Raw genomic sequence first — 56,856 nt, forward strand, 5'->3', positions numbered from 1 at the left:
AATAATCCCTGCTTTGATAAAACCATGATATCCAATTCTTTGCTGGACAGCGCTAAACATATTATTATTTTTAAAATAGATTAAGAGACCAGCTCCAAAGATAGGTACCAAGGCCAACAAAATAACTAAATTTATAATATTTTCGTTCCAACCATTCGGTTGAATTGAAAAGAAAAGCATAACAGAAATGTCAACTGCTTTGCCCTTTAATGGTATTAATCCTGCTTCAGATTTAGCGGCTATAAAAAACTGCCAGGTAAGCAAAAGAAAATAAATAATTAGAAAAATAAGAACAAATTTTTGGGTTCGTTTTAGCATTAGCAGAAGTCCTCTTAACAAATATATCTTTGAATACTATATCATGTATAATATTAATTATAAACTAAAATAGTATGCAAAAAAAGTTAAGAAAAAACTAATTTTCCCCTATTAAAAAATGCTCTTATTGTTGCCTTTATTCATATGATTACTTAAATAAAATTAAAAACTTAACATAGACCTACTTTCTTAACAAAACGCATAAAAGCGGCTTTGCCCTCTAAAGTTTGTTTGAAAACTCCTGCGTCTTCTAAAACGCGAGCAAAAACAAGACCTAATTCTTTTTGCAAAATTTGATCCACATTTGTATTTGTTATTTCATACTTACTGCTAATTTCCTTAGCCCAGTCAAGATGCATAGGTGCAATACTGTTAGGCTGGTTAAGCAAAAACTTTTTTACCTCAAGCAACTCAGGCTTCAAACGCGGCGGAAAAATTGCTAATCCCATTACTTCAATTAAGCCGATATTTTCCTTTTTAATGTGTTGTACATCAGCATGAGGATGGAAAATCCCATCAGGATATTTATCTGAAGTTTGATTGTCTCTGAGAACTAAATCAAGTTCATAAGTTTGTTCATGTAAACGAGCAATGGGAGTAATAGTATGGTGGGGTGTATTGTCTGTAAATGCCCGAACTGCTACTTTTTCATCACTATATTTTCTCCAGTTTATTAAAATTTTATTTGCTAATTTGATTAAGTTATTTTTATTCAGACCGCGTAAACGGATCACAGACATGGGCCACTTGACGATACCTGCCTTGACATCATCAAATCCCTTAAAGTTAAGTTTTTTAACAATTGGTGCTTTTTCCATCGGAAAACGATGCTTGCCACCCTGATAATGTTCGTGCGACAAAATCGAACCGCCTACGATTGGCAAATCTGCATTGCTACCAACAAAATAACCTGGGAATTTAGCAACAATTTCCAGCAAATTGGCAAAAGTTTGTTTATTGATTACCATTGGTTCATGCTTTGGCGCTAAGAAAATGCAGTGCTCATTAAAATACGCATAAGGAGAATATTGAAAACCCCAAGTTTCATCTCCTAAATGAAAGCGAATGATACGGTGATTGGTACGCGCAGGATAATTTACATGACCGAGGTAGCCCTCATTCTCCATACACAATTGACACTTTGGGTATGACTTTACTTTAGCATTCTTGGCTGCCGCGATTTCCTTAGGATCTTTTTCCGGTTTGGAAAGATTAATTGTAATTTCAAGATCACCATATTTACTTGCGGCTGTAAAATAAATATTTTTTGCAATAGCTCTGGTTTTAATATAATTGCTATCTTTACCCATTTGGTAAAAGTCAGCTATCGCTTTTTGAGGTGAACGCTCATAAGTTTGCCAAAAGTTGTGATTAACAATGCTTGGTCTAGGCACAATCAAATTCATTAATTGTGCATCTAGGACATCCCGAGCGGAATTACTAGCTGAGCACATTCCTGAGTTTTGGGCAACCTGAATCAGTTCGTCTTTAAGATCCAGTAGACCTTCCTTACTAGTTGTAGCTTTTCTTGCTTCATCACCAACAAGGGCCAAAATTCTATTTCTCAAATAAATACGATCAAGTTCTGTAAAATCGCTGTGGGCAATAACTTGCGTAATGAATTTTTCAATTAGATTCGTTTTATCCATCTCAACTTTCCAATATTATAAAACTTTTGTACCATCAGCAGTTTCTGCAATATAAAATGAAGGTAAATAGCCAATTTCTTCTTGATAAATATCAGCGACATTTTTTTCAAAAGCTTCAACTTCGTTCTTGGCAACTAAAGCTATTGCACAGCCACCAAAACCAGCACCAGTCATTCTTGCACCCAAAACTCCAGGTTGCTTCCAGGCAGTATGAACCAATGTATCAAGTTCTTTACCCGTCACTTCATAGTCATATTCTAAAGAGACGTGTGAAGCATTCATTAAGTGACCAAACTCATTTAAATCACCCTTTTGCAGTGCTTTTTCAGCGTTTAATGTGCGTTCATTTTCCCAGACTGCGTGACGGCAGCGTTTCAGCAGGTTTTCTGTTGGCAAAAGATAACTATTCTCATCAAAAGTTAAATTATCCAATTCACCAAGCGACTGAATTGACAGTTTCTCCTGCAAAAAGTGCAATCCCTTTTCACATTCTGCTCTACGTTCATTATATTTTGAATCTGCTAAGGTCCTCTTCTTGTTCGTGTTCATAATAACAATGACATTATCTTTCAAGTCAAGTGGTACCAGCTCAGACTCTACCTTTTCAGTATCAAGCAGAATGGCGTGATCTTTTTTACTCATAGCAACTGCATACTGATCCATAATGCCAGAATTGACGCCAATAAAGTCATTTTCGGTTTTGACTCCCAGCTTGACGATTTCTAATTTAGAAAAAGTTAGTTTAAACTGATCCTGCAATAAAATGCCAATTAACATTTCTAAGGCTGCAGACGAAGATAATCCGGCACCATCAGGAATATTGCCATTAATATAAATATTAAGACCATGATCAATCTTTGCCCCATCTTCGAGCATAAAATGAAGCATCCCTTTTGCATAGTTTGCCCATGAATCTTCTTTGGCAAACTGCAGCTGGTGCATATCGGTTTCAACTACTCCCATAGCGGCAAAATTTGCAGAATAAAAGCAAAATCTTTCATCAGTCCGCGGACTGGCTGCACCATAAATTCCTAAAGATATCGCACAGGGGAACACATGACCACCATTATAATCTGTGTGCTCACCAATTAAGTTAATTCTACCAGGCGAAAAATAACAGCTGGTTGGTTCTTGGTGATAAATTTTACTAAATTCTTGCTTGAGTTCTTTAATTTTCATTTGTATCCATTTCCTTTTAAAAGCGCTATCAACATACTGACAATTAAATTATACTTCATTATAATTTACCAGCAAGGCTTGAAAAGGAATTCTCAATATTAAAAAAGAGTTTCGTTTGGTCGAAACTCTTTTCAAGGCTATTACCAAATATGTAATAATCTATCCGGATGTAATTTACATAAATTAAACTGGTGCACATGCTGCGGCCGGCTTTGGGGAAATTGCTCCAAAAAATCAGCCGGATTAGCTAGTCCCGTAGAATATGACCAAACACTTTTAACCTTTTTAATAGGATCAAGCATTTCATTTCTAACCGGATAAGCAGAAATCAAAAAATGTTTGTGATGAAATTTGAATACAAAAAACGGTAAGCGAAACTGATTGACAACTTCATCCTTGGTTTTCCCAATCGTAACTACATTACGATATGTACCATACTTTTCTGTAAATAAATCATTAAAAGAAAAATAAAAATTGGAAATATGCACATGAGGAAAGTTCTCTTCCGTAACTTTATCCGGAATTGCGATGACGTGAGCAAAATGATCCAAATTACTTTCCTTTTGTGACAGTGCTTTACCTAACTGATTAGGATTTATCACATGTGCCCATTCAGGCACATCTAAGTTATCTTGATATGATAAAAACATTTCCCTAATCACATTAGGCTTAACCCAATCATATTGTCTGCGAATTTCGTTACGATTTAATAAATTCCGCAAAGTTTTATGATACATTAAATCAACGACAAATAGCTCATAATGATAACGCTCGACCCAGGGTTGATAATGTTCAATATTTTCCGTAAAAATATGAGTACTATCTACAATAACCGTTTCGCCGCGTTTCATTTTTTCTTCTACGAGGTAATCCACCACTTTTTCCGTTTGCTCGTTGGCATAACGGGGAATAACTTGATGTAAGCAATCTGTTTCTTCTTCATAAAAATAGGTTAGATTCGCCAATAACAATCTGATCTGATCACGACTAATTGCATATGGCTGTAAGTGATGACGAGAAATAAATGAAGATTTACCAGAGCCGGGTGCGCCTCGTAATAAAAATATTTTACGCATGCCTCTACTCCAAACTAAAAATGTAAAATTTAAATGATATCGTATTAAATTTTAACATATAATTGCAGAATTCCTTACTATTGAACTAAAAGCTGCGTAAAATCTTTTTATCAATTATTTTTAACTGCTGGTCAAAAGTATAGACTATTGGCTCTGCATTTGGCACTTCAAGCTTGATAATATCGTGATCATTGATATGCTCTAATTTTTTTATTAATGCGCGCAAACTTGAACCATGAGCTACAATTAATTGATCCTCACCCATTTTTAACCTGGTGGCTACATTGTCTTGATAATAAGGTAATACTCTCTTTTGCGTTTGATAAAGACTTTCAGCTCTTGGCAAGAGGTGAATGTCACAACTGGCATAGCGTCTAGAAGTCACTTTTTCACCCCAAGGAGGAACAGCGTAAAAGCCACGCCGCCATTCTAAGACTTGCTTTTTACCAAATATTTTGCGTGATTCATCTTTATTTATCCCACGTAATTTGCCATAATGTCTTTCGTTTAAACGCCAAGTCTTAGTAACAGGTAAATATAAAAAATGACAAATATCAGCTACTATATTGGCCGTCACAATTGCTCGAGTTAACACAGATGTATGGATATGAGTAGGCTTAAAATCAGTAATTTGGTTAATTAAATTGCCGGCGGATTCTGCTTGTTCTCGTCCTTTAGCAGTTAAACCAACATCATTCCAGCCAGTATAAACATTAGACTTATTGGCTGTACTTTCACCATGTCTTAACAATACCAATTTAACCATTTTACTTTACCCAGTGCATTATGATTAAAATCAAACCGCTAATAGTAAAAATGATGCCTAGTATCATAAACGGAGTTGCTCCATGATTATGATTGCGGTACCGTCTGTTATAAGCATAGGCAATATCATATAAGCCAACTATCAAAACAATAATGGCAGTAAAAATACTGATTTTCAAAATTATCTTTCTCCTACTTATTCACGATCAGTTACAATCATTTTATCATTTTTTCCGCGTTCACATTCAACTTGGAAATTAATATGGTTAATACCTAATTTTTGCAATTTTGCACTAATTTTTTGAGTCAGTAATTCAAACTTTCTAGCAGTCAAATCAGGGTCCACATTAACGTGCGCATCAAGCATGATATAACGATCGCTATAACGCCACAAATGTACATGATGAATGTTTTTTATTTCGGGAAACGATAAAACAATTCTATTAACTTCTTCCAAATCAATATCGGGATTGGATTCCATTAAGACATTTGCTGCTTTGGCTGTTATTTCACAAGCTTCATGAAACACAAAAACTGAAACCAGTAAGGTCATTAATGGATCAATCCAGCTAATGTGCCAGTAGTAAATAAAAATAGCACCTATTACCACTGCTACGCTTGAAAGAGCATCACTCAGCATATGCATAAATGTAGAGCGCACATTTAAATTCTGCTCGCTACCTTGATTCATCACGAGCATTGAAATTACATTTGACACGAGTCCAATAATGGCAACGATGAGCATAACGCCACCACTAATTTTGGTAGGTGTCCAAAATCTTTCAATCGCTTCTATGAATAGGACGATACTGATTAATATTAAGATAATACCATTGGTAAAAGCAGCCAAAGTTTCAGCTCGCTCATAACCAAAAGTTTTGTTCCTATTATTGCGCCTATTGCTGATAATGTGAGCTACAAACGAAATAATTATTGCACCAACATCGCTGAGATTATGAACTGCGTCTGATAATAAGGATAAAGACCCCGAAACAAATCCACCAATAAATTCAGCGGCCGTAATAACAACATTCAACCCAGTTACATACGCAAATTTTTTTGTAGTGTGATCCTTCATAAATTTCCTTTCAATGCCTAAGGGCGAAAAAAGTCCTACTTTTAAGCAGGACTTTACATATCTTCAGCATTTATATTATAATCTATAATTTCAAAATTGCCATCTTCACGAAGTATTCCCCGAGTTACACTACCATTATTGGGAAAATTAATATCATGAAGACCGTCACTCTGATTCCAATATTTAATTGCCAGGGTTTTTAAAAAATCACCATGGGAGACTAACAAAACTCTCTTCTCATTTTTAGTTAGTTCATGAAGAACATTGATAGCTCGAACCATTCGTTCGTCCAGCTCTTTTTTATTTTCAGCTAAATGACGTGGATCGGCCTTTTTGGTTGCTTCGCGAAACTCATAAATACCAACTTGATTGATAATTTTGGTTACATCTGTTTGTGGTCCAACACCTGCTGCCAGTGCAACCTGTCTCCATGTATCTTCAATATCATCACCTTCAAATGAACCAAAAAATACTTCCCGAAATTCGGGTAATTTTTTAATTTTACCGATTTCTGAAACTTGATTCGCATCTTTCATCAAGTGAACTGTATCAATTGCACGTTTTAAATCAGAAGAATACATATTGTCAAAATGAACTTGACTTAAAGCTCGCGCAGTAATCTTCAGATCATTAATTCCTTTAACCGTTAAGGGAGAATCACACCATCCTTGAACTTTGTTTAACTGGTTAAACATTGTTTCGCCGTGGCGGACAAAATAAATTTCCGTTGCCAATTTGCATTCTCCTTCCTTTATAGCGTGTTTTAAACTATAACATATATGCTTTGTAAAAGAAATACCCAGCTTGAATAAAAGCTAAAGTTGCAATAAAGATGCGGACATATTTGGCCGGAACCTTGCGCAAAATGTCCATCCCTAAATAGCCACCTATAAACATGCCAATAGCAAGAGGAATAGCCTGCAGCCAATATATACGCGAAGTAAAAATAAAGACAATCAGTGCTACCAGATTAGCCAGGCCGCAGATGACATTTTTGATTGCATTAACGACAATAAACTTTTCATCAGTAATATAAGTTAATAAAACCAGCACAATTACTCCGCCGGCTGCTCCAAAATAGCCAGTGTAAACGCCCATACCTAATAATGCAGCAATATAAAAAATTTCCTGCCACAGTGGTCTTTTATGCGGCTCTAAACTATGATGCTTACCTGAAACAATTACCAAAACACCCGAACCAGCAATAAAAATTGGTACCACTTTTTCAAAAACACTCGATGGGAAAGCTAATAATAAACGACAGCCAATTAAAGAACCTACAATGGTAAATATCGAGTAAAAGGCCACTTGGTGCCAATGTCCCTTAAGCTCCTTTGTTGAAGAAATAGTCGAACCAATACTAGTCCAAATCAAGGCGGCATCACTTGTGACATTGGCATAAACCGGTGGAATACCAACTGCTAGTAATACCGGATATGAAGCAAGAGAAGCCATTGAAGCCACTGACGACAACAAACCGCTGGCTACGCCCCCTATTAATATAAAAATCAGTGAAAAAATAGATACCATTCAAATTAACTCCTTTTTAAAAGTTAATTTCTATTATAATGCTCTTGAAAAATAATTTAAGCAGGAATTTAATTCTGACCAATTGTCTATTTAATAATGAAGTTTGATTTAACAAATTAGTCTCTAAATAATAATTACTGAAACATACAGTTTTTGCACGCAAAAAGAATTAACTTTAGTCGATAATAAAGTCAGTTCTTCTCTAAATAAATATTTTGTTTTAAATTCATCTCTCAGTATCTTAAGTTACTTAATACCCTTTCTTACTCAATAAATATGAGTAAGAAGTTGGAATCAAAATAACTATAATAGTGACGGATATAATCGTCCAATACATTTCCCAATAAGAAGTTAGAAGCAGAATAATGCCGCTGATAAAAAAGACCCATCCGGCAAATCTGTGTGTTTTACGCCAATTTTCCGTATTATTCAAAGTCCATGGTAATTTAATGCCAACGACATGATTAGGACTAACTTTAGGCAGATAATTACCAAAAATAATAAAGAACAGTCCCAAAAAAGCACTAAGTATAAAGGAGCCTTTTACTTTATGACCCAGTGCATAGGCATAAAGTGACAGATTTACGATATTAGTAATAACAGGAACAAGCCAAAGGGTAATATTAACTATCTTAAAATCAAGATTTTTGGTTTCTTTTTGATTGTGTAATATAAAAAAAACCATTACTTGAAGCATAATTCCCAAAAAAGGCAAACCAATAATAACCCATAATTTATTGCTAAAAGCATTTGGCATATTAGTCATCCCAAAGTGTGTAGCCATTTTTTGCGGCAAACGATTATATAAAAATATTCTGGTCAAAACTGGAAATAAAATTAGCAGAAGCGAGATTAATTCTGTTTGACGAATACTATTCTTTTTCATCATGATCTCCTTTCAGGTCCACAAACCAACCCATAATTTCTTCTATAATAGAAGTGTTTAGCGAATAATAAATAAAGTTTTTTTCGTGTTCCTCTTCAATTAAATCAGCCTTTTTCAGCATATTAAGGTGGTAGGAAATAGTAGCTTTAGTCATATTAAAATGATTAGCAATATCTCCTGCCGACATTGGTCCATTTTTTAAAAGCTGCAATATTTTGCGACGCACTGGATCGGACAATGCTTTAAAACTAGTTTCAAAGCTCACATTAGTTTCCTTTCTATTTAGACAAATATCTAATTAGATATTTATCTAAATAGTATCACAATTTTTACAAAAAACAATAATTTTTAACATGTTAATCAAAAATCCTTGAACTATAGTAAAAATAATAAAACTATTCAGGTGGCTGTGTGAGAACTCAGAAAAATTATGAGTAAAAACTTGTTCATAAATATTTGTCTTTAATTTAGCTTAGCTAATCGTTATAATGCAGAGGGTTAGTTAATGAAAGGAAAAGTACACTTGGCAAAATATGAAACTTTAATTTTTATTCTTGAAGGAAGCTTATTAAACGAAAAAGTTGCAGAACTAAATGCACTTAGTCAGACTTTGAAGTTGGCAGGCAGAGAATTTGGTCCAGCTCAGCGCATACAATATAACTCAGTACAGGAAAAGATTAAATTACTAGGATTTGATGAACGCATTAAATTAACTTTGCAGGAATTCTTTAAAAATGACTGGATTTCTGCGAAACAGGCTTTTGACAACCAGCTGCAAAAACAAGATCAGTTAAATAAAGATGTCTTGCCTTTTTTAGATGAAGTGAAAAATAAAGTTAACTTGATTTTGCTGACAAAAGAGAAAAAAGATGTGGCTTCATCCCGCATGCAGAGCACAGAACTATTAAATTATTTTTCCGCAGTTTATTTTAAAGATGACTTGACTAGTAAATTACCAGATAAAAAGGTTTTGACAACAATATTGCACCAGCAAAATCTGTCGCCAGCTACTTGTCTTGTGATTGGGACAAACTTAGTCGATGAAATTCAGGGTGCCGAAAATGCTAACCTAGATTCCCTTTGGCTCTCGCCCAAGAAAGTAAAAATGCCAATTAGCCCTCACCCAACCTTACATTTAAATAAATTAAGTGATTTATTATTTTACCTGGAATTAAGCTAGTTTATAATAAAGAAAAAGGATTGTGAGGTGAAACAAATGAATAAAGTAGCTGTAGTTTTTGCCGATGGTTGTGAAGAAGTTGAAGGTTTAAGCGTTATTGATGTGTTGCGCCGCTTAGGCGTTCAAGCTGATATGGTTGGGCTTACTAGTACAACTGTCAATGGTGCACACAATATCAAACTTACTTGTGATAAAACTGTTGACGATAGTCTATTGGATTATGACGTAGTAGCTCTTCCAGGTGGAACAACCGGAGCAGAAAATTTACGGGATAATAAAAAACTGGGAGATCTGATGATAAAACGGCATAACGCTAACCAATGGGATGCCGCAATGTGTGCTGCCCCCATTGCTCTTGCCCGTTATGGCGTTATAGCTGATGCTGATTATACTTGCTACCCTGGCTTTGAAGAACAAACTAAAAAAGATGCTCCAAGCGGACATTTCAAGGAAACTATTACTGTTACTGATAATGTTCACAAAGTAATTACCAGTCGTGGTCCTGCAACTGCCTGGGCATTTGCATACGCAATTGGGGAAGCTCTCGGAATTGCCACCAAGGATCTGAAAGCCGGAATGCTTTATAATTATCTGGCTGAAAATATTCAAGATAGTTTGTAATTTAACACCACCAATAATAAAGGTGAAGCTTAACTGCTTCACCCTTTTATTTTGCCATTATGATTATTCAATACTTTACTAACTTTTTCAGTCAAAACCAGAAACAAAGCACTTAATTGCCTAGCTTTAAATAAACATGATAGAATTAAATTACACTTAAAATTTAATAACAGGAGGTATTAAAATGTGCACAACTATTGCAGTCAAGTCAGATAGTGGGGACGTATTTTGGGGACGGACAATGGATTTTACCTTCGACCCCTTCAAACCAAGTGCGGATAGCAAAATGACTACATTTCCTGCAAATTATGAATTAAAAGGTTTGCACCAAAGTTGGACGACTAAATATCCATTTATGGGTATCAACGTCAATGATTCGCTTTTCTTTAACGATGGCATTAATAGTGCTGGAATCGTAGGAGATGCACAATTTTTAGAAGAGGCCTCTTGGGATACAGTAGAAAATCTTAAAAAGCGCGGATTAAAGCCAATCATTGGTGAAGAAGTTGTTGCCTATGTTTTAAGTAATTTTGGTTCTATCGCAGAAATTAAGGAAGCATTCAAACATTTAGGTCAGGAAAAAACTAATTATCCTGATTGGGAAGATGCTGACACGGGCATCCCTACTCCAATTCCAATGCATTATACCTTTAGTGATTCTAGCGGCAAAAGCGTAATCTTAGAACCAGTTAACAATGGTGCCTTCAAAATTTATGATGGCATTGGTGTGATGACCAATAGTCCGGAATATCCTTGGCATCTTGACAATTTACGGAATTACTTACATTTAACTAATCACAATTTGGGTCATCACCAAATTACTGATCAACTAGATATTAAACAAATTGAAAGTGGTTCAGGTCTGTTGGGATTACCCGGTGATTACACTGCACCATCACGTTTTGTTCGTGGCACATTTATTTCTAAATTCCTAGCACCATTCCACTCTGATCAAGGAATTCCACAATTATATAACGTCTTTAAATCCGTCATGATTCCACGGGGACTAGAACATCTTCACGAGGGTGAAGACAAATGTGATTATTCTGGTTACTGGGCAGGATATGATGTTTCAAGCAGAAGTTTATATATTCAACCCGAAGACTGCCCAACAATGACCAAGTTTGTTCTGGACCCTGACACAACGTCTAAAATCACTCAACCTATTCAACACGACTTTAAAGTATTAGAAACTAAAAGACAAAAAGCTCTAGCTTAAAATTTATTACCAGTTGATTTGAGTCATTAGTCTTTTAATTGTTCTATTTGAAACAAAATGAGTCTAGGAAAAATGGCTCTTTGAAGTTAAATTAAAAAATTTTACAATTTAAAAAGACCGACAAATCAACGTTTTATTGACGTGATCTGTCAGCCTTTTTAGTTAGGTTAGAGTATTTCCTAGACTCATTTTTATAAATAATCACTATTTACCAACCAATAATGATGGATAATGTGTATAAGCTAAATCTCCTTTATAAGCAATCCAGCCTTTTATTTCCTTTATTGATTTATTGGCAATCTTTTTGTTTTGACCTTGTAACTTTCGAGCCTCATTTTTAGCAGGAATCAATGACGGCTTTTTGCCTTCAAATTGTAAATCCATGACTTTTAATTCTGCTTTGATCAATGGCTGCAAAGCTTTTTTCTTAACATTTTTATTATAAAGATCGCCATTAAAGAAGCTAACCCAGCCGTGATTTTTGCCACTTTGATCAACTATGTGCGCGAGTAATTCAACCTTACTGGTACCAAATTCAGTAATCTTAAATTTGACATTTTTATCTGCCATTTTCTCAACCCAGCTTTTGCCAAATGGTTTAGAAGTGTCATTGATAACATCATTAACTGCGGGATAAACAACAGCATTCCGTGCCAATTTAAATACGTAACCTTCTTTAGCAAACCGTTTAGCAGGCGTAACGGTCATACCCGGTTCGGTTGTCCGACTAACCGCTGCTGACTTGGCGGTGTCAATATTTTCAGCTTTAACTACAGTTGAATTAGCCAGCGCCGTAAAGGAAAAAAGGGTGACTGTAGAACATAAAACTGTTTTCAAATACTTGTGTTTCATTTTTTAACCTCAAAAAACAAACTATAATATTAATTTGTAACGAAATTGTAACTTTATTACATTTATATGTCAATAATAATTAATTATTTAACTATAAAAAATGTAAAACGCTTAACAATTTTGACAAAATAAATAAGCCCTAAAAGTAAGACAACTTTCAAGACTTATTTTGAAATCAATTCTTTAGCAACTATTTTTTTCTACTTCCATTTTAATGTTGCTAGTCAAACGTTTATTCATTTCCAAAACAAAAATAGGAATTAAACTACCAATCAAAACGACCAGCCAGCCTTGAACGGGTAGCAAGGCCAAGTGCAAAAACTGTCGCAAACGAGGTAAGAGTGTCAGCGATAAAACCAGTATCATACTTAGTAACAGTCCCCAATTAAGCATTTTATTGGATTTAAATGTTTGCACAGTGATTGGTTGAGAATCTTTAATAGCGTAGATATCAATCATGGAGCCAAGGGCTAAAACTAAAAAGACTAAAGTCATACTCACTTGCGCGTCATTAGGTGAAATAACAAATTTACCATAGGCGTAAACTCCCAGAGTTAAAACTGTGAAAGTTGTCGCTCTAACAATCATTCTTTGCATTAATCCGCGTCCAAGAAGGCTCTCCTCATTACCTATTGGATCTTGATCCATTATATTTGGTTCACCCGGTTCTTTACTAATAAAGAATCCTGGTATCCCATCAGCAAGCACATTGATAATTAATAATTGTTCAGCTAATAGTGGTGCACCCCAACCAAAAATTGTACTAATAACCATTAAGAACATTTGAGCGAAATTAACACCAATTAAGAACTCTACCGCTTTAATAATATTTTGGTAGACTGTCCTACCCTCCGCTACAGCTTTAATGATTGTAGCAAAGTTATCATCAGTCAGAACCATATCCGCAGATTCTTTTGCCACTTCTGTGCCTGTGATACCCATGGCAATACCAACATCCGCAGCTTTCAATGCTGGTGCATCGTTCACTCCATCACCTGTCATGGCAACCGTTTTATTAAGTTCTTGCCAAGCTTGAACTATCCGGATTTTATCACTGGGAGTAACACGAGCATAAACACTGATATCTTGAATACAATTTTTTAATTCAGTGTCCGACATTTTCTGTAAATCGGTTCCTGTAATTGCTTTTTGGCCTGACTCCAAAATGCCAATTTCTTTAGCAATTGCTTCAGCGGTCACAAGATGGTCGCCAGTTATCATTATGGTTTTGATACCTGCTTGTTTTGCTCTATGAACAGCCGTTCTTGCTTCCGGCCGAGGTGGGTCAATTAAGCCAATCATACCTGCAAGCTGCAAGTTAGAGTTATTTTCATTCCAATTGGTTGGATCAGCAGTAGCAGGAATTATTTTATATCCTACTGCCAGCACCCTTAGCGCTGCTCTAGCCAGATCATCATGAGCCTTTTGGCCCGCTTTAATTGGTTCTTTTTCATCTAAGGGTAATCTATCCCAAGCCCCTTTGACAATTACCAATTGGTTGCCATTATCTAGACGATGGACAGTGGACATCATTTTTTTATCAGAATCAAAAGGATCTTCCGCTATCCGAGGGGCTTTTTCTTCTAACAGCTGGCGAGAACTTCCCTGCGCGTGTAACCAGTTCACAATTGCAACTTCAGTAGCATCACCAACAACTTCTTCTGAACGATCTTTTTCCATGATTTTAGCATTATTAGCTAAACCTAACATCTTTAACAAATTTTGACCAGCGTCTGGTAAATCAGCAGCTTTTTTAATGCCGGTTTCTGGAGTCCAATACTTGGTAATAGTCATTTTATTTTGAGTTAAAGTACCTGTTTTATCAGTCGCAATAACGTCAACATTGCCAATTGTTTCTACGGCACCAATCTGTCTGATAATAGCATTGCGGTTAGCCATTCTTTTGACTCCGCGGGATAAACTGATAGTAACAATAATTGGCAAAGTTTCAGGTACAGCCGCAACTGCTAAAGATAACCCAATCATTAAGCTATCAGTTAAGCTATTATTTTGCAGTCCTATGCTTAAGGCAAAAATCATCAGTCCACCTAGACCAGCAAAAAATGTCATCCATTTTGACAGGCTGTCTAACTTACCTTGAAGAGGAGTTTCCCGTTTATGAGTCTCATTTAAAAGATTGGCAATTTTGCCAAGCTCAGTTGCCATACCAATTGCATTAACTTGAACAAATGCCCGGCCACTAACAACTGAAGTTCCGGAGTAGACGCGCTCATCACTAGTCAAACTAGTTTTTGATTGAAAGCTTTTTTTAGAAACAGGTAAACTTTCACCAGTTAAAATTGCTTCATCAACCGCTAAATTAGTTTCATCTAAAATCACAGCATCTGCTGGAACCTGATCACCAGTGTTCAGATAAATCAAATCTCCGGGCACTAGTTCTGCAGCAGCGATTGTCATATCGTGCCCATCACGCCGACCATTAGCTGTTGGCAAACTCATTTCTTTGAGAGCTGCAAGTGATCTTTCCGCAGAAGCTTCCTGGTACAGTCCAATTACCACATTAATGACCAAAATTAGGCTGATTACAATGGTTTTGGTCCAACCGCCGTTTTGAAAAACAGCCATATATGTCGCTAGAATTATTGCTAATAAAAGCACAAGAGATGAAATATCTTTAAGATGATGCCATATTTTTCTATACAATGGAACTGGGCGTTTTTCGAGCAACTCATTAGTGCCGAATTCACCACGCTTTTGTTCTACTTCAGCAGCAGTTAAACCGGACTTGGGGGTTTTCGTGAATAGTAGTTCTGACTTTTGGGACATGCTATCTCCTCCATTATTCGCTTATGAAATAAATTACAGTTAAGATGTTTGTATAGATAAGTTAATTTACTGAAGTTATATGGCTCTTTATAGACCTAAATTTAATTTTATGTATTAAAGACAATGAGTTATTTACTTTTAAAAAAGCAGAAAGCCTCTGATAGCTATCCGAAGTTTTCTGCTCATTTAGTATTTAAAAGGTAGTTGTTAATTAACAACGTTTTTTATAAATTGTCTTTAGCTTAAAAATTTAATTTCTAAACTAAGCATCCTCTTTTCCTATACAAGCTTATTATTATTTTACATGAATTGTTATTTTTGAGCTACTTTAATGCTTATACTATTAGCATTATAAGGCTGAAAAAGCTCAGTTTTTTGCTAAATAATTAATTTTGTTATTTAAAGTGTTTTATAAGGTACTTTTTATAATCTGACTAATAGTCGAACATACTTAAATTTTCTAATTCGTAATCTCAGCTTGTTTTCTTGCAACACGTTCTGAAATTTTAATGAATGGTATATAAAAGATGGTACATACAGCGAGTATTATTATTTGGACTAACACAACTTTCCAGTCCCCACCACTTGATAAAATGCCACTTAAAATTGGTGGAGTAGTCCATGGAACCATATATGCTAAGGGTCTCACAAATCCAACAGCAGTGGCAAAATAACCAATAAGTGAGCCGATGACAGGGCTTAAAACAAATGGAATAATCATTGGAATATTGAAAACAATTGGGAAACCAAAGATAATCGGTTCATTAATTTCAAAAATTCCTGGAATTGCTGCTAATTTAACAACATCTTTATAAGGCTGATAATGAGAAACCAATAGCACCGCTATTATCAAAGAAATTGTTAAGCCGGTGCCGCCCATTTGAGAATAAACTGTTACAAAATCTGAGTTTATAATATGAGTGGGCATTTTATGTGCTGTAACAGCGGCCATATTTTCATTCATATTTACTAGGTTTAGTGGATCTAAAAGGGAGCCATTAATAACAGTTTGGTGAATACCTAAAGTATACAAAAAATTACCTGAAGAATATATTAATAAAAAGCCTGGTAATGAAGTATTAATTGATCGTAAAGGCTCTTGAACCAGTCTTGAAATTAACGTAACTAAATCAGTATTAAAGTAGGCAAATATAGCAGCAAAAATCCCAAATAAACTAAGAGTTAATAACGAAGGAAATAATACTGTAAAACTTTGTCCCACAGCAGGAGGTACTTGATCTCCCAAGTTAACTTTTAAAGCCTTAATTTTTGAAAATTTCATGTAAATCTCGGTAGCAAGTAAACCTATAATTATCCCAGCAAACATTCCTTTAGTACCTACTTGGGAATACAGAACTGCTCCAGTAATATCAACCGCTTTTTTAGATCCATTTGGAACTACACTAACATTAATTGCCAACATAATGAAAACGGCTGATAAAGCTATTACCGTGGCGGAAATTGGATTTTCAAAGGATTTGTTTTTGGCCAAAAAATATGCAATCATGGGCGCTACCAAAATACTAGCAACGTTTAATGTACCATTTGTTAATGCAGTCCCGAAAACCTGAAACCTTGCTAGTGTTGCTCCTTTAAAAAGCCAGGTAAAAACAACATTATTAAAAAGTGCCGCTACGCCAGCCAAAATAAACATAGGCATCAAAGTAGCAAAAGCATCTCTTAATGACCTTAAATGAACCTGATTACCAATTTTCACAGAAATATCAGTAAATTTATCCAAAAATTTTTGTAGTTTTGGATGATTCTGCGTACTAGCTGAATTATTCATTTTATTTCCTTTCTAACTTAAATCTTGTCCATTAGAATGGATAACTTTTTTGAGCCAAAAATAACTCTTCTTAGGTACTCTTTTCATATCTCGTAAATCATGATTAGTCCGATTGACATAAACGACACCATAGCGTTTTTCCATATCACCCTGAGAACTTAAAATATCAATTAGGCCCCAACCAAGGTAGCCCATAACTTCAACACCGTCTTCTGTGACAGCTTTTTGTAAAGCTTTAATATGGGCTCTATGATAGTCAATTCGATAGTCATCTTCTATTTGGTGATGTCCATCCCATTTTTCTCGCACACCTATACCATTTTCAATAGGAAAAACAGGCAAATGATAGCGTTGATAAATTTTATTTAACACATCCCTAAATCCTAGTGGATCAATTTGCCAACCCCATTCTGTTGATTTTAAATGAGGATTTTTTTCTCTACCATAATCTTGATACATATTTGGTGCTGTCTCTGCCGGAATTTTACTTGAATTTATAGTGCTTGAAGCATAATAACTAAAACTCAAGAAATCACTCCGTAATTTTGAAATTTCATTCTTCTCTTTATCTGTTACTTCAATATTGATCTGGTTATTGTGAACAAATTTAATTACAGCATCTGAATACTTGCCATAACTAAAAGCATCTAAAAGATTAAAATTTAAAAATTCATCTATTTGATGGGCAGCAAAAGCATCAGCAGGACTGGAAGTAGCTGGATATACTTGGTTATAGGCGAGCATGCCACCAACTTTAGCATCTGTTGTTTCATGAATATAATTTGCAATTGCAGCATGACAGTACATAACATTATGTGAAATCTGATATAAATCCGTTAATGATTTATTTCCATGAATGTAACCAGAAACTTTAAATGCACCAGAAGTATGATATAAATTTTGTTCATTAAATGTTATCCAATATTTAACTTTAGGTGCAAAATGATCGACAACTATCTTGCCGTAACGAATAAAATCAGTACAAACTTTTTTACTTATAAAGCCATTAAAATCTTCTGCCAAATGTAGTGGCATATCAAAATGATAAAGGCATATCATTGGTTGGATATTACGTTTAAGAAGTGCGTCCACTAATTTATCATAATACTTTAAGCCCTCTTCATTTACTTCACCGTCACCATTTTTGATAATACGTGACCATGAAATTTGAAATCTATACATATTCATTCCCAAATCTTGCATATAATCAAAATCTTCATTAAAATGATGATAATTATCATTTGCAAAATGCCAGTCACTGGTATGTGGTCCTGATTTACGAATGTCATATACGGATAGGCTTTTACCTCCTTCATTCCAACCACCTTCTGTCTGCATACTAGACGTAGAGTTGCCCCAGAAAAATTTAGTCATTTTTGATTCTTCTTTCTAACTATTAAAAGCGCTTTCAAGTAATATGTTATTGCTCTTTTAATTTCATGTAAACAATGATTGAAGTATAAGTAAATGATTTTATTTACTTACGAATTTGAGGTAGTAAAATGGCTAAGAAACCTAAATATATTAAAATTGCTAATTTAATTGAGCAAGATATTTTGACACACAAATATCAAAAGAAGTTGCCCAAAATTAGTAAACTGTCCTGTTTATATAAGACAAGCAAAGTTACGATAGTTAAATCTTTACGTTTTTTGGAATATAAGAGTATTGTTAAACCAATTAGAGGCCATGGTACTCTAATATTAGCTGATAATGAAACGGAAATTTCCAAAAAAGATAATGCCACGGCACACGTTGGCTTCACCGAACGCCTAATGAACAATAAACTATTAACTAGTCATGTGATTTCGTTCGACATCAGAGAACCTACAGACAAAGAAGCTTTCTTTCTCAAATTGGGTATGAGTGATTTGGTCTACGACATTATTAGACAAAGGCTTTTAAATGATTTCCCTGCCAGACTTGAGTATACTGTCATGCCTATCAAAGTTATTCCTGGAATTACAATGGATGTTCTTCAAAAGTCGATCTATGGTTATATAGAAAATACATTAAATTTGAAAATCGGCAAAGCCAATCGTACCTTTCGTGCTGACAAACCAGATGCCTATGATCAGCTTTATCTAGAGTGCTCTGCCACTGACCCTGTATTTGAAGTGGAACAAATTTGTTTTTTGGATAATGGCATTCCTTTTGAATATTCCCAAACCAGAAATAGATATGATCAAGGCGAATTAACTTTAAATCAGGTTTAAATTTTAGTAATATACAAATAAAAAGCACAAGTTTTAAAATCTAAATCTTGTGCTTTTATTAATTATATAAATTGTTTGCTAATGTACTTACATTAACCAAGGAATATTACGATCCTCTAAAATAAATAATTAAAAATGTTGTAATGCCTGTTGACAAAAAGCCATTATTTTCTAGTTAATTATTTAAAATCATATCATCTCAATAACTATTTTGAATCAATTTACTGATTGCTGTTTTAACATCGTTAGGAGTAGAACTTTTATCAATAATTTCTCTAAATGTAGAATTAGTCTGTAAATCGACAATAAAATCAAATAATTTTTGAATACTTAAATAGTCCTTTCGAGCAATTGCTAATAAAAAAACGTATTTTACTTCATTTTTTTCATCCCACATAATCGGCTGTGAAAGACGTGCAAAACAAACCTTAGATTTATTAGTAGCATAGCCCAAAGAGTGCGGTATTGCAATTTTACCACCAATCGCTGTTGAATACATTTTTTCTCTTTCATATACTTTTTCTTTGAAGTCTTTATTAACAATCTTTTTTTGCTCTAATTTTTTAATTAACATATCTAAAAGTTCATTTTTAGACAATTTCGCTTTTAATAGATAAATATTATCTTCATCAAACAATTTATCAATTGCTCGGTATGGATTATTGAGTGATTTTAAATAATCTGATAATTGTAAAATATCATTGTGAAAATTTGCTAAATCTATTTGTATTACTGGAACGGCAGCATTGCTAATAGGTACCATTGAAATCAAAAAATCGTTATTATTTGCTTTGCCTTCTAGGTATTCATCATAAGTATATGTACCGGTAATGTTCAAAAAAGCGGCAAACTGTGTTTCTAATTTTGCCCTTACCAAAACTGCAGTTGAGACTCCAGAACCACATATCAGTGCGGCATTTTTCTTTGAAGAACGACTACCTTGTCTTTCAATCGAAGCACCAATATGAAGAGTTATAAAAGACAACTCATCATCATCTAATTTAAGATCTAGCATGCGTTCCAAAATGGGAGCAGAATAGGCAGTTATTTCATAGGCATACGGAAAAGTCGACAAGATCACATTTAATAATGGGTTTTTACGCTTACCATTTACTTTTTTAATCTTAACTAAATTCGTCAAATGTTGAATTAAATTCACCCGCAATTCCTGATCGTTTAAAAGGTTGATAGCAAATTCACTCTTAATATTTTGCAATACTTTCTTTAGCATTAGACTTATTGGTATAGATAACACATTGAGGAAAGTTTAATGCAAAGTGATATACCAAATCATCTTTTTCTTTTTGATTTAGTTTAATTTCAAATTCACTTTCTATTTTTACAAATAATTCTTTTAAATTTTGCAGCACATCCTTTTTGATATTTGCATGTGTACTTGCTTCCAAATGAAAGTTTAATTTGATTCGTGAAATAGTTAATGCGAAATGCAAAATAATATTTTTAGTGTTAATGTCAGAAATATGATAACTATAATGTCTTAAAAACGCATGGATAAGTTTTTTTAACTTATCTAGATCGACATTAGCTAAAATGGTTCTTTCTTTTTCAGTGAAGTCAATAATATAATTATCTGATTTTTTATTAATTAACTTTGCAATAATAAAGTTTCGTTTATCTGCTTCAGAACCTTTTACTCTATAAACATCATTTGATTTATTTACTTTAAGATTAAATTTACTAAATTCTTTTTTAATAGTTACAAGGTATGAAAAAAAGGTATTATCACTAATGAAAAACTTTTCCACTAAATCTGATAATTTTACCCTATCATTTACCAGTAAATATTGCTCAACTGCAGCAATACGCTCCTCTGACCTAGTAACTGGCAAATCACTTTTAGCAACTTTGAGTAACTTAGCTCTAGTTTCTGCATCTACATTTGTTAAATAAAAACCAGCACCCCGTTTATTTTTGATAGTCACCTTAAAAATAGTTAATTCCTTATTTAAAGCTTGAATATCGGATCTGATAGTCCTCGTGCTTACATTACACTTTTGTGCTAAAAAGGAGGTTGAAACGTAGCGATTGGCAGAATCATTCAATAAAAGTTCAAGAATTTGTCCTAATCGTTTATAGGATAGTTTCAAATTATCACCTCATTTTCATTTGCACTTCTTTCAGTAAATACTTGCGCTTAACCTAGATCTTTTTTATTAAAGTAATCATGTCATAAGGCGCAATTTTAAAATCTTGTGCAATAATTTTTTCTAAGCCATCAACTTCAATAAAATCTTTATCTTTAAGATATGAAACATCTTTTTCTGTGTTAGTCATATTAGACAGACGCAGTACCAAATATTTTTTTATTGTATAAGACAAATAAAGTGCAGAAACTTCAATGTCACTATTAATATTCAGCCAATTTTCGGTTTTCTTAAGTTGAGGCAAATTTGGAGCAAATTCTACATCCCACAATTTGTTATCTAGCCTATTTATGAACAGATTATGTTTTTGCATTTGGTAACTGACTGCAGGAGAATACCATCTAGAAATAACTTGAGACAGATTTTCTTCTCTTAATTGACTTCCGCTTGGAACATATAAGCCAAAATTAAACTCATTAACACCCAACTCTTGTGCCATTGGAGTAGGCATCATCACATGGCCAACGGATGTAGTGTCACCAGAAGCTCTACCTGGTCGCCATAATAAGTTCGGTTTCCCCAGCTGACCGGTTGTAGCCATTAAAGTAATAAAAAGTGAATCATCCTTTTTTTCATATTCTTTTTGACCTTCTCCTAAAAAGTACAATCCTACCTTTGAATTATTTAAACCGACACAACGATCAAAAATATAAATATTCACCGGTTTTTCAACAAATTCATCGTTCCAGTTATCAGCAATTTTTTCATTAGTTGTTTTTCTAAATCCACCCTGGATTTGTGCATGAACATTATCTGTTTCAAGACCAGTTTTCAATCTAAGTCTTAAGCGGTGAGCAAGAGCCTGATTATCCACTATCAACTTAGCTGATATCACTGGAGAATTAGCAACCATAGTCAAAGTAAGCTGGAAATTTACCGCTACTTGCTTCGCATTTTGACTGTTAGCTCTGTCCTCTAAATCATAAGGTAATGACCAGGAACCACTTAATTGCAGTGTCTCGATGTCTTCTGCCTTAGCAACCTTAATTTTTCCCTGCCACGGAAGGCGCATTTCGCGATCATTTTTCAGTGGCGAAAAGTCATATGTGTCACCATCATTTGCTTGATCATAAACACTGATGACATCCGTAAAAGTTTTATTTTTAGTAACTAAATTAAATTTGCCATCCAGATAATTAACTGTGGCTTCCTTATTTGCGATTGAACTGCCCTTTTGTAGACTAAGCTTAGGCACTACGCTCTCACTTTTCTCAAAATGAATAACCTGATAGCCTAAGCCCTTCATTTCAACATGTATACTAACTTTTAATTTGAAATAGCCAGGTTCGTCTTTAAATTCATAACCATTAGGAGTTAACTGCATAATATGAGGTCTGGATTTGACTTCTTTGCAGTCCACAATGACTGCTTTATTTTGAGTTGGAAACTTAACATTAGCAGAACTAGAAATAATATCTACGACTTTCCGCCCCTTAAAGCTATAAGGATCTGTATTAAAAACCAAAACGTCATGATCTGATAATGAAAGCCGTTGAGCCAACCTTTTCTTAATGTAATTTTCTAAACCGTCTGCTATTTCAAGAGCCTGTTTGTAGCGCTCATTGATGTCTAGCGCCACGTTATCAGTAACACTGCCACCCATCGTATCGTGTGGTTGCACTTTGAACAACAATTTCCATAACTTAATAACTATGCCATTTGAAATTGGAATACCTGCATATTGGGCGATTACCATTAAAGGTTCCAAACGCCGAGTTATAACTTGCTCAAGTTTAAAGTTTTTACGTTTATTTCTAGATCTGACAGAGCAAATGGTTCTATGGACTCTGGAATAAGTGGGGTATCTCAGTTCTCCTTGAAACTCAGGTAATTTTTTCGTCCGCAATTTTTGCATAAATTCGGGGTATGAACTAATTACAACTTCATGTTTAGAATACTGATTTACTTGAGCAATTGTCTTTGAAAGATCATGAATTATATTCATTTGGTCTATGCCGGAAGGTACAAGGACTTCAGAATTATTGCCATGTAATGCTTCAAAATCTATCCCTTTATCCAGCCGGTTTTTGACAAAGTCCTTTAAATTGCGCTTTGATTCCAGATCTATTTGCCCAGTAAAATAGCCTAAAGGGAAATTGGCAGCAAATACTGCTTTTCCACCTAACGCTTTCCATTTAAAATAGACGGATTTAGTTTGTCTTTTAAAATTCGTACCGCGCCATGATAGAAAGTCATGAATTCCCACTTGATTTAAAATCATCGGTAAATTAGCGTTGAAGCCAAAGGTATCCGGTAAATAACCTAATAGCATCGGTTCACCGTAATTTTGTCTAGCATGCAAAATTCCGATAATCAGATTTCTTAATAGAGATTCAGCGTTAGGGGCAAGAGCGTCTGTTTGAGTATACCAAGGCCCAATGAAGAGTTGTCCCCGATTAACTAATTTATGAATTCTACCTTTGGCTTCAGGATGAATCTCAACGTATTCATCTACAATAGACATCTGACCATCAAGAGTAAAATTAGCCTCCGGATGTTCTTCAAGTTCGTTCAATACTTCTGTAAATAATTGATCGCTCAATACCTGTGCATCTTGCGTAGTAAAGTACCATTCACGATCCCAATGAGTGTGATTAACAAAATATGCCTTAACCATAATATCTCCTAAAACTCAAAATAAATTGTCATAAACTTAGCGTGCCCAATTTTTGGTATGATTACTTGCTTATTCTTAATTTTTAAATCTTGTAAAATACGCTCCCTTAAATCAACTAGTTGAACTATCTTTGGCTGTTTAGCAAACGTAATTTGTTCACTCACTTGGTGAAATTTGGGGTTATAGAGTCGTAAACAATATCCTAGACCAGACCTTGATCTTTCAATTGTACTTACTGTCAACTTGTTTTCAGTTTTAAATAAGCTAAATTCAGGTTCTAAAAACTGTCTACACGGATTCAGTGGAAAAGTTAGCCTACCGTTTAAAAATTCTGCATATTCATAGACTTGCAAAGGAGATTCGTAGTCTTTAACTTCATTAGCTAAATTTGACTGATCATAACTGGATTGTCCTGTAGTCAGTGCAAATTTAAATTCCAATTTATGATTTAATTGCGCGTTAGGCGTCGTGACTGTTTCATCCCCGGAGGCGCGACCAGGACGATATAATAAATCACTTTTGCCTAGCATGCCAAAAGTGCGGAAAAGGGTCAATCTTATAACAGAATCCTTTTTACCTAGGCACTCATATTCTCTGACCGCTTGTGGAATAACAGCTATATTTCTTTTAGCATTTGAAAGACACACAAAACTTTGCATTGTATTGATAGAAATTGGTTTTTCTTGCCATTTTTCTTGATTTTGCGCCCAATCTGCTAAGTCTTCCTCTTTTGCAAGAGGACGTTTGATTGTGCCAAATTGAATATCCGCAATACTAAAATTAGTATCAAGTTGACTAGCAAAATCAACGCAGAGTCTGTGACTCAACGGCTTAGTATTATCAACTTGAACTTTAAACTTAATCATTTTAGCGGACTTGGTTAATTTAACAACCATTTTTACAGGCATTTTAGTGTCGGTTATTTCCTGACTTCTCATTTCCAAATTTTTAGGAACCATGTAATTAAACAAGATAATTAATTTATCTTGCAATTTGCCATGCGATACCTGCACCTGATGTTTTTGACTAGTCGAATAGATTATTAAATCTTTTTTTGCAGGTGAATAATTATATGAATCTCCCCCGTCACCGTTTTCTTCTAGAATTACTTGATTTGAATAAAGCTTTTTATTCAGTTTATCTAAAATATTCAAACTGCCATCTGTGTTAACAGAAATTTGATAATACTCATTTTCAATTTTCGTATCAGCAATTTCTAACTCGTTTAACTCTATTTCCTTGTCCTCAAGTGGTATTAGGTAAAATTGCTTATAACCATAAGGCGGAATTTCACCAAAATCAATATTCAAGTTGATACAGTAAACTTTTTTCGGGGTATAAATATTTTCTCCCGGATTTAGTTGGATAGTGGCACCCTTTATCAAATTAGTGTTATCTTTGATTGAATTAATTTCGTATGCTATCTCATTGTTTTCATAATCGACAATCTTAAAATTGCGACTTGGAATATACAGAGTCTTATTAATTACTTTATCTCTTACAAAGGGCAATGTATTAAATACTGTCAAAGTAATCGGATACTTTTCACTTTTAATATGTGTAGAAATGAAGCGTAAAGTAGAATCAACTAAGCTTTCAGCAGTATCTTTCACTTCCAGATACCGCATTTTTATCGCATTGTTAACTCTATCAGATACACAATTACCCATTGAATCGTGTGCCGCATTTTTACCCATTTTTTGCCACAAGCTTTTTATTGCTGCAAAAGGATAATTTAGACCAAAATAACTGCCCATGGACAAAACAGGCTGCACAATGTTAGTGAGATAATTTTGTAATTCCGTATTTAATTTTTTGATATCTGCTCGAGAAGAATAGATCGACTTGTGAACACGCATATCTTTGCCGCAATCCTGCTCACCTCTAACTACTGCCATGTCAGGCTTATCTTTTTTCACTGCAGCAATATATTCTGGCAACGATGCTACCTTAAATCGGTATTCTTTCTCGTTAGCATCATTTAACTTTGTAATTAAATCTGGCAAGTCATGTCTTAATGGAGCCATATCTGAACCATTCGGAAATAAAATGTTATTTGTTGTTGCTTGTTGGACTACAGTTTTGAAGGGTTCAGTTTTCATTAATGCTGATAACTTATTTTCATCAATTACGCTCCCGATAAAATAGCCACAAGCCATGCGAAACACATTAATTCGGGAACCATCTTCACCCTGCCAAATAAATTCAGATTTTTTAGTGTCCGCCATTGAAAAGCCACGATATAAAACTGCATCTTTGATGCCAAAACTAGAGTATATTTGCGGCAAACTTGACTCTTGACCAAACGAGTCCGGTACATAAGCTACATTCATGTATCCTCCTAAATCAGATGCGGCACTTGTCCCGATTCTGAGGTTATTAATGATACTTTCACCAGATGCCATGAACTGATCAGTTTGGGTATACCATGGTCCTAAGAAAAGTTTCTTTTCTTTAACTAATTTTTTTACACGCTCAATATCTTGCGGACGCCAAGATAAATAATCTTCAATTAAAGAAGTTTGACCATCTAATAAAAAGCTACCGTACTTTTCGTTTTTTTCTAAATGATCAATTACATCTTTTAAGTCTTTAATTAAATATGCTTTAGCTCGTTCTGAAGTAAAAAACCATTCTCTGTCCCAGTGAGTATGCGGGACAACAAAAACTTTTTTTATCATTCTGTCTCCTAAATAAAAAAACTATAGCTTAAAAGGAATATTTTCTTAAACTATAGTTTTTATTTCTACTGAATATTTAACTCGATGTCGTCGTCACTCACTGATTCATCACCAGATGAATCCTTATCTGTAAAGTCAGCAATTAATGGTGCAACTATAGCTATAAATAAAGCACAAACAAAAATACCAGCAAGATAAGCAAAAATATTATCTGCAGTCAAAATTCCGGGTAAACCGCCTAAAGGTGGAATATGGGATTTCACTCCTAAAAATGCACCTGTGGCCGAACCTAGAGCTCCACCAAGTACATTAACAATTATCAGTTGTGGGGCCTTCATCATGAATGGAATCGCACCTTCAGTAATACCAAAAGTTCCCATAATTAAGTTGTTATGTCCCATTTCTAATAATTCGGCAGAAAATCGCTTCTTAGGCCAAATGAAACTCATAAGCGCATAACCCATTGGAATAGCGCAAATAGCAATGTTGGTATATAAACATGGCTGATAAATGCCTTCTATAAAGAAAAAGTTTCCTACTCCCCAAGCTGCTTTATTAACTGGTCCACCCAGGTCAACACCGATCATGCCTCCCATAATGGCAGCTAATAAGACAGCATTAGTCTTTTGTTCGACCATATACTTAACCCAAGATGTTAAGCCATTATTAATCCAAGCTAGTGGTGGCGTTAAAATAACACCTACAAAGAGCGCCACTGAGCCAACAGTTAAAAGCGGCATGACAATAAGTTCAATTGCCGAATTCCATTTATCTGGAACTTTAATCTTGCGGCACCAACGTGCTACATAGCCGGCAATGAGTCCAGCAGCGATGGCTCCAATAAAGCCAAGTTGATTATTAGTAGCTAACTGACCACCGATAAAACCAGCACCTAAAGCTGGTTTGTCACCGAGAGCGTACGCAATATAGCCACCAATTACCAAGTTAACTAAGCCAATACCAATCCAACCTACTGAGTTTATTTGATAAAGAATATGGAAAAAGCCACCGGTTTTAGCAAACTTAGATAAATTACCATAGCCAAAGCACATACCAATCAATTGCGGTACACCAACAACAAGTGCACCACCGATAACAGTTGGGATCATGTATGAGATCCCACTCATGATTGCTCCTTCCCACTCTTTCAAAATTCTTTTCATACTAATTCTCCTTCTTAATTGCAGCAGCACATTTCTTCAAAACAGCTTTAGGTGCCTTAATGCAAGTGTTAATATCTACTCGAATAACTGGCTTGCCCTTAAATCTGTCCATACTAGTTATTTTTTGATCAGAAGCAATTAAGACAAAATCAGCTGCATCTGCTTCTTTCTGGGAAATAGCGTTAACTGGTCCCATCATTCCTTGTTGCTCAATTTTGACATTCCAATTTAATTCCTTACCAGCTTTTTCTAGAGCCTTAGCTGCCATTGGGGTATGGGCCAAGCCTGCTGGACAAGCAGAAACTCCTACTACATTCATTTTTTATTCTCCAATCTTTTCATTAATAAATTGTGCAATCATTTCTTTAGAAGAAAGGCTGCGTAATTTTTCTTTAAAATCTTTTTCCAACAATGCCGTTGATAAATTGGCCAGCATTTGCAAATGTTTGTCTCCTGCATTTTCGGGTGGGACCATCAATGCAAAAACATCAGTTACTGGCTTTTTATCATATGTCTTCCAGTTTAAAGGCTGACTTAATCTAAAATAAAGAAAACCCGGTTTTTTAACCGCTGTTGTTTTAGCATGCGGAATTGCAAAGCCATCTTCAAGTCCTGTTGAAAATTCTTGCTCTCTTGCCAAAAAACTTTGATCTAATTTTTCAATGTCATTGGTATAGCCTGCATCATATGCCGCTTTGGCTGCATATTGTAAAAAGTCTTCTACGCTAGCTTCATTGACATCTAAAAAAACATCATCGGCAGAAAATTTCATTTATGTCTTCACTTCTTTTCTTATTTGAAAACCTTTTCAATAAATATATTATCTTTTAATAATTAATTTGTAAGTACCAGTATTTTCCATTTAAATTGGAAAAATCATATTTAAAGTAGTCATAATCCTGTTTAACTAGGTTTGTTTAATACAAGCTGTTTTATAATCTAAGTTTTTTCTAAAAGTTTAACTATAAAAATAGCCCTGAAAGTTATTTGACTTTCAGGACTTAGTTTGATGATAAAAGAGCCTGCTATACTTTTACTTAATAGTAATAGTTCCTTCTGTTGAATCAACCAAAAGAAAATTTTTCTTGGAGTTCTTTTTGATGAAGTTTTCATAAGGCTTTGAACCCTTATACCTAATTGCTTTGCCATCTGCTGTCAACTGGTAACTTAGGTTAGACGTATTTTTAATTACTAAATTGCTACTTTGTAAAGTAAAAGAATTTCTATTGCTAAGTTGTGAATTGTTAATTGTAATATTAGCGTTAGAAGCATCCAGAGTCATTGTTGAACGACAATTTAAAAGTCTGCACCAACCTCCATCTATTTTAACTTCTGCATTACCCAGATCAGAGTTATTGAGTGTTAATCTATGGTTGCTACCAGTTATTAAACTTGTATTTTTCGTGTCAATATTATCAATATCTAAATAACCATCCATACAACTCACAAAATTTGCATTAGCTTTCAGGTCTTTTAATCTGATGTTTCCGTGATCACTGTCGCTATCAAATTCGGTATAGTGAACATTTTGAGGAACAGTTACGTCAATTCTGGAACCAATTTTACGCCAATTGATTGCAATAGGTCTGGGCTCATAGATATCCAAACGGTTATTTGCTAATTTGACTTGTACTGCATCTGGATTAACTCCAGTAACATTAACTTGGTATTTTTTGCCCGAATGAAGAAAAACATCAGAGGAATCAGTTTGAATAAAAACTTTATTAAATTTGTGGTTTGAAGTATATGTACGTGTGAGCTTAGAATCATCAATAGCGGTCAAAGTAAAGTGGTTATGATTAGCAATTATTGGTCTTACACCGTTATTAGACCAGCCAACGAGCATCATAACAAGACCAACAGTTATGGCCAATCCACATATACGATAAAACTTTTTCATAATTAATCCAATCCTCCTCACTCATCTAAACATTGGTTTTATAGTAACGCTGCTTGAAAATTTTCCGGCCAATGTGTTGAAAAAAAGCAGCACATTCTGCAGTTAGGAAGCGAATAAACTTCATAATTACTGGGAATAGCATTAAGCTGATACATGTTAAAACTAAACCTCCTCCAACATAGAAAAAGCCTGAAGCCCAGTAGCCACCAAAAAGCAGTCCAAACGATCTAATCAATATAAAAGCACCAGCGATGAATAAAGAGGTAATAATGATAGCTAAAGCAATAAAGATTGCGGCCAATGCAATCAATACTGCTACCATAACTATTACTGCTGCTAATGCTAATGGTATGCCGATGGGTGCAGCCAGAACTCCCAATAAAATAACCCAAATGGTTTTTAAGTTAGACTTGGAGCTGGTTTTGTGTGCCTCTTCTCTTTCAGGTATTGAAACTGAATAGTCCGCCATAATTTTGTGTGCTAATTGCTTGGGAGTCCCTAACTCAGCAATTATCTCTGATTCATTATGGTAATTGCCGTCCAGTAAAAACTCCTGATAAAATTCCACAACATCTTGCATATCAGAATTAGGCAAATTAACAAGATTTTGCTTTAACTGCAAAATATAATTATCAATAACTTTATTCATTTTCTTCTCCCATAATTTGATTTATCTTAGTGCTAAAACTGTACCACTCTTTTTTAATTGTTTTTAATTCTGCTTTACCTGAAGCAGTAATTTGATAGTAATTCCTGCTTCTTCCCTGAAAAAGCCTGGTACCAACTAATAAGAATTTGTTTTCCCTTAATCTTTTCAAGACAGGATAGATGGCAGACTCAGAAATACCAAAAGTTGCTTTAGCCCAGTTTGTTATTCCACGACTATAACCACTGTTTTCTTTAATAAAAGCTAAGACAACTCCATCAAGAAGACGATTTGAAATTACTATCGTCATAATTATTTCCTCCATTATTATATTATATATAATATTGTAGAGCTTAATCAAAATGCATTCAAGCAATTAATAGAACTTTCACTGAATTATTTTTGCATTCTCAAATTTTGCAAACCTTTATCCCTTTGTTTGTTTCTTAAATTTACACATTCACTAAGGTTTTCTAGGCCAAGTTTTTATAGTAAGATAAAAAACTAATAACTATTTTTAATAATGGAGGTTCAATCTATGTTAATGAAACCACGACATTTACAGGTTGGAGATGAGATAGCAATAGTCAGTTTATCAGCTGGTACTCTGGGAGAGAATTTTGCTTCTCATGAACTTAAACAAGGAATTAAGCACTTGAAGCAACTTGGTTTACAGCCTGTTTTTATGTCCCATGCTCTCAGCGGTATTAAATACATCAAAAGTCATCCTGCTGAACGCGCTGCCGATTTAAAAGCAGCATTTTTAGAACCAGATATCAAAGGAATCATTGCCGCAATTGGTGGGGATGATACCTACAGGACACTGCCTTATTTAATGGCAGATCAGGAATTTAAAACTGCTGTTTTTGAGCATCCCAAGTTGTTTAGTGGTTTTTCTGATACCACGAATAATCATTTAATGTTTTACAGGTTAGGAATGCAAACTTTTTATGGTCCAAGCTTTTTAACTGATTTTGCAGATCTAGAAAACGAACTTTTACCTTACACCAAAAAAACTTTAAATCATTATTTTGAGAATTCACCTGCAACCATCATTCCTGCTAGTGAAACCTGGTATGAAGAAAGAACTGATTATTCAATCAGCCAAGTTGGCAAAAAAAGGATAAACCACCAAGATACTGGTTATGAGGTGCTACGCGGTCACGGAAAAATTCTGGGAAGACTATGGGGAGGTTGTATTGATAGCCTTTACGATGACTTAGTCCCTAATCGTTATGAAGACGAACCGCCTATCGCCAGTCAATATCATCTCATGCTTACAGAGGAAGAAGCTCAAGATAAAATATTATTTATAGAAACATGCGAAGAAAAACCAGCTCCTGAATTTTATCGTAAAGAAGTAGCTAAACTGGCTGAAGTGGGTATTTTAGGCAATGTGCGAGCTATTTTAGTTGGTAAACCGCAGGATAAAAAATATTTTTCTGAGTATAAAAAAGTCTTACTGGAAGAGACTGCTACCTTTAATACACCAATTTTATATAATGTAAATATTGGACATGCTTATCCCCGTGCTGCTCTGCCATACGGCGCGCTAACACAAATTGATTTTGAAAAACCAGAGATAAAAGTTATGGAACCCTGGTTTGCCTAATCTGAAATTATTTTAAAAAAATATTTGCCTTTTTTTAGTCATGGTGTATTATATATATATTACAGCGATACAAAGAAAGAAGGAAAATCTATGAGTTTACTTGAAACTCGTGGTGTAACTCGCACCTATGGCAAAGGTGCAACAAAGTTTGATGCCTTACGTGGAATAAATTTACAGATTAACAAAGGTGATTCGGTGGCTATCATTGGCAAAAGTGGTTCGGGTAAGTCTACCTTGATGCACATCCTGGCACTTCTTGACCACCCCACTACTGGCAGCGTCTTTTTAAATAATAAACCCACAAGTAAAATTAAGAATAAAGCATTAAATAAGCTGCGCAATCAAACATTTGGTTTTGTTTTTCAACAGTTTTTCTTAAACGCTCAAGACAGCGTATTGGAAAATGTCATGCTCCCTCTAAAAATAGCTGGAGTCACAGGCAGAGAGCGCCGTACAAAAGCTCTAGCAGCAATCAAGGCAGTTGGATTAGAAAGTAAAGTCAAAAATAAGGCCAGTGCTCTATCAGGGGGACAAAAGCAACGGGTCTGTATTGCACGTGCTTTAGTCAATGATCCCCAAATCATTTTTGCTGATGAGCCGACAGGAAATTTGGATTCAGCTACTAGCGAAAAAATTGAAAATATTTTATTTAAATTACATCAAGAAAAAAATATCACTTTAATAATTGTTACCCACGATCCGGATTTAGCCAAAAAGTGTGAACGTCAGATTCAGATTAAAGATGGTCAAGTAGTAGGAGGAACACAGCAATGAAATTTCATGATATTCTTAACTCGGCGGCTACAAACTTATGGCACAATAAAGGAAGGACATTCCTAACCATTATTGCTGTTTTCATTGGTTCCCTAACTATTGCCATTACTATGGGTATTAATAATGGTGTTAATGATTATTTAAAAAAGCAAGTCGGCAATGTTGGTAAAACTGAGCAAATGTCTATTTTGCCTGGGAGTTCCAGTCAAGATACGAATGAACCTCAAAAATATAATACCAAGAAAAGCAGTCAAAACGCTGATGGTATGATGGACAAAAACGACGTTAAAAAAATCAAATCTGTTAAAGGCTTAAAAGATTTTAAAGCGCTAAAGGACTGTGATGTTGACTATGTCCAAGGCCGTAATAAAACTAAATATCTTATAATTGCGCAAATATCGGAAGGAATCAATTACGACCTGAAAGTTGGTCACCAAGTTGCAACTAGCGGAAAAAAGGCCCAGATTTTAATCACTAAACCAATGGTTAAATCTTATGGCTTCAAAAATGCTCAAGATGCACTCGGAAAAAAAGTTACTTTAGTGACAAAATCACCCGTTACCAGGAAAAAAGCAAAAATATTTGCTACGGTTGTTGGAGTCAGAAACGATAGTATAGTATCAAAAGGTTTTGCTATTTACAGTAATGGCTTAGGGCAAAAAATAATTGCCGCCAACCAAAAAGGTCTTCCGCATGCATTAAAAGATAAGTATGTTAGTGTTATTGCTACTCCTGTTAACAAGAGTGCCAGCAGCATTAAGAAAGTTGAGGATAATTTAACTAAAAAAGGATATTCCGGTATGACTCTTAAGGAAGCAGTCAATGAACTTTTCCTAACATTCAACGCAGTCACTGGGGTTTTAATTGTTTTTGGAGCTATCGCATTAGTAGCTGCCTGCTTTGGAGTAATTAATACCCTGTACATGTCAGTGAGAGATCGTACAAAAGAAATTGGTCTTATGAAGGCATTAGGGCTTAGCAAAGGTAAAGTATTTTCCATCTTCAGCTGCGAAGCGATCTTAATTGGTTTGTTTGGCTCTTCATTGGGATTATTACTGGCAATGGGCTTAGGTAGTGCCATAAACAATTTTGCTGCTAAGTCATTCTTAAAAGGGCTGGATGGTTTTACCTTAATTCAGTTCAACTGGACTAGTAGCTTACTAATTATTGGCATCATCTGTATAATTACCTTTTTAGCAGGAACACTGCCTGCCAAACGAGCAGCAAAATTAGATCCCATCACTGCTTTAAGATATGAATAAATAATTGCAACATTAAAAAACGCCAGATAATATCTGACGTTTTTTGCCTTTCTTTTATTCAAATAACTACACCTTATTAGATTTTTTATTTAATCAGCATCTATAATACATTTGATTTTAGGTGCTACTAGTTTTTTCATCACTTTCATATCCACTGGCCTATATGCAGTATCTATACACTCGTCCCAATATTCTAAGTGTTTTTGATCAATATAACTATCCGAATCTTCGACTGCATTTCCTCCTTCTCCTTGCATAGAATACCAATAAAAGTATGTGTAACCATCCGCACACTCCTCTTTAAATACAGTCTCAATATACATTCTTTCTCCCGCCATTGTTGCTACAGTATCTTGATGATGTTCATTTAAAAAGTCAATCCATTCCTGTGCCTTCGCTTCTTTTCCTTTTTTAATGCGAAAACGGGTTAATTCAGTTTTTGTCATAATTCTACTTTAATCCTATCTAATCTAAACAAAAGGTACCGAACTTATGTTGGTGCCTTAAATTTTTATAATAAATGGTGTAATTCGTTAAAAATAAATAATTAGCGCTTTCTTAAGACCTAGTTTGAATAACATTTATTTGACTAAATTTCAAAAAGCTTTTAATATCTGGTATTCCCACACTTTTTGAAAACACTGTTTCAATAAATTTCTACTAACTTCATCTGAGTGGTGTTAATTTACTCCCAAAATATATGAACTGAGCTTATAAATATTAGCAACTCAAACCACTCAATAACTTACTTTGGTTACAATTTTGTAGAGCACTCCCAGTTAATTATTTTACTTTCTTTACCTTCCGTTCTATTAAATCTGCAATTACGGCTGGAATAATTGCAATAAAAGCAGTCCCTCTTTCTCCCCAGATCAGTATCCCGACTGCAAGTACAATTGAAACTATTGCTAAAGCAACAGCTATTTGATGATATATTTTTTTACTCATAATAGTTCAAGCTCCTAACTACTTAAATGTGTTGGAATATACTTTTGTTGAAATTATCATTGAAACGATTGATATTACTGCAATTAAGATACAGCTTGCGATTACTAATAGTAAAGAATTAGTATTACTAATCCAAGTGATAAACAATAGACCCCAAGTCGTTTTCTGCAAAATATAAATCACTCCCATGATAAGGACTAAGACCAGTATATTTACGATTGTGCTGCCAAACGTACCGAATGCATAAACTGCTGGAAGTAAGAGAACTACATACATGATACCAATCAATAAGCCAACTATCGCTATCAATATATGGATTTGCAGACTAAATTGTTGGAAAATTAGAGCAGTGCCGATACTTAAAATTAAAGTTATAAAGCTAATAAATAGAATTAATGAAATACAAAAAATGTATCTAGCCAAAACTATGTTTTTTTTAGGAATAGGGAAAACACCGACAAATCTGTTCCATCCATTTTCTTGGTCAGCAACTAATAGACTAGTTGGTATTGATGCTAAACCAATCGGTCCCATGATTGAGAGAAAAATCGTTCCAGACTCTCTACAAAAAATTGTCACCAAAAGTAGTACTAATATAATTAGCAATCTACCTATTAAACTTACCTTATTTAATATAAGTTGCAAATCCTTATAGAGAAGTCCCTTCATCCATCCTCACTCCTTTTACTAAAAATAGCAATATTTCTTCTAATGAAGCATAATCTTTATAACCAACTCTTTCTTGTGATACATCAACTAGATATTGAACCAAGTTATCTTGGCATAATTTATATTTGATGTTTTTCAATGGCAAGCTTGTTATTTCGGTTTTAATCGTATAGTGGTTAAGCAATTCGCTCCGGCCACCCTTTAATAAAATATTGCCATTTTTAATAAAAACAAAATAGTCAGCAACTTGTTCTAAATCGCTTAAGATATGTGAAGACAATAATACCGTCATTTGATTATCGCTTACATATTCTTTTAGCAAAGACAAGATTTCTTTCCTTATAATTGGATCAAGCCCACTGGTTGCTTCATCAGCAATTAAGAGTCTAGGATGATGAGAAAGGGTGGCAGCAAAATTTAATTTAACAAGCATCCCTCTTGAAAAATTACTAATAGGCTTATTGGTAGACAAATCAAAATCATCAATTAAATTGTGATAGAGTTTTTTATCCCACCGGGAATAAATTTTTTCTAGCATTTTTTCAATTTGCTGAACAGAAAATGAGTTTGGAAAATAATTTTGCTCCAAAATTACACCTAAGTTAAGTTTTATCTGGTTTTCATCTTTAACATAATCTAAACCAAAAATTTTTACATTGCCTATTTCACTTTTTATTTGATTTAATAGTAAATTCAAAAAAGTTGACTTACCTGACCCATTTTCACCAATTAAACCAACAATACTACCTTCATTTATTTTTAAATTGTTAATTTGTAGTTGAAAATCTGCGTACCGCTTACCTAAATTTAGCACTTCTATAATTGGTTTTGTATTCATTTTATACCTCGCTAAGATTGCAACATCATATATATAACCATTAAACTACTTCAAATTAGGATTATCAAAGTCAAACAGCATATTGCTTTTTTAAAGTATTGATGTGAAAGTGTGTGAATTTAGCTAAAAAGTACCAAAAAACACTCCATGGTGTGAACCATGAAGTGTTTTGAAACCTTGATATAATCGTGTTGATTAACGTTTACTAAATTGTGAAGCCTTACGAGCCTTCTTAAGACCTGGTTTCTTACGTTCAACCATTCTTGGATCACGAGTTAAGAAACCTGCCTTCTTCAGTGGACCACGAAAATCAGGATCTACTTCAAGAAGAGCACGAGCAATTCCTAAACGAATAGCTCCAGCTTGACCTGAGAAACCTCCGCCATTGACATTAACCTTAACATCATATTGATTTTCAGTTTCAGTCAAAGTCAATGGTTGCTTCAAATCCTTAACTAAATTAGGAAAAGGAATGTATTGATCAATATCTTTATTATTAGCGGTAATTTTACCACTACCTGGTACTAAACGAACACGTGCAACAGAATTCTTGCGCCGACCAGTACCTGCATATGCGACTTGTTGTGCCATTATTTAACCTCCTAGATTAATTTGTTAATGTCTAATTTTTCAGGCTTTTGTGCTTCGTGCTTATGGTCAGCACCAGCATAAACATGCATCTTCATAAATTCTTGGTGACCAAGAGTGTTTTTAGGAAGCATACCCTTAACTGACAATTCAACTAATCTAACTGGATTATTAGCCAGCAAGTCTCCGGCTGGAGTGGCCTTTATGCCACCACGGTAATCAGAGTGATGGTAGTAAATCTTGTCAGTAGCTTTCTTACCTGTTAACTTTAGTTTAGCGGCATTAATTATAATGACGTTATCACCAGTGTCAACGTTTGGTGTATATTGAGGCTTATTCTTACCTCTTAAAATAGTTGCTACTGCAGTTGACAGACGACCTAAAGATACATCTGTTGCGTCAATAACATACCACTTACGTTCAATTTCATTAGGTTTCGCTAATTGTGTAGTACGCAATTTAATTTCCTCCGTTTATACGTTGTTTGAAAACAATAAGATTCCGGGGCCTATCGTGGACAAACATACTTTAATATAATAATTCTTTTCAATTAAAAAGTCAATATTATTCCCTGTCGAGCCTATATTTTTTAGGTATATCATCATAAAAAACATGGTATAAGAATAACCCACTTGCCTGAGCAGTTTCTCTTACCTGCTCCCGATCCTGTGCCATTATTACCCGGGGAATATCATTAACAGGACGCTTACCCCTACCAATTTCTAATAACATTGCTACTAAAATACGGACCATATTGTAAAGAAAACCAGAGCAGATAAAATCAAAGACAATTTCATTATTCTGCTTATCTTTTTGGATATTTACATAAAACATCGTGCGAACCTTGTTCTTAATTTGGCCTCCACTAGCTGCAAAGCTGGTAAAATCATGTGTTCCCAGTAAATCAAAAGAAGCCTTTTTCATTTTTTCCACATCAACTGGATAAGGATAATGTCCCGTATAGAGACGCTTAAAGGGGTCGACAAATCTGTCTAAACTAACGCGATAGCGATACCACTTACCTTTAGCGCTATACCGCACATGAAATTTTTCATCAACTATCTCACATTTTTTAAAAACAATGTCTAGCGGCATCATCGAATTTAAAGCACAAATCATTCTTTCTGGCAGAATTAGTTTATCAGGATAGTCGAAATGAATTACCTGGCCCAATGCATGAACTCCTGCATCTGTACGTCCTGAACCCTCAACAACCACATTTTTGCCCTTAGTCATTTTAGATAACGCGGCTTCAATCGTTCCTTGCACAGTTCTTTGACGAGGTTGATACTGGAAGCCATGGAAAAGGTGTCCGTCATAAGCAACCGTCATTTTATATCTTGTTGTCATTAATGTGTCCTAAATATTAATAAAAGCCCTAACAGTAAAATGAAATAAATCAAGTTAATAAGATCAACATTGGACCATTTTAGAATTCTAAATTTTGTCCTACCTTGATCTCCACGATAACCACGTGATTCCATCGCAGTTGATAAATCAATCGCTGTTTCTAACGAATTAATAAATAGTGGAACCAGGAGAGGGGTAATCGCCTTTGCCCTAGTAACTAGCCCGCCATTATTAAAATCTGCACCTCGTGAACGTTGGGCATTCATAATTTTTAAAGTTTCATCAAATAAAGTTGGTACAAATCGTAAAGCTATTGACATTATTAGAGCGATTTTATCGACTGGAACATGAATTATTTTTAGCGGTTTTAATAGCCATTCAATAGCATCAGCAATTTCAAGTGGTTTAGTTGTAACAGTCATTACTGTAGAAATTAAGATGATCACTGTAAAGCGGATAAAAATATAAATAGCATTGGTGATACCATAACTAGACAATGCAAAAATTGTCCACTGCCAATAGACGGTTCCACCAACTGAGAAAAACAACTGCAAAAAGGACGTGAACAAAATTAACCAAATTAGGGGTTTAACTCCATCCCAAAAGACTTTTGGTTTTAGTTTAGTGGCAGCTACAGCAGCTATACTAAAAATAGTTACAATTAGGTAAGAAACTGGATTATTGGCTAAAAATACGAATAAAATAAAAATAATAGTTGCTAGTAATTTTCCTCTTGGATCCATACGATAAATTATCGAGTCACCAGCTACATAACGGCCAATTAAGATTTTACTCACATTCTCACCCCTTTAAATTGGTTTCTATATCTTTTACTAAGTCAGCTATAGTTAATGGTAATTTTGCAAACTGATAGTTTTGCAATTTAGTTGCAAACAAGGATGGCTTAGGCTCTTCTAAATGATGCTTTTGTAACCAATTACGATCTTTAAAAATGTCTCTTGGTGCAGCTTGTTTAATCATTTTACCGTGCTCCATGACTAAAACATTTTCAGCATAATTAGCTACATCATCCATATTATGAGTAACTAATATTACAGTATGTCCTTCTTTTTGATACTCAGAAAAAAGTGCCATCATTTGTTTACGTGCTTCAGGATCAAGACCAGCGGCTGGTTCATCTAAACAGAGAATATCTGGCTCATAAGCCATAACACCCGCTATCGCTACCCTTCTCATTTGTCCGCCAGATAACTCAAAAGGTGATCGTTTACCAATCTCTTCAGGTAAACCAACTTTTTTTAGCCAAAACCTGGCACTTGCAAGAGCTTTTTCATTATCATAACCAAAGTTTTTAGGTCCAAAAGCAATATCATCTATTACCGTATTTTCAAATAGCTGTGCTTCTGGAAATTGAAAAACCAGACTAACATGTCTTCTCAATTCTTTTAAATTTTTATTGGTAGTTTCTGGTGTGATAGTTGTGCCAGCTATTTCTATTTTCCCAGATGTAGGTCTAATTAGAGCATTAAAATGTTGCATAAGTGTCGATTTACCACTACCAGTATGACCAATTATTGCATTAAAAGAACCATCTTGCAGCTTAAAAGAAACATTGTCTAAACCTTTTTTTTCAAGTGGTGTTTCTGGAGAATAAATGTAACTTACATGTTCGAATTTAATTGACATAAGTAATTGATCAACTCTTTTTCTGAATCTATACTGGCTGGAATTTTAACAGAGTCAACCAGTAACTTTGCTTTGACTTGCTCATAAAATGGTACATCCAAGCCCAACTTTTTCAACAGATCAACTTGACTAAAGACATCTTTAGTACTGCCCTTAGTAATTAATTTACCATCATTCATTACCAAAACCTGGTCAGCCATATTAGCTTCATCAATATCATGCGTAATTGAGATTACTGTCAAGTCATATTTATTCTTCATCGCTTGCACTATTGATAATATTTGGTCTCTACCTTCTGGATCAAGCATTGACGTAGCTTCATCCAGCACAATAATCTTAGGTTTAATAGCCAGTATCCCAGCAATTGCTACTCTTTGTTTTTGTCCTCCTGAAAGATTTGCTGGTTCAGCATTGGTGTATTCGCTCATCCCCACCGCTTTAATTGCTTCAGGAACAATCTTTACCATTTCAGTGTGAGAAACTCCGCGATTCTCTAGGCCAAATGCGACATCATCAGCCACTGTAGCTCCCACAAATTGATTGTCAGGATTTTGAAAGACAATTCCAACTTTGTTTCGAACTTCCCAAACGGTATCATCATTTAGTTTTAAGCCGTCCACTTCAATTTCAGGTTTTCCTTTTTCATCAGGTACCAGTAAACCATTAATCAGGCGGATAATTGTCGACTTGCCACTGCCATTATGGCCAATAATTGATGTCCATGAACCCCGTTTAATATCAAGACTAATGTTGTCTATAGCGGGAGTTCCTGACTCTGGATACGTAAAGCTTACATTTTTTATTTTGATAATACTGTCAGTTGTCATACTCTCACCGTCCTAAAAAGTCTGATTCAATTGTACCAAAAATATTATGATTTCTGAACAAAGTTTGCAATCTTTCTATTTTTATCATTACTATCTGGCTTTTTTTAATAAATTTTAGCAATATCAAAAGGAGTAGCTTTTAAATAAATGATTTTTACTTTGCTTGCAGCAGTGTAATTCATTTTGCCTCACTAAATTAAAGTATTAAAACTGAATATGAGGTAAAAGTCAATTAAGTTTTATTTGTACATTTTCAATTAAGTAAAATCTAAAGCAAAAAAAATCATCCATGAGGAGGGATAAATCACATTATCTAAGCTAGACTAAACTTTCGTCATCATCTTAACGCTTATTCTCACTCTCACGGATAATTCTTAATAGCTATTAAGTTTAGATTATTCGAATTAAACTAATTCTAGAATAACCATTGGAGCTGCATCACCTTTACGGGCAGTAGCAAGCTTCATAATTCTGGTGTAACCACCATTTCTGTCTTTGTAACGAGGTGCCACATCGCTAAAAAGCTTCTGTAAAGCTGATTTAACAACTACTGCATCTTTTTCTTCATGAATATCTGCAACTTCATCACGAATAAAAGCAGCGGCTCTTCTTCTTGCGGCTAAATCTCCACGCTTACCTAAAGTGATCATCTTTTCGGCAGTCTTGCGAACTTCTTTAGCACGTGTTTCAGTAGTAGTAATGCGTTCATTCATGATCAATTGAGTAGTCATTTCTCTTAACATTGCTTTTCTATGTGCACTGTCTCGTCCCAATTTACGGTATGCCATCAGTTTACCTCCTTTATTTTTCGAAATTAATCTTCTTGACGAAGTGATAGTCCCAAGTCAGCTAACTTGTTTTTAACTTCTTCCAACGATTTCCGTCCTAAATTGCGTACACGCATCATATCTGCTTCTGTCTTATCAGTAAGTTCTTGCAGTGTATTAATTCCGGCACGTTTAAGACAATTGTATGAACGAACAGAAAGATCAAGCTCTTCAATTGTCATTTCAAGCTTCTTTTCTGCCGTATCGTCCTCTTTTTCAACCATCACATCATTGAATTTAGTATTTGCATCAGCAGTTTCAAACACTTTAAAGTGTGCGACTAAAATTTTAGCAGCGAAACTGAGGGCATCGTTAGGCTTGATTGAACCATCTGTCCAAATCTCTAAGGTGAGCTTATCAAAATCGTCTCTTTTACCAACACGAGTTGATTCAACTTGATAATTAACTTTCTTTATTGGTGAAAACAAAGAATCAACCGGAATAACCCCAATTGGCATATCCTCACTCTTGTTGTCACTTGCTGCAACGTAGCCACGGCCATTTTGGACAGCAATTTGCATATGCAAATGACCACCATCAGCAATAGTACAAATATATTGGTCAGGATTCAGGATTTGAATATCAGCGTCAGCTTTGAGATCATCGGCGGTTACAGTAGCCGGACCCTCTACGTCAATTTCAATAATTTTTTGTTCATCTGAAAAAGACTTTAATTCAAGTTTCTTAAGGTTCAGGATTATCTTAGCGACATCTTCTCTTACGCCTGGAACGGTTGAGAATTCGTGTAAGACATCATCTATTTGAACGTAAACAAGTCCTGTACCTGGGATAGATGTCAGTAAAACTCTACGTAATGAGTTACCTAAAGTAGTACCAAAGCCTCGTTCAAGTGGTTCAATAACAAATTTACCATACGACTTTTCTTGGTCCACAACGGTAATATTTGGTTTTTCAAATTCAATCATTACTAGGCCCCTTTCAAAACGCAATGTCCTTCATTAAGAACAAAATTAAACACGACGACGTTTTGGTGGTCTAGAACCATTGTGAGGAACTGGGGTAACATCACGAATTGCAGTGATTTCAAGCCCAGTCGCTTGTAGCGATCTAATAGCAGATTCACGGCCAGCACCAGGACCTTTAACAGAAACTTCAACATGTTTCATGCCTTGATCCATTGCGCTCTTAGCTGCTGCTTCTGCTGCCATCTGTGCCGCAAATGGTGTAGACTTACGACTACCTTTAAAGCCTAATGCACCAGCTGAAGACCAAGCAATTGCATTGCCTTGAACGTCAGTAATCATGACTAAAGTATTGTTAAACGTAGAATGGATATGAGCAACGCCTTTTTCAACGTGCTTCTTCACACGGCGTTTACGTGCTGTTTTAGGCATCAATAAACCTCCTTAAAATTTTTATTTATTCTTTTTACTACCCTTACGTGTACGAGCATTATTCTTGGTATTTTGACCACGAACTGGAAGTCCACGACGGTGGCGAATACCACGATATGAACCAATATCAATTAACCGCTTAATGTTCATGCTGACTTCTCTACGTAAGTCACCTTCAACACGGTATTTATCAACTTCTGCACGAAGCTTCTCTTGGTCATCTGGAGTCAAATCTTTTGAACGTATGTCTTCAGAAACACCAGCATCCGCACAAATCTTTTGTGCTGTTGGTTCACCAATACCATAAATATAAGTTAATGCAACAACTATTCTTTTATCTCTTGGTAAGTCAACACCAGCAATACGTGCCATAAATTGCACCTCCTATTTTTCTAACCTTGACGTTGCTTGTGCTTTGGATTTGCAGAGCAAATAACCATTACACGACCATTTCTTTTAATTATCTTACAATGTTCACACATTGGTTTAACAGATGGTCTAACCTTCATGTTTCCCTCCGTTATTACTTTATAAATCGATAAGTTATTCTACCTTTAGTTAAATCATAAGGAGAAAGTTCAACTGTAACACGGTCTCCAGGTAAAATTCGAATATAATGCATTCTAATCTTACCGGAAACATGTGCTAAAATCACTGCTCCATTTTCCAATTCAACTTTAAACATAGCATTAGGCAAGGTATCAACAACCTTACCTTTTACTTCTATGACATCATCTTTTGCCAAAGCCGTTCCTCCGCATTTAAACAGTCATACTTTGAAATTATAACACGGAAAAGTAAATATACAAATTATTGCTTTTTACTTAAAACCGCATCAACATTCTTGAAAACTTCTTCAGGGGTTTGTTCACCATCAACAACAGTTAACAAACCTTTTTTCTGGTAAAAGTCCTTTAGCGGTGTATTCATCTTTTCATTTACTTCTAAACGATTTTTTACTACTTCAGGCTTGTCATCTTCACGTTGATAAAAGTCATGACTGCCACAACGATCACAAGTCCCTTTAACTTGGGGCATTTTTGTAATCTTATTATAAGTAGCACCACAATTTTTGCACATAAAGCGTGCTGACAAACGTTTTACTAAAGTTTCTTCTTTAACTTCAAGTGAAATTACGTTTGTTAATTGTTTATTGACGCGTTTAGCAATATCTTCAAAAAGTTCCGCCTGTACAATAGTCCGTGGAAAACCATCTAAGATGTAACCCTCTTTAATATCAGGTTGCCCTATACGTTCTTCAACTAATTTGGCAGTAACTTCGTCCGGTACCAAATCACCTTTATCAATGTAACTTTTAGCTTCAAGACCAACTTTAGTCTCATTAGCCATTGCTTCTCTAAACATATCCCCAGTTGAAATATGAGTTAGATGATATTTATCGACAATTTGTTCTGATACCGTACCTTTGCCCGCACCAGGCAAACCTAAAAGAAATATATTAATCATTTATCCGTCCCTATCTGATGAATCCAACGTATTCTCTCTTCATTAACAATCCGTTAATTTGACGAGATAGTTCCAAGACGACACCAATAACAATTAAAAGACTGGTACCGCCTAATCCAATTGAACTTGGTAAATCCCAAAAATTAGTAGCAAGTTGTGGTAATAAAGCTACAAGTCCTAAAAATACAGATCCTACTGTTGATAATCTAATCAATACCTTAGAAACATAATCTTGTGTATCTTTACCCGGCCAAACACTTGGGATATAAGCGCCCTGCTTCTGCAAGTTCTTTGCCAGCTTCTCAGGGTTAACCTGAACAAAAGCATAGAAGAACGTGAATAGAATTATTAAAACAGTATAAATTATAACCCCAGGTGTAGTTTGCATACTAAAGATATTAGTCATTATCTTGTACCATTGCTGGTCGCCTTGAGACTTTTGGAAAGCCATTAAAATTGTTGCCGGTGTGATGATGAAAGAACTAGCAAAAATAACTGGAATAACACCAGAAACATTAACTTTCAATGGCAAAAAACTTTCAGAGCCACTAATAGTTGCTCTTCTTGTATATTGTATTGGAATTCGGCGATCTGCCTGTTCTACCCATGTAACTACTTGCGTTACGATAAGTATTGCAATGATAATCGCGATGAAGAACAAAATCCCTTGCCAACGATCACTCACACTGTTGTTAATAACGTCTTCTTTATATAGCTGCCACAGTCCTCGCGGTAGCCTAGCAATAATACCTGCAAAAATAATAACAGAAACTCCATTGCCCAGACCCTTATCAGTGATTTCATCACCTAACCAGGTTAGCAACATTGTTCCGGCAGTCATTACAATTGCAATCTCAAAGTAGGACTGCCAAGTCTGTGACTTGACTAACCCCATCTCAGTCAAAGCATTGAAACCAAGCGTGATACCAATACTTTGGATGAATGCCACAAACAATGCAAGCACACGGGTTACGTTATTAGTCTTACGGCGTCCTACTTCTCCTTGTTTACCCCACTCTACCAACGTTGGAACTATGTCCATTTGTAAAAGTTGAATAACAATTTGTGCAGTAATGTAAGGTGAAACACCTAAAGAGAATATTGAATAGTTATCAAGTCCACCACCAGAAACAGTATCCAGCATTGGGACCAAACCAGTTTGTGCAACTTGAGTAATCGCTTTTGCGTTGACACCTGGAACAGTGATATTAGCTCCAATTCGGTAAATCAAAAGAATAAAGAGTGTGAAATAAATTTTATTTCTAATTTCTTTATCCTTAAAGGCGTTCTTCAAGGTCGAAAACATTAGATCACCTCAACAGATCCGCCTGCATCTTCAACTGCTTTCTTCGCAGCGGCGGAAACTTTGTTAATCTTTACGTTTAACTTAACTTTTAACTCACCTTTTGCAAGCAACTTAACGCCTGATAATTCTTTCTTTACCAAACCTTTTTCTTTAAGACTAGCAACTGTAACTTCGTTACCATCCTCAAACTTGTTTAAATCATCTAAGTTAATGATTGCATACTCTTTGCGGTTAACGTTCTTAAATCCACGCTTTGGCATAGTTCTGAATAATGGCATTTGACCACCTTCAAAGCCTAAACGGGTATGACCGCCTTGGCGAGACAATTGTCCCTTTTGGCCACGGCCAGAAGTTTTTCCAAAACCACTTGAAGTACCACGACCAACACGTTTTCTAGTATTGCGTGAACCTTCAGCAGCATGTAATTCATGAAGCTTCATTAATTTGGCACCTCCTCAATTAACTAATTATTAATTTCTTCAACTGAAATCAAGTGGGCAATTTTCATCAATGCACCACGAGTTGCAGCATTGTCTGGTAAAGTAGTTGTACTGTTAATTCTACCTAAACCAAGAGCTTTCACAACTTTTCTTTGGTTAGGCAGACGGTGTGCAGCACTTCTAATTAAAGTAACTTTTAATTCAGTCATTTATCCTGTCTCCCTAATCTAATTCAGCGTGACGAAGCTTTTCAACGTCTTCACTTGTTCTAAGTTTCTTCAAACCATCTATTGTTGCACGAACAACATTAATTGGAGTATTAGAACCAAGTGACTTGGAAGTAACATCAGCAATACCAGCCATATCCATAACGATACGAACGGCACCACCAGCAGCAACACCAGAACCAGCTGGAGCAGGTTTAATCATAATATTACCTGAGCCATAATGACCAATTACTTCATGAGGAATAGTAGTGCCAACCTTAGGAACTTTGATCATGTTCTTTTTACCAGCTTCAACGGCCTTACGGATTGCTTCTGGAACTTCTTGAGCTTTACCAGTACCAAAGCCTACACGACCTTTTTTGTCGCCAACGATTACCAAGGCAGCAAATCTCATTCGTTGACCACCCTTGACAACCTTGGTGACACGATTAATTGCTACTAACTGATCTTCGATGTCGTCCTTATTTCTGCGATTATTGCGAGAATCGTTGCGGTTTGCCATGTATTTATCTCCTTTCCTAGAACTCTAATCCGTTTTCACGAGCGGCATCTGCCAAAGCTGAAATACGGCCGTGGTATAAATAACCACTTCTGTCAAACACTACACTAGTAATGTTTTTAGCTTTCGCTGCTTCAGCAATATTCTTGCCAACAGCTTGAGCTTGTTCTACTTTAGTCTGATCCTTAGCTACAGCATCATCTAAAGTTGAGGCACTTGCTAGCGTTACACCCGCTACGTCATCAATTAATTGAGCGTAGATGTTTTTGTTTGAACGGAAAACGCTTAAGCGTGGGCGCTCAGCAGTACCAGAAATTTTGCTACGAATACGTTTGTGACGCTTTAAGCGCAATTTGTTCTTATCTGGTTTTGAAATCACAATTTCACCTCAAAAATTATTTTCTATTTACCTGTCTTACCTTCCTTACGACGTACATATTCGTCAGTATAACGAATACCTTTACCTTTGTAAGGCTCTGGTGGACGTACATCGCGAATTTCAGCAGCAAATTGTCCAACATTTTGCTTAGAAATTCCTTCTACTTCAATGTCTGTAGCTGAAGTAGCTTTCACTGAAACACCTTCTGGTGCAGTCATTACAACTGGGTGTGAATAACCAACATTTAAAGTTAGCTTATTACCTTGTGCTGTTGCACGGTAACCAACACCGATTAACTTTAAAGTTTTCTTATATCCATCAACTACACCTTCAACCATAGAGGCTAAATTAGCTCTCTCGGTACCATGAAGAGCTTTGTCGCTTTCACTAGAACGTGAGAAGTTAATTTTACCATCTTCTTGTTTAAAAGTGATTTTTGGATCGAAATATCTGGTTAATTCACCTTTAGGTCCTTTAACAGTGATATTGTCACCCTTCTTGGTAACAGTGACACTATCTGGGACTTCAATTGTTTTTAAACCGATACGGCTCATTGATTGTTCTCCTTTCTGTCAGAATTACCATACATAGGCGATAACTTCGCCACCAACATCTTTTTGTCTTGCTTCCTTGTCGGTAATTACACCAGCAGAAGTAGAAACGATGGCAATACCTAAGCCATTAAGTACCTTAGGTAAATTTTCAGCGCTCACGTAAGTTCTAAGACCTGGCTTAGAAATTCGCTTTAAGCCTGAAATGACACGTTCTCCGTCAGGACCATATTTCAGGAAAATCTTAATCATACCTTGCTTGTTGTCATCGGTAACTTCGTAATCACGGATGAAGCCTTCGCGTTTCAAAATTTCTGAAATAGATTTTTTAATATTTGATGCAGGAACTTCAACTGAATTATGTTTTGCCATATTAGCATTTCTAATTCTAGTCAAGTAATCTGCGATCGGATCTGTCATGACCATTTATGCTATCCTCCTATCCGTATTACCAACTAGCCTTTTTAAGGCCAGGAATTTGACCTTTGTGAGCTAAATCTTTCAAGCAAATACGGCATAAGCCAAACTTACGATAAACAGAGCGTGGACGACCACATCTCTCGCAACGAGTGTATTCACGTGAAGAAAATTTAGCAGGACGATGATTTCTAATTTTTTGTGATGTCTTAGCCATTAATGTCCTCCATTATTTTGCAAACGGCATACCAAATTGACTTAGAAGTTCTCTAGCTTCCTCATCTGTATTGGCAGTAGTAACGATAACAACATCTAAACCCCTAGTTCTATTAACTTTATCAAAGTCAATTTCTGGGAAAATTAATTGTTCCTTAATACCTAAAGTGTAGTTACCACGACCATCAAATGAACGGCTTGAAACACCGCGGAAGTCGCGAACACGAGGAAGTGAAACACTGATTAACTTATACAAGAAGTCATACATTCTATCTCCTCTAAGTGTAACCTTAGCACCGATAGACATACCTTCACGCAAGCGGAAGTTAGCGATTGACTTTTTGGCTTTTGTTACCAAAGGCTTTTGACCTGAAATTAAAGTTAATTCTTCAACAGCTTCGTCTAAGTTTTTAGCGTTGGAAACAGCATCACCAACACCCATGTTCAAAACGATTTTCTCAATCTTTGGTACTTGCATAACTGAGCTGTAATCAAACTTTTCTTGCAATGCAGGAACAATTTTTTCTTTATATTCTTGAGCTAAATAATTTGCCATTTGTGTCCTCCCTTCTACTTCTTAGTTTCTTCTTTATTATCATTTGCTTTGCCTTCAGACTTTGCAATGACTTTAACGTTTGATGCGTGAATTGAACCTTCTGATTCAACCACACCACCATTAGCATTAGTCTGTGAAGGCTTTTGGTGTTTCTTAATCTTATTAACGCCTTTAACAACCACACGGTTCTTTTTAACATTAACAGATAAAACAATGCCTTCTTTACCTTTGTCTTTTCCGGCAATAACTTTTACTTTGTCACCAGTTTTAACAAACATCAGTGCACCTCACTTATTATAAGACTTCAGGAGCAAGAGAGACGATTTTCATAAAGTCGTGCTCACGCAGCTCACGTGCAACAGGCCCAAAGATACGAGTACCGCGTGGGCTCTTATCTGCATTGATAACTACTCCAGCATTTTCATCAAACTTGATGTATGAACCATCTTCACGACGGGCGCCTGATTTTGTTCTAACAATGACGGCCTTGACAACGTCACCTTTTTTGACAACGCCACCTGGTGTTGCTTGTTTAACAGTTGCTACCACAATATCACCAATGTTACCAGTCTTACGTCTTGATCCACCTAAGACTCTAATAACTAAAAGTTCTCTGGCACCTGAGTTATCAGCAACCTTCAAACGGGATTCATTTTGAATCACTATATAATCCTCCCCTCACTAAATCCGCAAAATTAAACAGATTTTTTAACAATTTTAACTAAACGAAAGCGCTTTGTACGAGATAATGGACGAGTTTCCATGATACGAACAGTATCGCCAACTTTAGCTTCATTTTTATCATCTTGTGCGTAGTATTTCTTTGAATATCTGATACGCTTCTTGTAAACAGGGTGATTCTTATAAGTATCAACAACTACAGTGATAGTTTTGTCATTCTTATCAGAAATTACTTGGCCTTGATATACGTGACGATGATTTCTTTCGATTGATTCGCTCAAGTTAATAACTCCCTTCCACTAATCTTTTTCCAATGCTTTTTCACTAAGAATTGTTTTAATTCTAGCAATATTTTTACGGACTTTGCTTAGGCGAGCGGTATTTTCTAATTGACCCGTTGCTTGTTGAAAACGCAAATTAAAGAGTTCTTCTTTATATTGCTTTTCTTTGTCTAACATTTGATCAGTGGTTAATGCTCTGATTTCCTTAGCCTTCATTAGAATTGCCACCTACTTCCGAACTTCTAGACACGAACTTACATTTAATTGGAAGCTTAGTTGCAGCAAGTCTCAAAGCTTCACGAGCAGTTGCTTCGTTAACGCCACCAATTTCAAACATGATCTTTTCTCTCTTGACTACAGCTACCCAGCCTGCTGGTGCACCTTTACCAGAACCCATACGTACACCAACACCTTTAGCAGTGTAAGACTTTTGAGGGAAAATTCTAATCCAAACTTTACCGCCACGCTTCATATAACGAGTCATCGCAACACGAGCAGCTTCGATTTGTTGAGTAGTAATCCAGTGGGATTCAAGGGCTTCTAATCCATATTCACCAAAAGCGATAGTTTTACCACCCTTAGCGGCACCACGCATTTTACCACGAAACTCACGACGGTGTTTTACCCTTTTTGGTACTAGAGGCATTATTTGTTTCCTCCCTTCGCAGCTTTTTCGGGCTTCTTACTTTTAGAAGGTAAGATTTCACCCCGGTTAATCCATACTTGAACGCCAATTTCACCATAGGTGGTGTAAGCATTTACCCAAGCATAATCAATATCAGCTCTTAAAGTTTGTAATGGAACACGGCCTTCTGTATGCCATTCTCTTCTTGCCATGTCAGCACCATTTAAACGACCAGAAGTTTGTACTCTGATTCCTTTAGCACCGGCACGCATTGTCCTTTGAGTTGCCTGACGAGTAGCACGTCTAAAAGCAATACGAGCTTCAAGTTGACTAGCAATACTTTCAGCTACCAATTTAGCATCAAGATCTGGCTTCTTAATTTCAACAATATTAACGTGAACCTGTTTTTTAGTCAAAGCATTTAATTCTCTTCTCAATGCTTCAACTTCAGAACCACCTTTACCAATCACCATACCTGGTTTAGATGTATTGATTGAGACGTTGATTCTATTGGCTGCACGTTCAATTTCAACAGTAGAAACAGAGGCATTCTTTAATTTCTTATCAATGAATTTTCTGATGCGCAGGTCTTCATTTAAGGTTTCTTTGTATCCTCTGTCAGCATACCATTTAGATTCCCAGTCACGTATCACGCCGAGACGAAAACCATTTGGGTTAATTTTCTGACCCATTAATATACCTCCCTTAATCGTTCTTTTCTGACACTACTACAACTACATGACTAGTTCTCTTGTTAATCGGAGAAGCCATACCCTTGGCACGTGGTCTAAATCTCTTTAAAGTAGCTCCCTCGTTTACGTATGCTTCAGACACATAAAGATTAGCACTTTCAAGATCGTAATTGTGTTCTGCATTTGCAATTGCTGAGCGTAAAACTTTTTCAACGATTGGGGAAGCAGCTCTAGGCGTAAATTGCAAGATTGCCAATGCTTCAGCTACGTCTTTGCCACGAATCAAATCAACGACTAAACGTGCTTTTCTTGGAGCAATACGAACTGTTCTTGCCTCTGCCCTAGCTGAACTAACTTGTTCTGCCATTTAAGTGTTTCTCCTTTCTCTATTTTGAAGTAGCCTTGTCGTCAGATGTCTTGTGTCCGCGGAAAGTTCTCGTTGGAACAAATTCACCTAACTTATGACCAACCATGTCCTCAGTAATGTATACTGGAACATGCTTTCTACCATCGTAAACAGCTATAGTCAAACCAACAAAAGAAGGAAAAATAGTTGAACGACGTGACCAAGTTTTAATAACCTGTTTTTTATCTGTGTCTGCTTGTGCATCAACTTTCTTTAATAAAGATGCATCAGCAAAAGGCCCTTTTTTAATACTACGGCTCATTAAATTACCCTCCTTCTATTATTTGCTACCCTTACGGTGACGAACAATCAATTTCTCGCTGGCTCTCTTACTATTTCTAGTCTTAATACCACGAGCTTTCTTGCCCCATGGAGTCATCGGTTGTGGACGACCTACAGGAGCCTTACCTTCACCACCACCATGTGGGTGATCGTTAGGGTTCATTACGGAACCACGAGACTGTGGGCGTCTACCCAACCAGCGACTACGTCCAGCTTTACCTAATTGGATTAATGAATGTTGTTCATTACCTACGACACCGATAGTTGCACGACAAACTGATAAAATCTTGCGAACCTCACCACTTTGTAATTTAACTAATGTGTACTTACCATCATTACCCAAAACTTGAGCGCTGGCTCCAGCACTTCTAACAAGCTGACCACCTTTGCCAGGTCTTAATTCAATATTATGAATTGAAGTACCAGTTGGAATGTTCTTTAAAGGCAAAGCATTTCCTGGTTTAATATCTGCGTTAGCACCAGATTCAACCACATCGCCGACTGTTAAACCTTTTGGTGCCAGGATATAAGCTTTAATACCGTCAGTGTAGTGAAGAAGTGCAATATTAGCAGTTCTGTTTGGATCGTATTCGATAGCCTTAACTACAGCTTTAGCATTGTCTTTATTACGCTTAAAATCGATGATACGGTATTTTTGCTTATGTCCACCGCCACGGTGTCTACTTGTAATATGACCATAAGAGTTACGACCTGCAGTATGTGATTGTGACTCAAGTAGGGTACGTTCTGGTTTGCTCTTAGTAATTTCAGCAAAGTCAGAAGTAGTCATATTACGGCGACCATTTGTGGTTGGCTTATAAATTTTAATAGCCAATTGACTGACCTCCTATTACTTATTTTCTTCTTTATTGTTGCTATCGTCTTTGAAAATTTTGATATCGTTTGAATCTTCAGTTAAGGTAACTATTGCCTTACGGGTACGAGCGGTTTTGCCTGAATAACGGCCAACACGCTTATCCTTACCACGAACATTCATGATATTAACTTTTTTAACCTTAACATCAAAAATTTCTTCAACAGCATCACGAACTTGAGTCTTGGTTGCAGTTAAAAGCACGTTGAAAGTGTACTTCTTATCATCCATTAAGTTCGTTGACTTTTCAGTAATGACAGGTCTTAAAATGATATCATGTGCACTCATTTCGCTGAAGCCCCCTCAACATTCTTTTCAATCTTTTCAATAGCTTCTTTAGTCAAAACTAATTTGTCATAATTAACAACATCTTCAACATTCAAGCCATTAGCAGTGATTACCTTAACGTTTGGCAAGTTTCTAGCTGAATATTGAACATTCTTATCATCAGAAACAACTAAAACTTTGCCTTCAACTTTTAAGCCGTCCAAGATTGACTTGAATTCTTTGGTCTTAGGAGCTGACATTGTCAGTTGATCTAAAACTACTAAATCTTCATCAAGCAATTTTTGGGAAAGAACAGACTTGATAGCCAAGCGCCGTTGCTTTCTTGGCATTGAGTATGCGTAAGAACGTGGAGTTGGTCCGAAAACTACACCACCGCCACGCCATTGTGGGGAACGGATAGAGCCTTGACGAGCACGTCCAGTACCCTTTTGTTTCCAAGGCTTCTTACCACCGCCGCGAACAGCGGATCTATTTTTGACCTTTGAGGTACCTTGACGTCTGCCAGCTCTCTGTCTGATAATTGCGTCAAAAACTACGCTTTCATTTGGCTTAATACCAAATACATCATCATTTAAAGTAACTTCACCAGCGTCTTTGCCTTTTTGATCGATAACTTTTAAATTAGCCATTCTAGTCCTCCTTCCTATTTATTAGTCTTTACAGCAGATCTAACAGTAAGCAATGAATTCTTAGCACCAGGTACATTACCCTTGATTAATAATACATTCTTATCTGCTACAACTTTTTCAATTACTAAGTTTTCAATGGTAACTTTCTTCATCCCCATGTGTCCTGGCAGGCGTTTGCCCTTAGGAACACGGTTGATGATGGAACCCATTGAACCAGGAATTCTGTGATATCTTGAACCGTGAGTTTCTGGTCCACGTGATTGGCCCCAACGTTTAATGTTACCTTGGTATCCATGACCTCTTGTAGTACCAGTGACGTCAACTACGTCACCTTCCTTAAATGTGTCCACAGTAACTTCTGAGCCGACTTCGTAGTCCTTAAGCTCAACTCCGCGGATTTCACGTATGAAGCGCTTAGGCGAAGTCTTTGCTTTTGCAGCATGACCTTTTTCTGGTTTGTTGCTCAAAACTTCACGCTTGTCTTGGTATCCTAATTGAATTGCTTCGTAGCCGTCAGATTCAACTGTCTTAACTTGCATAACAACGTTAGGAGTTGCTTCAACAACAGTTACAGGCACAAGGATACCATCTTTAGTGAAGATTTGGGTCATACCAACTTTTCTTCCTAAGATTCCTTTGGTCATGATTACACCTCTTTCTTTTAAAAATTAAAGTTTAATTTCGATGTCAACACCGCTTGGTAAATCAAGCTTCATTAAAGAGTCAACAGTCTTAGGTGTTGGATTTAAAATATCGATTAAACGCTTATGCGTACGAATTTCAAATTGTTCACGTGAATCTTTGTTCTTATGTGGTGAACGTAAAACAGTAAACAATACCCTTTCTGTTGGCAGTGGAACAGGACCTGAAATTTCAGCTCCAGTTCTCTTAGCAGTAGCTACAATTTTAGCAGCTGATTCATCGAGAATACCATGTTCGTATGACTTAAGTCTGATACGAATTGATTGACTTGCCATTAAATTACCTCCTCAACGTCTTCTTTAAAAGATGACTAGCTTCCACAAAAATTCCCGGCACTACCTCTGTGGCAATGCAGCCTGGTGTGCCGCAACCTTTTGTATCAACGCTTTACAACAAAATGTGCTTTTAGGGCAGAAAAAGCCCTAGACACACAAAAGATAGTATACCTGTTTTAAGCTTGAATATCAAGGCTTAAAGGATATTTTTCTTGACTTTATATCAGCAATTATAAAATTTTAACTTTTATAAAGTAATATTTTTTAGCAGCAACTAAAATACAACAGGGAATATTTTATAGCAATGTTTTTGCTCAATTTGGTGAAAATAACTAGGTTAGGTTGACATGACAAAATCTAGTTTATAAAGACAGAGTTTATTATTAAAATTACATTGCGCATAAAAAAGAGCTACTGGATCTACCAATAGCTCTTATATCAATTTTAAAATTATACCCCATTAACTATCAGAAATTATTCTGCGTTACCCCCACGCTTTTTAATAATTTCTTCTTGGATAGATTTAGGAGTTGGTGAATAGTGGTCAAAGACCATTGTAAACGTACCACGACCCTGTGTTGAAGAACGCAAAGTAGTAGCATAACCAAACATTTCTGCAAGTGGAACCATTGAATTCAACACCTTAGCTCCAGCACGGTCTTGCATATTATCCATTGTACCACGACGAGCTGTAATGGAACCCATTACGTCACCTAAGTAATCTTCAGGTGTGATTACTTGAACCTTCATAATAGGTTCAAGGATAACAGCACCAGCTTTAGGAGCCGCATTTCTCAAAGCCAATGAAGCAGCAACCTTGAAGGCAGCTTCAGATGAGTCGACTTCGTGGTAACTACCATCATAAAGTTTAGCCTTGACATCAATCAACGGGTAACCAGCTAAGATACCATTTTTCATGGATTCTTGCAGACCTGCATCAACAGCTGGAATGAATTCGCGAGGAACAACACCACCAACAATGGCGTCTTCAAATTCGTAACCTTTTCCTCTTTCATTTGGAGTAAATTCAATCCAAACGTCACCGTATTGACCCTTACCACCAGACTGACGAACAAACTTACCTTGTGCTTTAGCGGGCTTAGTAAAGGTTTCACGATAGGCAACTTGTGGTTCACCAATCTTAGCTTCAACATGGAATTCACGCTTCATACGTTCAACCATGATTTGCAGGTGCAATTCACCCATTCCGGAGATCAAAGTTTGACCAGTTTCTGCATTAGTTTCTGCTCTAAAAGTTGGATCCTCTTCAGTCAATTTTTGCAAGGCAACATCAAGCTTATCACGGTCAGCTTTAGATTCTGGCTCAATTGAAACTTGAATAACTGGATCTGGAACTTCCAAACTTTCCAAAATTAATGGGTGGTCAGGATCAGTTAAGGAATCACCAGTAGTAGTGTTCTTTAACCCAATGGCACCAGCAATATCACCTGAGAAGACTTCAGGAATTTCACTTCTTGAGTTGGCATGCATTTGCAACAAACGGCCAACACGTTCACGGCCATTCTTTGAAGCATTCAAAACATATGAACCTGATTCAAGTGAACCAGTGTAAACACGAATATAAGTTAAACGACCAACAAATGGGTCAGTAGCAATCTTAAATGCTAAAGCAGAGAATGGCTTTTCATCTCCAGCAACTAGTTCAACTTCCTCACCAGTTTTTGGATCGTGAGCAACATAAGGCTTAACATCTAATGGAGATGGTAAGTAGTCAACCACACCATCAAGCATCATCTGCACACCCTTGTTCTTGAATGCTGAACCTGCAAATACTGGGAAAATCTTCAAATCCAATGTAGCTTTACGAATAGCAGCCTTTAATTCATCAACGGAAATTTCGTCACCATTAAGATACTTTTCCATGATGTCATCATCAACGTCTGCTACTTGTTCAATTAACTCACCGCGACGCTTTTCTGCTTCTTCTTTATACTCATCAGGAACAGGAATAGTGTCCCACTTGGAACCAAGTTTATCTTCATCATAAACATCAGCTACCATGTTGAGTAAGTCGATAACACCCTCAAA

72 protein-coding genes (2 of these 72 running past the window's edge) are annotated in these 56,856 nt (G+C 35.8%); 7 read left to right on the forward strand and 65 right to left on the reverse strand.

Going from position 1 to position 56,856, the window contains the following annotated elements; all coding sequences use genetic code 11:
- From GYV61_RS04690 to GYV61_RS04740, 11 genes are all read right to left on the reverse strand, one after another.
- Positions 1-318, reverse strand: the 5' portion of a protein-coding gene (locus GYV61_RS04690; protein WP_174794986.1) for a hypothetical protein. Its footprint begins 507 nt before the window's first position; only the first 318 of its 825 coding nucleotides appear in the window; its start codon is at positions 316-318; its stop codon lies beyond the left edge, outside the window.
- A 170-nt stretch (positions 319-488) separates the two neighbouring features.
- Positions 489-1,967, reverse strand: coding sequence for a UDP-glucose--hexose-1-phosphate uridylyltransferase (locus GYV61_RS04695; protein WP_174794987.1), 1,479 nt, complete (start codon positions 1,965-1,967; stop codon positions 489-491).
- 15 nt (positions 1,968-1,982) lie between these two features.
- Complete coding sequence (locus GYV61_RS04700; protein WP_174794988.1) at positions 1,983-3,146, reverse strand: galactokinase; 1,164 nt, start codon at positions 3,144-3,146, stop codon at positions 1,983-1,985.
- A gap of 140 nt (positions 3,147-3,286) precedes the next feature.
- Complete coding sequence (locus GYV61_RS04705) at positions 3,287-4,222, reverse strand: AAA family ATPase (protein WP_122026318.1); 936 nt, start codon at positions 4,220-4,222, stop codon at positions 3,287-3,289.
- Positions 4,223-4,307: 85 nt separating this feature from the next.
- Positions 4,308-4,988 (reverse strand): 2,3-bisphosphoglycerate-dependent phosphoglycerate mutase, encoded by a 681-nt coding sequence (locus tag GYV61_RS04710; protein WP_174794989.1) that lies wholly within the window; start codon positions 4,986-4,988, stop codon positions 4,308-4,310.
- A 1-nt stretch (position 4,989) separates the two neighbouring features.
- Positions 4,990-5,169, reverse strand: coding sequence for a hypothetical protein (locus tag GYV61_RS04715; RefSeq protein ID WP_110446393.1), 180 nt, complete (start codon positions 5,167-5,169; stop codon positions 4,990-4,992).
- Positions 5,170-5,183: 14 nt separating this feature from the next.
- The gene (locus GYV61_RS04720; protein WP_122052728.1) at positions 5,184-6,065 is read right to left on the reverse strand and encodes a cation diffusion facilitator family transporter; all 882 of its coding nucleotides are present in this window, start codon (positions 6,063-6,065) and stop codon (positions 5,184-5,186) included.
- Positions 6,066-6,118: 53 nt separating this feature from the next.
- The gene (locus GYV61_RS04725) at positions 6,119-6,799 is read right to left on the reverse strand and encodes a histidine phosphatase family protein (RefSeq protein WP_046325304.1); all 681 of its coding nucleotides are present in this window, start codon (positions 6,797-6,799) and stop codon (positions 6,119-6,121) included.
- A 34-nt stretch (positions 6,800-6,833) separates the two neighbouring features.
- Positions 6,834-7,595, reverse strand: coding sequence for a sulfite exporter TauE/SafE family protein (locus GYV61_RS04730; RefSeq protein WP_174794990.1), 762 nt, complete (start codon positions 7,593-7,595; stop codon positions 6,834-6,836).
- Positions 7,596-7,845: 250 nt separating this feature from the next.
- Positions 7,846-8,481, reverse strand: a complete 636-nt coding sequence (locus GYV61_RS04735) for an SdpI family protein (RefSeq protein ID WP_174794991.1) — start codon at positions 8,479-8,481, stop codon at positions 7,846-7,848.
- Complete coding sequence (locus GYV61_RS04740; RefSeq protein WP_110446397.1) at positions 8,468-8,746, reverse strand: autorepressor SdpR family transcription factor; 279 nt, start codon at positions 8,744-8,746, stop codon at positions 8,468-8,470. Before GYV61_RS04740 ends, GYV61_RS04735 begins: the two co-directional genes overlap by 14 nt.
- A gap of 258 nt (positions 8,747-9,004) precedes the next feature.
- On the opposite strand from GYV61_RS04740, the gene GYV61_RS04745 reads away from it, so the two are divergent.
- From GYV61_RS04745 to GYV61_RS04755, 3 genes are all read left to right on the forward strand, one after another.
- The gene (locus GYV61_RS04745) at positions 9,005-9,661 is read left to right on the forward strand and encodes an HAD family hydrolase (protein WP_174795112.1); all 657 of its coding nucleotides are present in this window, start codon (positions 9,005-9,007) and stop codon (positions 9,659-9,661) included.
- Positions 9,662-9,697: 36 nt separating this feature from the next.
- On the forward strand, positions 9,698-10,282 hold the full coding sequence (locus GYV61_RS04750) for a DJ-1 family glyoxalase III (RefSeq protein WP_122026324.1): 585 nt from the start codon (positions 9,698-9,700) through the stop codon (positions 10,280-10,282).
- Between the two features lie 184 nt (positions 10,283-10,466).
- A complete protein-coding gene (locus GYV61_RS04755) occupies positions 10,467-11,501 on the forward strand; it encodes a linear amide C-N hydrolase (RefSeq protein WP_174794992.1) in 1,035 nt (344 codons plus the stop codon).
- A gap of 204 nt (positions 11,502-11,705) precedes the next feature.
- Here the strand turns inward: GYV61_RS04755 and GYV61_RS04760 are convergent, their stop codons facing one another.
- From GYV61_RS04760 to GYV61_RS04775, 4 genes are all read right to left on the reverse strand, one after another.
- Entirely contained in the window at positions 11,706-12,353 is a 648-nt protein-coding gene (locus tag GYV61_RS04760; protein WP_174794993.1) for a hypothetical protein, read from the reverse strand.
- A 183-nt stretch (positions 12,354-12,536) separates the two neighbouring features.
- Complete coding sequence (locus GYV61_RS04765) at positions 12,537-15,140, reverse strand: cation-translocating P-type ATPase (RefSeq protein WP_174794994.1); 2,604 nt, start codon at positions 15,138-15,140, stop codon at positions 12,537-12,539.
- 460 nt (positions 15,141-15,600) lie between these two features.
- Positions 15,601-16,929: a PTS sugar transporter subunit IIC gene (locus GYV61_RS04770; protein ID WP_122026328.1), complete on the reverse strand. Its 1,329-nt coding sequence runs from the start codon at positions 16,927-16,929 to the stop codon at positions 15,601-15,603.
- Between the two features lie 12 nt (positions 16,930-16,941).
- Positions 16,942-18,303, reverse strand: coding sequence for a glycoside hydrolase family 1 protein (locus GYV61_RS04775; protein WP_174794995.1), 1,362 nt, complete (start codon positions 18,301-18,303; stop codon positions 16,942-16,944).
- Between the two features lie 128 nt (positions 18,304-18,431).
- Between GYV61_RS04775 and GYV61_RS04780 the strand changes: the two genes are divergently transcribed.
- The gene (locus tag GYV61_RS04780; protein WP_122026330.1) at positions 18,432-19,145 is read left to right on the forward strand and encodes a GntR family transcriptional regulator; all 714 of its coding nucleotides are present in this window, start codon (positions 18,432-18,434) and stop codon (positions 19,143-19,145) included.
- A gap of 199 nt (positions 19,146-19,344) precedes the next feature.
- Here the strand turns inward: GYV61_RS04780 and GYV61_RS04785 are convergent, their stop codons facing one another.
- From GYV61_RS04785 to GYV61_RS04830, 10 genes are all read right to left on the reverse strand, one after another.
- Positions 19,345-20,376, reverse strand: coding sequence for a BglG family transcription antiterminator (locus tag GYV61_RS04785; protein WP_174794996.1), 1,032 nt, complete (start codon positions 20,374-20,376; stop codon positions 19,345-19,347).
- Complete coding sequence (locus GYV61_RS04790; RefSeq protein ID WP_174794997.1) at positions 20,348-21,253, reverse strand: BglG family transcription antiterminator; 906 nt, start codon at positions 21,251-21,253, stop codon at positions 20,348-20,350. The genes GYV61_RS04785 and GYV61_RS04790 overlap by 29 nt, the downstream gene beginning before the upstream one ends.
- 52 nt (positions 21,254-21,305) lie before the next feature.
- Positions 21,306-23,927 carry a glycoside hydrolase family 38 N-terminal domain-containing protein gene (locus tag GYV61_RS04795; protein WP_174794998.1) on the reverse strand — a complete coding sequence of 874 codons (2,622 nt, stop codon included), beginning with the start codon at positions 23,925-23,927 and terminating at the stop codon, positions 21,306-21,308.
- 8 nt (positions 23,928-23,935) lie between these two features.
- Positions 23,936-26,608, reverse strand: a complete 2,673-nt coding sequence (locus GYV61_RS04800) for a glycoside hydrolase family 38 N-terminal domain-containing protein (RefSeq protein WP_174794999.1) — start codon at positions 26,606-26,608, stop codon at positions 23,936-23,938.
- A 65-nt stretch (positions 26,609-26,673) separates the two neighbouring features.
- Entirely contained in the window at positions 26,674-27,771 is a 1,098-nt protein-coding gene (locus GYV61_RS04805) for a PTS fructose transporter subunit IIC (protein WP_110446410.1), read from the reverse strand.
- Between the two features lies 1 nt (position 27,772).
- Positions 27,773-28,090: a PTS fructose transporter subunit IIB gene (locus GYV61_RS04810; RefSeq protein WP_046325322.1), complete on the reverse strand. Its 318-nt coding sequence runs from the start codon at positions 28,088-28,090 to the stop codon at positions 27,773-27,775.
- Between the two features lie 3 nt (positions 28,091-28,093).
- On the reverse strand, positions 28,094-28,543 hold the full coding sequence (locus tag GYV61_RS04815) for a PTS sugar transporter subunit IIA (protein WP_110446411.1): 450 nt from the start codon (positions 28,541-28,543) through the stop codon (positions 28,094-28,096).
- 261 nt (positions 28,544-28,804) lie between these two features.
- On the reverse strand, positions 28,805-29,671 hold the full coding sequence (locus tag GYV61_RS04820) for a DUF4097 family beta strand repeat-containing protein (RefSeq protein WP_174795000.1): 867 nt from the start codon (positions 29,669-29,671) through the stop codon (positions 28,805-28,807).
- Positions 29,672-29,696: 25 nt separating this feature from the next.
- Positions 29,697-30,320, reverse strand: coding sequence for a DUF1700 domain-containing protein (locus tag GYV61_RS04825; RefSeq protein ID WP_174795001.1), 624 nt, complete (start codon positions 30,318-30,320; stop codon positions 29,697-29,699).
- Positions 30,313-30,627 carry a PadR family transcriptional regulator gene (locus tag GYV61_RS04830; RefSeq protein ID WP_158596002.1) on the reverse strand — a complete coding sequence of 105 codons (315 nt, stop codon included), beginning with the start codon at positions 30,625-30,627 and terminating at the stop codon, positions 30,313-30,315. The genes GYV61_RS04825 and GYV61_RS04830 overlap by 8 nt, the downstream gene beginning before the upstream one ends.
- Before the next feature lie 228 nt (positions 30,628-30,855).
- On the opposite strand from GYV61_RS04830, the gene GYV61_RS04835 reads away from it, so the two are divergent.
- From GYV61_RS04835 to GYV61_RS04845, 3 genes are all read left to right on the forward strand, one after another.
- On the forward strand, positions 30,856-31,929 hold the full coding sequence (locus GYV61_RS04835) for a S66 family peptidase (RefSeq protein ID WP_238786752.1): 1,074 nt from the start codon (positions 30,856-30,858) through the stop codon (positions 31,927-31,929).
- Between the two features lie 90 nt (positions 31,930-32,019).
- The gene (locus GYV61_RS04840) at positions 32,020-32,703 is read left to right on the forward strand and encodes an ABC transporter ATP-binding protein (protein WP_174795002.1); all 684 of its coding nucleotides are present in this window, start codon (positions 32,020-32,022) and stop codon (positions 32,701-32,703) included.
- Positions 32,700-33,965, forward strand: a complete 1,266-nt coding sequence (locus tag GYV61_RS04845; RefSeq protein WP_174795003.1) for an ABC transporter permease — start codon at positions 32,700-32,702, stop codon at positions 33,963-33,965. Before GYV61_RS04840 ends, GYV61_RS04845 begins: the two co-directional genes overlap by 4 nt.
- An 89-nt stretch (positions 33,966-34,054) precedes the next feature.
- On the opposite strand, the gene GYV61_RS04850 is transcribed toward GYV61_RS04845, so the two are convergent.
- From GYV61_RS04850 to fusA, 40 genes are all read right to left on the reverse strand, one after another.
- Positions 34,055-34,411 (reverse strand): DUF6176 family protein, encoded by a 357-nt coding sequence (locus GYV61_RS04850; protein ID WP_174795004.1) that lies wholly within the window; start codon positions 34,409-34,411, stop codon positions 34,055-34,057.
- A gap of 337 nt (positions 34,412-34,748) precedes the next feature.
- Complete coding sequence (locus GYV61_RS04855; RefSeq protein ID WP_174795005.1) at positions 34,749-34,913, reverse strand: hypothetical protein; 165 nt, start codon at positions 34,911-34,913, stop codon at positions 34,749-34,751.
- Positions 34,914-34,931: 18 nt separating this feature from the next.
- Positions 34,932-35,582 (reverse strand): ABC-2 transporter permease, encoded by a 651-nt coding sequence (locus tag GYV61_RS04860; protein WP_174795006.1) that lies wholly within the window; start codon positions 35,580-35,582, stop codon positions 34,932-34,934.
- Positions 35,563-36,420, reverse strand: coding sequence for an ABC transporter ATP-binding protein (locus GYV61_RS04865; protein ID WP_174795007.1), 858 nt, complete (start codon positions 36,418-36,420; stop codon positions 35,563-35,565). The genes GYV61_RS04860 and GYV61_RS04865 overlap by 20 nt, the downstream gene beginning before the upstream one ends.
- A gap of 195 nt (positions 36,421-36,615) precedes the next feature.
- The gene (rpsI, locus tag GYV61_RS04870; protein ID WP_034980394.1) at positions 36,616-37,011 is read right to left on the reverse strand and encodes a 30S ribosomal protein S9; all 396 of its coding nucleotides are present in this window, start codon (positions 37,009-37,011) and stop codon (positions 36,616-36,618) included.
- An 11-nt stretch (positions 37,012-37,022) separates the two neighbouring features.
- On the reverse strand, positions 37,023-37,466 hold the full coding sequence (gene rplM / locus GYV61_RS04875; RefSeq protein WP_122037880.1) for a 50S ribosomal protein L13: 444 nt from the start codon (positions 37,464-37,466) through the stop codon (positions 37,023-37,025).
- Between the two features lie 106 nt (positions 37,467-37,572).
- Complete coding sequence (truA, locus tag GYV61_RS04880) at positions 37,573-38,358, reverse strand: tRNA pseudouridine(38-40) synthase TruA (RefSeq protein ID WP_174795008.1); 786 nt, start codon at positions 38,356-38,358, stop codon at positions 37,573-37,575.
- Positions 38,358-39,155 (reverse strand): CbiQ family ECF transporter T component, encoded by a 798-nt coding sequence (locus GYV61_RS04885; protein WP_174795009.1) that lies wholly within the window; start codon positions 39,153-39,155, stop codon positions 38,358-38,360. The genes truA and GYV61_RS04885 overlap by 1 nt, the downstream gene beginning before the upstream one ends.
- 4 nt (positions 39,156-39,159) lie before the next feature.
- Positions 39,160-40,005: an energy-coupling factor transporter ATPase gene (locus GYV61_RS04890; RefSeq protein WP_174795010.1), complete on the reverse strand. Its 846-nt coding sequence runs from the start codon at positions 40,003-40,005 to the stop codon at positions 39,160-39,162.
- Positions 39,981-40,832, reverse strand: a complete 852-nt coding sequence (locus GYV61_RS04895) for an energy-coupling factor transporter ATPase (RefSeq protein ID WP_174795011.1) — start codon at positions 40,830-40,832, stop codon at positions 39,981-39,983. The genes GYV61_RS04890 and GYV61_RS04895 overlap by 25 nt, the downstream gene beginning before the upstream one ends.
- Before the next feature lie 404 nt (positions 40,833-41,236).
- Positions 41,237-41,620: a 50S ribosomal protein L17 gene (gene rplQ, locus GYV61_RS04900; protein WP_046325341.1), complete on the reverse strand. Its 384-nt coding sequence runs from the start codon at positions 41,618-41,620 to the stop codon at positions 41,237-41,239.
- A gap of 26 nt (positions 41,621-41,646) precedes the next feature.
- Complete coding sequence (locus GYV61_RS04905) at positions 41,647-42,585, reverse strand: DNA-directed RNA polymerase subunit alpha (protein ID WP_046325342.1); 939 nt, start codon at positions 42,583-42,585, stop codon at positions 41,647-41,649.
- Positions 42,586-42,630: 45 nt separating this feature from the next.
- Positions 42,631-43,014, reverse strand: a complete 384-nt coding sequence (gene rpsK, locus GYV61_RS04910; RefSeq protein ID WP_034980403.1) for a 30S ribosomal protein S11 — start codon at positions 43,012-43,014, stop codon at positions 42,631-42,633.
- A 21-nt stretch (positions 43,015-43,035) separates the two neighbouring features.
- On the reverse strand, positions 43,036-43,386 hold the full coding sequence (rpsM, locus tag GYV61_RS04915; RefSeq protein ID WP_034980405.1) for a 30S ribosomal protein S13: 351 nt from the start codon (positions 43,384-43,386) through the stop codon (positions 43,036-43,038).
- A gap of 20 nt (positions 43,387-43,406) precedes the next feature.
- Positions 43,407-43,523 carry a 50S ribosomal protein L36 gene (gene rpmJ / locus GYV61_RS04920; protein ID WP_006729432.1) on the reverse strand — a complete coding sequence of 39 codons (117 nt, stop codon included), beginning with the start codon at positions 43,521-43,523 and terminating at the stop codon, positions 43,407-43,409.
- A 14-nt stretch (positions 43,524-43,537) separates the two neighbouring features.
- Positions 43,538-43,759 carry a translation initiation factor IF-1 gene (gene infA, locus GYV61_RS04925; RefSeq protein ID WP_034980408.1) on the reverse strand — a complete coding sequence of 74 codons (222 nt, stop codon included), beginning with the start codon at positions 43,757-43,759 and terminating at the stop codon, positions 43,538-43,540.
- A gap of 65 nt (positions 43,760-43,824) precedes the next feature.
- Positions 43,825-44,481 (reverse strand): adenylate kinase, encoded by a 657-nt coding sequence (locus GYV61_RS04930; protein ID WP_046325343.1) that lies wholly within the window; start codon positions 44,479-44,481, stop codon positions 43,825-43,827.
- A 10-nt stretch (positions 44,482-44,491) separates the two neighbouring features.
- Entirely contained in the window at positions 44,492-45,787 is a 1,296-nt protein-coding gene (gene secY, locus GYV61_RS04935; RefSeq protein WP_174795012.1) for a preprotein translocase subunit SecY, read from the reverse strand.
- Complete coding sequence (rplO, locus tag GYV61_RS04940) at positions 45,787-46,227, reverse strand: 50S ribosomal protein L15 (protein WP_046325345.1); 441 nt, start codon at positions 46,225-46,227, stop codon at positions 45,787-45,789. The genes secY and rplO overlap by 1 nt, the downstream gene beginning before the upstream one ends.
- Before the next feature lie 23 nt (positions 46,228-46,250).
- Positions 46,251-46,436 carry a 50S ribosomal protein L30 gene (gene rpmD, locus GYV61_RS04945; protein WP_046325346.1) on the reverse strand — a complete coding sequence of 62 codons (186 nt, stop codon included), beginning with the start codon at positions 46,434-46,436 and terminating at the stop codon, positions 46,251-46,253.
- 13 nt (positions 46,437-46,449) lie between these two features.
- Positions 46,450-46,956 carry a 30S ribosomal protein S5 gene (rpsE, locus tag GYV61_RS04950; RefSeq protein ID WP_046325347.1) on the reverse strand — a complete coding sequence of 169 codons (507 nt, stop codon included), beginning with the start codon at positions 46,954-46,956 and terminating at the stop codon, positions 46,450-46,452.
- Positions 46,957-46,972: 16 nt separating this feature from the next.
- Positions 46,973-47,332: a 50S ribosomal protein L18 gene (gene rplR / locus GYV61_RS04955; RefSeq protein ID WP_046325348.1), complete on the reverse strand. Its 360-nt coding sequence runs from the start codon at positions 47,330-47,332 to the stop codon at positions 46,973-46,975.
- A gap of 23 nt (positions 47,333-47,355) precedes the next feature.
- Complete coding sequence (gene rplF / locus GYV61_RS04960) at positions 47,356-47,886, reverse strand: 50S ribosomal protein L6 (RefSeq protein ID WP_034980425.1); 531 nt, start codon at positions 47,884-47,886, stop codon at positions 47,356-47,358.
- A gap of 24 nt (positions 47,887-47,910) precedes the next feature.
- Entirely contained in the window at positions 47,911-48,309 is a 399-nt protein-coding gene (gene rpsH / locus GYV61_RS04965) for a 30S ribosomal protein S8 (protein ID WP_046325349.1), read from the reverse strand.
- A 22-nt stretch (positions 48,310-48,331) separates the two neighbouring features.
- Complete coding sequence (locus GYV61_RS04970; protein ID WP_034980430.1) at positions 48,332-48,517, reverse strand: type Z 30S ribosomal protein S14; 186 nt, start codon at positions 48,515-48,517, stop codon at positions 48,332-48,334.
- Between the two features lie 12 nt (positions 48,518-48,529).
- On the reverse strand, positions 48,530-49,072 hold the full coding sequence (rplE, locus tag GYV61_RS04975) for a 50S ribosomal protein L5 (protein ID WP_046325350.1): 543 nt from the start codon (positions 49,070-49,072) through the stop codon (positions 48,530-48,532).
- A gap of 14 nt (positions 49,073-49,086) precedes the next feature.
- On the reverse strand, positions 49,087-49,350 hold the full coding sequence (rplX, locus tag GYV61_RS04980; protein ID WP_046325351.1) for a 50S ribosomal protein L24: 264 nt from the start codon (positions 49,348-49,350) through the stop codon (positions 49,087-49,089).
- 16 nt (positions 49,351-49,366) lie between these two features.
- Complete coding sequence (rplN, locus tag GYV61_RS04985; protein ID WP_034980437.1) at positions 49,367-49,735, reverse strand: 50S ribosomal protein L14; 369 nt, start codon at positions 49,733-49,735, stop codon at positions 49,367-49,369.
- Between the two features lie 32 nt (positions 49,736-49,767).
- Positions 49,768-50,034: a 30S ribosomal protein S17 gene (gene rpsQ, locus GYV61_RS04990; protein WP_034980439.1), complete on the reverse strand. Its 267-nt coding sequence runs from the start codon at positions 50,032-50,034 to the stop codon at positions 49,768-49,770.
- An 18-nt stretch (positions 50,035-50,052) separates the two neighbouring features.
- Positions 50,053-50,250 carry a 50S ribosomal protein L29 gene (gene rpmC / locus GYV61_RS04995; RefSeq protein ID WP_046325352.1) on the reverse strand — a complete coding sequence of 66 codons (198 nt, stop codon included), beginning with the start codon at positions 50,248-50,250 and terminating at the stop codon, positions 50,053-50,055.
- Positions 50,240-50,680 (reverse strand): 50S ribosomal protein L16, encoded by a 441-nt coding sequence (gene rplP / locus GYV61_RS05000; RefSeq protein ID WP_046325353.1) that lies wholly within the window; start codon positions 50,678-50,680, stop codon positions 50,240-50,242. The genes rpmC and rplP overlap by 11 nt, the downstream gene beginning before the upstream one ends.
- Positions 50,680-51,351 (reverse strand): 30S ribosomal protein S3, encoded by a 672-nt coding sequence (gene rpsC / locus GYV61_RS05005; protein WP_046325354.1) that lies wholly within the window; start codon positions 51,349-51,351, stop codon positions 50,680-50,682. Before rpsC ends, rplP begins: the two co-directional genes overlap by 1 nt.
- A gap of 13 nt (positions 51,352-51,364) precedes the next feature.
- Entirely contained in the window at positions 51,365-51,718 is a 354-nt protein-coding gene (gene rplV / locus GYV61_RS05010; RefSeq protein ID WP_034980453.1) for a 50S ribosomal protein L22, read from the reverse strand.
- Between the two features lie 19 nt (positions 51,719-51,737).
- Positions 51,738-52,019, reverse strand: coding sequence for a 30S ribosomal protein S19 (gene rpsS, locus GYV61_RS05015; RefSeq protein WP_038523755.1), 282 nt, complete (start codon positions 52,017-52,019; stop codon positions 51,738-51,740).
- An 18-nt stretch (positions 52,020-52,037) separates the two neighbouring features.
- Positions 52,038-52,874, reverse strand: coding sequence for a 50S ribosomal protein L2 (gene rplB, locus GYV61_RS05020; protein WP_034980459.1), 837 nt, complete (start codon positions 52,872-52,874; stop codon positions 52,038-52,040).
- Between the two features lie 15 nt (positions 52,875-52,889).
- On the reverse strand, positions 52,890-53,201 hold the full coding sequence (gene rplW / locus GYV61_RS05025) for a 50S ribosomal protein L23 (protein WP_046325355.1): 312 nt from the start codon (positions 53,199-53,201) through the stop codon (positions 52,890-52,892).
- A complete protein-coding gene (gene rplD, locus GYV61_RS05030; protein ID WP_174795013.1) occupies positions 53,198-53,830 on the reverse strand; it encodes a 50S ribosomal protein L4 in 633 nt (210 codons plus the stop codon). The genes rplW and rplD overlap by 4 nt, the downstream gene beginning before the upstream one ends.
- Positions 53,831-53,844: 14 nt before the next feature.
- Positions 53,845-54,474: a 50S ribosomal protein L3 gene (gene rplC / locus GYV61_RS05035; protein WP_046325357.1), complete on the reverse strand. Its 630-nt coding sequence runs from the start codon at positions 54,472-54,474 to the stop codon at positions 53,845-53,847.
- A gap of 24 nt (positions 54,475-54,498) precedes the next feature.
- On the reverse strand, positions 54,499-54,807 hold the full coding sequence (gene rpsJ, locus GYV61_RS05040) for a 30S ribosomal protein S10 (protein WP_045928455.1): 309 nt from the start codon (positions 54,805-54,807) through the stop codon (positions 54,499-54,501).
- A 474-nt stretch (positions 54,808-55,281) separates the two neighbouring features.
- Positions 55,282-56,856: the 3' portion of an elongation factor G gene (gene fusA, locus GYV61_RS05045; RefSeq protein ID WP_046325358.1), read on the reverse strand. Its footprint extends 519 nt past the window's final position; 1,575 of the gene's 2,094 nt are visible here — the last part of the coding sequence; the start codon falls outside the window, past its right edge; its stop codon occupies positions 55,282-55,284.

The organism is Lactobacillus melliventris, from assembly GCF_013346935.1.
GTDB lineage: Bacteria > Bacillota > Bacilli > Lactobacillales > Lactobacillaceae > Lactobacillus.

Excerpts from the sequence above, each read along its gene's own strand:
- rpsC (WP_046325354.1), bottom strand. The coding sequence starts at position 51,351 with ATGGGTCAGAAAATTAACCCAAATGGTTTTCGTCTCGGCGTGATACGT.
- GYV61_RS04855 (WP_174795005.1), bottom strand. The coding sequence starts at position 34,913 with ATGAGTAAAAAAATATATCATCAAATAGCTGTTGCTTTAGCAATAGTT.
- GYV61_RS04895 (WP_174795011.1), bottom strand. The coding sequence starts at position 40,832 with ATGACAACTGACAGTATTATCAAAATAAAAAATGTAAGCTTTACGTAT.
- GYV61_RS04830 (WP_158596002.1), bottom strand. The coding sequence starts at position 30,627 with ATGACGATAGTAATTTCAAATCGTCTTCTTGATGGAGTTGTCTTAGCT.
- rpsS (WP_038523755.1), bottom strand. The coding sequence starts at position 52,019 with ATGAGCCGTAGTATTAAAAAAGGGCCTTTTGCTGATGCATCTTTATTA.
- GYV61_RS04865 (WP_174795007.1), bottom strand. The coding sequence starts at position 36,420 with ATGAATACAAAACCAATTATAGAAGTGCTAAATTTAGGTAAGCGGTAC.
- truA (WP_174795008.1), bottom strand. The coding sequence starts at position 38,358 with ATGACAACAAGATATAAAATGACGGTTGCTTATGACGGACACCTTTTC.
- GYV61_RS04710 (WP_174794989.1), bottom strand. The coding sequence starts at position 4,988 with ATGGTTAAATTGGTATTGTTAAGACATGGTGAAAGTACAGCCAATAAG.
- GYV61_RS04840 (WP_174795002.1), top strand. The coding sequence starts at position 32,020 with ATGAGTTTACTTGAAACTCGTGGTGTAACTCGCACCTATGGCAAAGGT.
- rplP (WP_046325353.1), bottom strand. The coding sequence starts at position 50,680 with ATGCCTCTAGTACCAAAAAGGGTAAAACACCGTCGTGAGTTTCGTGGT.
- GYV61_RS04825 (WP_174795001.1), bottom strand. The coding sequence starts at position 30,320 with ATGAATAAAGTTATTGATAATTATATTTTGCAGTTAAAGCAAAATCTT.
- GYV61_RS04700 (WP_174794988.1), bottom strand. The coding sequence starts at position 3,146 with ATGAAAATTAAAGAACTCAAGCAAGAATTTAGTAAAATTTATCACCAA.
- GYV61_RS04695 (WP_174794987.1), bottom strand. The coding sequence starts at position 1,967 with ATGGATAAAACGAATCTAATTGAAAAATTCATTACGCAAGTTATTGCC.
- GYV61_RS04820 (WP_174795000.1), bottom strand. The coding sequence starts at position 29,671 with ATGAAAAAGTTTTATCGTATATGTGGATTGGCCATAACTGTTGGTCTT.
- rpmD (WP_046325346.1), bottom strand. The coding sequence starts at position 46,436 with ATGACTGAATTAAAAGTTACTTTAATTAGAAGTGCTGCACACCGTCTG.
- GYV61_RS04835 (WP_238786752.1), top strand. The coding sequence starts at position 30,856 with ATGTTAATGAAACCACGACATTTACAGGTTGGAGATGAGATAGCAATA.
- rpsI (WP_034980394.1), bottom strand. The coding sequence starts at position 37,011 with ATGGCACAACAAGTCGCATATGCAGGTACTGGTCGGCGCAAGAATTCT.
- GYV61_RS04770 (WP_122026328.1), bottom strand. The coding sequence starts at position 16,929 with ATGAATAATTCAGCTAGTACGCAGAATCATCCAAAACTACAAAAATTT.
- rplO (WP_046325345.1), bottom strand. The coding sequence starts at position 46,227 with ATGAAGCTTCATGAATTACATGCTGCTGAAGGTTCACGCAATACTAGA.
- GYV61_RS04755 (WP_174794992.1), top strand. The coding sequence starts at position 10,467 with ATGTGCACAACTATTGCAGTCAAGTCAGATAGTGGGGACGTATTTTGG.
- rpsJ (WP_045928455.1), bottom strand. The coding sequence starts at position 54,807 with ATGGCAAGTCAATCAATTCGTATCAGACTTAAGTCATACGAACATGGT.
- GYV61_RS04750 (WP_122026324.1), top strand. The coding sequence starts at position 9,698 with ATGAATAAAGTAGCTGTAGTTTTTGCCGATGGTTGTGAAGAAGTTGAA.
- GYV61_RS04720 (WP_122052728.1), bottom strand. The coding sequence starts at position 6,065 with ATGAAGGATCACACTACAAAAAAATTTGCGTATGTAACTGGGTTGAAT.
- GYV61_RS04850 (WP_174795004.1), bottom strand. The coding sequence starts at position 34,411 with ATGACAAAAACTGAATTAACCCGTTTTCGCATTAAAAAAGGAAAAGAA.
- GYV61_RS04970 (WP_034980430.1), bottom strand. The coding sequence starts at position 48,517 with ATGGCTAAGACATCACAAAAAATTAGAAATCATCGTCCTGCTAAATTT.
- GYV61_RS04785 (WP_174794996.1), bottom strand. The coding sequence starts at position 20,376 with ATGCTAAAGAAAGTATTGCAAAATATTAAGAGTGAATTTGCTATCAAC.
- GYV61_RS04800 (WP_174794999.1), bottom strand. The coding sequence starts at position 26,608 with ATGATAAAAAAAGTTTTTGTTGTCCCGCATACTCACTGGGACAGAGAA.
- rpsM (WP_034980405.1), bottom strand. The coding sequence starts at position 43,386 with ATGGCACGTATTGCTGGTGTTGACTTACCAAGAGATAAAAGAATAGTT.
- rplD (WP_174795013.1), bottom strand. The coding sequence starts at position 53,830 with ATGGCTAATTTAAAAGTTATCGATCAAAAAGGCAAAGACGCTGGTGAA.
- GYV61_RS04760 (WP_174794993.1), bottom strand. The coding sequence starts at position 12,353 with ATGAAACACAAGTATTTGAAAACAGTTTTATGTTCTACAGTCACCCTT.
- GYV61_RS04930 (WP_046325343.1), bottom strand. The coding sequence starts at position 44,481 with ATGATTAATATATTTCTTTTAGGTTTGCCTGGTGCGGGCAAAGGTACG.
- rpmJ (WP_006729432.1), bottom strand. The coding sequence starts at position 43,523 with ATGAAGGTTAGACCATCTGTTAAACCAATGTGTGAACATTGTAAGATA.
- GYV61_RS04810 (WP_046325322.1), bottom strand. The coding sequence starts at position 28,090 with ATGAATGTAGTAGGAGTTTCTGCTTGTCCAGCAGGCTTGGCCCATACC.
- rpsH (WP_046325349.1), bottom strand. The coding sequence starts at position 48,309 with ATGGTCATGACAGATCCGATCGCAGATTACTTGACTAGAATTAGAAAT.
- rplF (WP_034980425.1), bottom strand. The coding sequence starts at position 47,886 with ATGAGCCGTATCGGTTTAAAAACAATTGAAGTCCCAGATAGTGTCACT.
- secY (WP_174795012.1), bottom strand. The coding sequence starts at position 45,787 with ATGTTTTCGACCTTGAAGAACGCCTTTAAGGATAAAGAAATTAGAAAT.
- GYV61_RS04795 (WP_174794998.1), bottom strand. The coding sequence starts at position 23,927 with ATGGTTAAGGCATATTTTGTTAATCACACTCATTGGGATCGTGAATGG.
- GYV61_RS04815 (WP_110446411.1), bottom strand. The coding sequence starts at position 28,543 with ATGAAATTTTCTGCCGATGATGTTTTTTTAGATGTCAATGAAGCTAGC.
- rplQ (WP_046325341.1), bottom strand. The coding sequence starts at position 41,620 with ATGGCATACCGTAAATTGGGACGAGACAGTGCACATAGAAAAGCAATG.
- GYV61_RS04775 (WP_174794995.1), bottom strand. The coding sequence starts at position 18,303 with ATGACTAAATTTTTCTGGGGCAACTCTACGTCTAGTATGCAGACAGAA.
- GYV61_RS04905 (WP_046325342.1), bottom strand. The coding sequence starts at position 42,585 with ATGATTGAATTTGAAAAACCAAATATTACCGTTGTGGACCAAGAAAAG.
- rplE (WP_046325350.1), bottom strand. The coding sequence starts at position 49,072 with ATGGCAAATTATTTAGCTCAAGAATATAAAGAAAAAATTGTTCCTGCA.
- GYV61_RS04735 (WP_174794991.1), bottom strand. The coding sequence starts at position 8,481 with ATGAAAAAGAATAGTATTCGTCAAACAGAATTAATCTCGCTTCTGCTA.
- rplV (WP_034980453.1), bottom strand. The coding sequence starts at position 51,718 with ATGGCAGAACAAGTTAGTTCAGCTAGGGCAGAGGCAAGAACAGTTCGT.
- rpsK (WP_034980403.1), bottom strand. The coding sequence starts at position 43,014 with ATGCCTAAAACAGCACGTAAACGCCGTGTGAAGAAGCACGTTGAAAAA.
- GYV61_RS04705 (WP_122026318.1), bottom strand. The coding sequence starts at position 4,222 with ATGCGTAAAATATTTTTATTACGAGGCGCACCCGGCTCTGGTAAATCT.
- rplC (WP_046325357.1), bottom strand. The coding sequence starts at position 54,474 with ATGACCAAAGGAATCTTAGGAAGAAAAGTTGGTATGACCCAAATCTTC.
- rplW (WP_046325355.1), bottom strand. The coding sequence starts at position 53,201 with ATGAGTGCACATGATATCATTTTAAGACCTGTCATTACTGAAAAGTCA.
- rplX (WP_046325351.1), bottom strand. The coding sequence starts at position 49,350 with ATGTTTGTTAAAACTGGTGACAAAGTAAAAGTTATTGCCGGAAAAGAC.
- GYV61_RS04860 (WP_174795006.1), bottom strand. The coding sequence starts at position 35,582 with ATGAAGGGACTTCTCTATAAGGATTTGCAACTTATATTAAATAAGGTA.
- GYV61_RS04890 (WP_174795010.1), bottom strand. The coding sequence starts at position 40,005 with ATGTCAATTAAATTCGAACATGTAAGTTACATTTATTCTCCAGAAACA.
- GYV61_RS04805 (WP_110446410.1), bottom strand. The coding sequence starts at position 27,771 with ATGAAAAGAATTTTGAAAGAGTGGGAAGGAGCAATCATGAGTGGGATC.
- GYV61_RS04780 (WP_122026330.1), top strand. The coding sequence starts at position 18,432 with ATGGCTAAGAAACCTAAATATATTAAAATTGCTAATTTAATTGAGCAA.
- GYV61_RS04765 (WP_174794994.1), bottom strand. The coding sequence starts at position 15,140 with ATGTCCCAAAAGTCAGAACTACTATTCACGAAAACCCCCAAGTCCGGT.
- rpsE (WP_046325347.1), bottom strand. The coding sequence starts at position 46,956 with ATGGCAAACCGCAACGATTCTCGCAATAATCGCAGAAATAAGGACGAC.
- GYV61_RS04730 (WP_174794990.1), bottom strand. The coding sequence starts at position 7,595 with ATGGTATCTATTTTTTCACTGATTTTTATATTAATAGGGGGCGTAGCC.
- GYV61_RS04845 (WP_174795003.1), top strand. The coding sequence starts at position 32,700 with ATGAAATTTCATGATATTCTTAACTCGGCGGCTACAAACTTATGGCAC.
- rpmC (WP_046325352.1), bottom strand. The coding sequence starts at position 50,250 with ATGAAGGCTAAGGAAATCAGAGCATTAACCACTGATCAAATGTTAGAC.